Annotated in this window: 48 protein-coding genes, 1 tRNA gene and 1 pseudogene (1 of these 50 running past the window's edge); 24 read left to right on the top strand and 26 right to left on the bottom strand. The window is 60.0% G+C overall.

The features are described 5' to 3' along the window. Positions 1 to 541, bottom strand: partial view of a gamma-glutamyl-gamma-aminobutyrate hydrolase family protein gene (locus tag GA0061102_RS15505; protein WP_092850192.1) — the 5' portion only. It extends 230 nt beyond the left edge of the window; only the first 541 of its 771 coding nucleotides appear in the window; its start codon is at positions 539 to 541; its stop codon lies off the left edge, out of view. 293 nt (positions 542 to 834) lie between these two features. On the opposite strand from GA0061102_RS15505, the gene GA0061102_RS15500 reads away from it, so the two are divergent. From GA0061102_RS15500 to GA0061102_RS15460, 9 genes are all read left to right on the top strand, one after another. Further along, on the top strand, positions 835 to 1,941 hold the full coding sequence (locus GA0061102_RS15500) for a TRAP transporter substrate-binding protein (RefSeq protein ID WP_092850189.1): 1,107 nt from the start codon (positions 835 to 837) through the stop codon (positions 1,939 to 1,941). Positions 1,942 to 2,172: 231 nt separating this feature from the next. Beyond that, positions 2,173 to 4,476 carry a putative bifunctional diguanylate cyclase/phosphodiesterase gene (locus GA0061102_RS15495; RefSeq protein ID WP_092850185.1) on the top strand — a complete coding sequence of 768 codons (2,304 nt, stop codon included), beginning with the start codon at positions 2,173 to 2,175 and terminating at the stop codon, positions 4,474 to 4,476. A gap of 319 nt (positions 4,477 to 4,795) precedes the next feature. Then, positions 4,796 to 5,551 (top strand): N-acyl amino acid synthase FeeM domain-containing protein, encoded by a 756-nt coding sequence (locus tag GA0061102_RS15490; RefSeq protein ID WP_092850181.1) that lies wholly within the window; start codon positions 4,796 to 4,798, stop codon positions 5,549 to 5,551. A 180-nt stretch (positions 5,552 to 5,731) separates the two neighbouring features. Next, on the top strand, positions 5,732 to 5,956 hold the full coding sequence (locus GA0061102_RS15485; RefSeq protein WP_092850178.1) for an aa3-type cytochrome c oxidase subunit IV: 225 nt from the start codon (positions 5,732 to 5,734) through the stop codon (positions 5,954 to 5,956). Between the two features lie 113 nt (positions 5,957 to 6,069). Further along, the gene (locus GA0061102_RS15480; RefSeq protein ID WP_092850168.1) at positions 6,070 to 7,233 is read left to right on the top strand and encodes a Re/Si-specific NAD(P)(+) transhydrogenase subunit alpha; all 1,164 of its coding nucleotides are present in this window, start codon (positions 6,070 to 6,072) and stop codon (positions 7,231 to 7,233) included. Between the two features lies 1 nt (position 7,234). Further along, positions 7,235 to 7,633 (top strand): NAD(P) transhydrogenase subunit alpha part 2, encoded by a 399-nt coding sequence (locus GA0061102_RS15475; protein ID WP_092850164.1) that lies wholly within the window; start codon positions 7,235 to 7,237, stop codon positions 7,631 to 7,633. A 10-nt stretch (positions 7,634 to 7,643) separates the two neighbouring features. Then, complete coding sequence (locus tag GA0061102_RS15470) at positions 7,644 to 9,038, top strand: NAD(P)(+) transhydrogenase (Re/Si-specific) subunit beta (RefSeq protein WP_092850459.1); 1,395 nt, start codon at positions 7,644 to 7,646, stop codon at positions 9,036 to 9,038. Positions 9,039 to 9,273: 235 nt separating this feature from the next. After that, positions 9,274 to 9,678: a YciI family protein gene (locus GA0061102_RS15465; RefSeq protein WP_092850161.1), complete on the top strand. Its 405-nt coding sequence runs from the start codon at positions 9,274 to 9,276 to the stop codon at positions 9,676 to 9,678. Beyond that, a complete protein-coding gene (locus GA0061102_RS15460; RefSeq protein ID WP_092850158.1) occupies positions 9,675 to 10,931 on the top strand; it encodes an RNA polymerase sigma factor in 1,257 nt (418 codons plus the stop codon). The genes GA0061102_RS15465 and GA0061102_RS15460 overlap by 4 nt, the downstream gene beginning before the upstream one ends. 3 nt (positions 10,932 to 10,934) lie before the next feature. On the opposite strand, the gene GA0061102_RS15455 is transcribed toward GA0061102_RS15460, so the two are convergent. The 4 genes from GA0061102_RS15455 to rpsU all read right to left on the bottom strand — a co-directional run bounded on the left by GA0061102_RS15455 (position 10,935) and on the right by rpsU (position 15,256). Further along, the gene (locus GA0061102_RS15455) at positions 10,935 to 12,590 is read right to left on the bottom strand and encodes a sensor histidine kinase (RefSeq protein ID WP_092850155.1); all 1,656 of its coding nucleotides are present in this window, start codon (positions 12,588 to 12,590) and stop codon (positions 10,935 to 10,937) included. Positions 12,591 to 12,843: 253 nt separating this feature from the next. Continuing rightward, the gene (locus tag GA0061102_RS15450; RefSeq protein WP_092850152.1) at positions 12,844 to 13,914 is read right to left on the bottom strand and encodes an NAD(P)/FAD-dependent oxidoreductase; all 1,071 of its coding nucleotides are present in this window, start codon (positions 13,912 to 13,914) and stop codon (positions 12,844 to 12,846) included. Between the two features lie 115 nt (positions 13,915 to 14,029). Further along, positions 14,030 to 14,905 carry a tetratricopeptide repeat protein gene (locus GA0061102_RS15445; protein ID WP_092850151.1) on the bottom strand — a complete coding sequence of 292 codons (876 nt, stop codon included), beginning with the start codon at positions 14,903 to 14,905 and terminating at the stop codon, positions 14,030 to 14,032. A gap of 138 nt (positions 14,906 to 15,043) precedes the next feature. Next, positions 15,044 to 15,256, bottom strand: a complete 213-nt coding sequence (gene rpsU, locus GA0061102_RS15440; RefSeq protein ID WP_004117638.1) for a 30S ribosomal protein S21 — start codon at positions 15,254 to 15,256, stop codon at positions 15,044 to 15,046. A gap of 385 nt (positions 15,257 to 15,641) precedes the next feature. Here rpsU and GA0061102_RS15435 point away from each other — a divergent pair, with 385 nt between their 5' ends. The 7 genes from GA0061102_RS15435 to GA0061102_RS15405 all read left to right on the top strand — a co-directional run bounded on the left by GA0061102_RS15435 (position 15,642) and on the right by GA0061102_RS15405 (position 22,073). After that, entirely contained in the window at positions 15,642 to 15,881 is a 240-nt protein-coding gene (locus GA0061102_RS15435; RefSeq protein ID WP_092850148.1) for a hypothetical protein, read from the top strand. A 12-nt stretch (positions 15,882 to 15,893) separates the two neighbouring features. Next, the gene (locus GA0061102_RS15430) at positions 15,894 to 16,394 is read left to right on the top strand and encodes a hypothetical protein (protein ID WP_092850141.1); all 501 of its coding nucleotides are present in this window, start codon (positions 15,894 to 15,896) and stop codon (positions 16,392 to 16,394) included. Between the two features lie 91 nt (positions 16,395 to 16,485). Then, a complete protein-coding gene (locus GA0061102_RS15425) occupies positions 16,486 to 17,739 on the top strand; it encodes a sarcosine oxidase subunit beta family protein (protein ID WP_092850131.1) in 1,254 nt (417 codons plus the stop codon). Then, entirely contained in the window at positions 17,739 to 18,158 is a 420-nt protein-coding gene (locus GA0061102_RS15420; RefSeq protein ID WP_425348534.1) for a hypothetical protein, read from the top strand. Before GA0061102_RS15425 ends, GA0061102_RS15420 begins: the two co-directional genes overlap by 1 nt. 15 nt (positions 18,159 to 18,173) lie before the next feature. Then, a complete protein-coding gene (locus tag GA0061102_RS15415; protein WP_092850129.1) occupies positions 18,174 to 18,539 on the top strand; it encodes a sarcosine oxidase subunit delta in 366 nt (121 codons plus the stop codon). Continuing rightward, entirely contained in the window at positions 18,536 to 21,532 is a 2,997-nt protein-coding gene (locus GA0061102_RS15410; RefSeq protein ID WP_092850127.1) for a sarcosine oxidase subunit alpha, read from the top strand. The genes GA0061102_RS15415 and GA0061102_RS15410 overlap by 4 nt, the downstream gene beginning before the upstream one ends. Further along, complete coding sequence (locus GA0061102_RS15405; protein ID WP_092850124.1) at positions 21,525 to 22,073, top strand: sarcosine oxidase subunit gamma; 549 nt, start codon at positions 21,525 to 21,527, stop codon at positions 22,071 to 22,073. The genes GA0061102_RS15410 and GA0061102_RS15405 overlap by 8 nt, the downstream gene beginning before the upstream one ends. A gap of 18 nt (positions 22,074 to 22,091) precedes the next feature. Here GA0061102_RS15405 and GA0061102_RS15400 read toward each other — a convergent pair whose 3' ends face one another. From GA0061102_RS15400 to GA0061102_RS15345, 12 genes are all read right to left on the bottom strand, one after another. Next, the gene (locus tag GA0061102_RS15400) at positions 22,092 to 22,580 is read right to left on the bottom strand and encodes a MaoC family dehydratase (RefSeq protein WP_092850452.1); all 489 of its coding nucleotides are present in this window, start codon (positions 22,578 to 22,580) and stop codon (positions 22,092 to 22,094) included. A 68-nt stretch (positions 22,581 to 22,648) separates the two neighbouring features. Further along, positions 22,649 to 24,619, bottom strand: a complete 1,971-nt coding sequence (glgX, locus tag GA0061102_RS15395) for a glycogen debranching protein GlgX (RefSeq protein ID WP_092850121.1) — start codon at positions 24,617 to 24,619, stop codon at positions 22,649 to 22,651. A gap of 189 nt (positions 24,620 to 24,808) precedes the next feature. Next, positions 24,809 to 26,437 (bottom strand): alpha-D-glucose phosphate-specific phosphoglucomutase, encoded by a 1,629-nt coding sequence (locus tag GA0061102_RS15390; RefSeq protein ID WP_092850118.1) that lies wholly within the window; start codon positions 26,435 to 26,437, stop codon positions 24,809 to 24,811. A 4-nt stretch (positions 26,438 to 26,441) separates the two neighbouring features. Further along, positions 26,442 to 27,884: a glycogen synthase GlgA gene (gene glgA, locus GA0061102_RS15385; RefSeq protein ID WP_092850116.1), complete on the bottom strand. Its 1,443-nt coding sequence runs from the start codon at positions 27,882 to 27,884 to the stop codon at positions 26,442 to 26,444. Positions 27,885 to 27,887: 3 nt separating this feature from the next. After that, complete coding sequence (gene glgC / locus GA0061102_RS15380; RefSeq protein WP_092850114.1) at positions 27,888 to 29,150, bottom strand: glucose-1-phosphate adenylyltransferase; 1,263 nt, start codon at positions 29,148 to 29,150, stop codon at positions 27,888 to 27,890. Between the two features lie 26 nt (positions 29,151 to 29,176). Next, a complete protein-coding gene (glgB, locus tag GA0061102_RS15375; protein ID WP_092850112.1) occupies positions 29,177 to 31,384 on the bottom strand; it encodes a 1,4-alpha-glucan branching protein GlgB in 2,208 nt (735 codons plus the stop codon). Then, on the bottom strand, positions 31,381 to 33,843 hold the full coding sequence (locus tag GA0061102_RS15370) for a glycogen/starch/alpha-glucan phosphorylase (protein WP_092850106.1): 2,463 nt from the start codon (positions 33,841 to 33,843) through the stop codon (positions 31,381 to 31,383). Before GA0061102_RS15370 ends, glgB begins: the two co-directional genes overlap by 4 nt. A 297-nt stretch (positions 33,844 to 34,140) precedes the next feature. Further along, positions 34,141 to 35,343 carry a vWA domain-containing protein gene (locus GA0061102_RS15365; protein ID WP_342588035.1) on the bottom strand — a complete coding sequence of 401 codons (1,203 nt, stop codon included), beginning with the start codon at positions 35,341 to 35,343 and terminating at the stop codon, positions 34,141 to 34,143. A 150-nt stretch (positions 35,344 to 35,493) separates the two neighbouring features. Next, complete coding sequence (locus tag GA0061102_RS15360) at positions 35,494 to 36,372, bottom strand: transglutaminase family protein (protein WP_092850092.1); 879 nt, start codon at positions 36,370 to 36,372, stop codon at positions 35,494 to 35,496. Between the two features lie 4 nt (positions 36,373 to 36,376). After that, the gene (locus tag GA0061102_RS15355) at positions 36,377 to 38,794 is read right to left on the bottom strand and encodes a circularly permuted type 2 ATP-grasp protein (RefSeq protein ID WP_092850089.1); all 2,418 of its coding nucleotides are present in this window, start codon (positions 38,792 to 38,794) and stop codon (positions 36,377 to 36,379) included. A gap of 13 nt (positions 38,795 to 38,807) precedes the next feature. Beyond that, positions 38,808 to 42,128, bottom strand: coding sequence for a transglutaminase family protein (locus tag GA0061102_RS15350; RefSeq protein ID WP_092850083.1), 3,321 nt, complete (start codon positions 42,126 to 42,128; stop codon positions 38,808 to 38,810). 182 nt (positions 42,129 to 42,310) lie between these two features. Then, the gene (locus GA0061102_RS15345; RefSeq protein WP_092850080.1) at positions 42,311 to 43,738 is read right to left on the bottom strand and encodes a mannose-1-phosphate guanylyltransferase/mannose-6-phosphate isomerase; all 1,428 of its coding nucleotides are present in this window, start codon (positions 43,736 to 43,738) and stop codon (positions 42,311 to 42,313) included. Between the two features lie 260 nt (positions 43,739 to 43,998). Here GA0061102_RS15345 and GA0061102_RS32620 point away from each other — a divergent pair. After that, positions 43,999 to 44,142 (top strand): annotated as a pseudogene (locus GA0061102_RS32620) (transposase); the annotation flags it as partial. 88 nt (positions 44,143 to 44,230) lie between these two features. Here GA0061102_RS32620 and GA0061102_RS15335 read toward each other — a convergent pair. Next, positions 44,231 to 45,019: a LytTR family DNA-binding domain-containing protein gene (locus GA0061102_RS15335; protein WP_092850074.1), complete on the bottom strand. Its 789-nt coding sequence runs from the start codon at positions 45,017 to 45,019 to the stop codon at positions 44,231 to 44,233. A 90-nt stretch (positions 45,020 to 45,109) separates the two neighbouring features. Here GA0061102_RS15335 and GA0061102_RS15330 point away from each other — a divergent pair, with 90 nt between their 5' ends. Continuing rightward, the gene (locus GA0061102_RS15330; protein WP_092850064.1) at positions 45,110 to 46,180 is read left to right on the top strand and encodes an alpha/beta hydrolase family protein; all 1,071 of its coding nucleotides are present in this window, start codon (positions 45,110 to 45,112) and stop codon (positions 46,178 to 46,180) included. A 538-nt stretch (positions 46,181 to 46,718) separates the two neighbouring features. Here GA0061102_RS15330 and GA0061102_RS15325 read toward each other — a convergent pair. After that, positions 46,719 to 47,819, bottom strand: a complete 1,101-nt coding sequence (locus tag GA0061102_RS15325) for a DUF475 domain-containing protein (RefSeq protein ID WP_092850061.1) — start codon at positions 47,817 to 47,819, stop codon at positions 46,719 to 46,721. A gap of 400 nt (positions 47,820 to 48,219) precedes the next feature. On the opposite strand from GA0061102_RS15325, the gene GA0061102_RS15320 reads away from it, so the two are divergent. Further along, positions 48,220 to 48,471, top strand: coding sequence for a hypothetical protein (locus GA0061102_RS15320; protein ID WP_092850053.1), 252 nt, complete (start codon positions 48,220 to 48,222; stop codon positions 48,469 to 48,471). 30 nt (positions 48,472 to 48,501) lie between these two features. Here the strand turns inward: GA0061102_RS15320 and GA0061102_RS15315 are convergent, their stop codons facing one another. Both GA0061102_RS15315 and GA0061102_RS15310 read right to left on the bottom strand, forming a co-directional pair. Further along, the gene (locus GA0061102_RS15315) at positions 48,502 to 48,969 is read right to left on the bottom strand and encodes a hypothetical protein (protein WP_092850046.1); all 468 of its coding nucleotides are present in this window, start codon (positions 48,967 to 48,969) and stop codon (positions 48,502 to 48,504) included. Between the two features lie 177 nt (positions 48,970 to 49,146). After that, entirely contained in the window at positions 49,147 to 49,389 is a 243-nt protein-coding gene (locus GA0061102_RS15310; RefSeq protein ID WP_092850041.1) for a hypothetical protein, read from the bottom strand. Positions 49,390 to 49,602: 213 nt separating this feature from the next. Between GA0061102_RS15310 and GA0061102_RS15305 the strand changes: the two genes are divergently transcribed. Next, positions 49,603 to 49,911 carry a hypothetical protein gene (locus GA0061102_RS15305; RefSeq protein ID WP_092850031.1) on the top strand — a complete coding sequence of 103 codons (309 nt, stop codon included), beginning with the start codon at positions 49,603 to 49,605 and terminating at the stop codon, positions 49,909 to 49,911. Positions 49,912 to 50,049: 138 nt separating this feature from the next. Here GA0061102_RS15305 and GA0061102_RS15300 read toward each other — a convergent pair. Beyond that, positions 50,050 to 50,124, bottom strand: a tRNA-Val gene (locus tag GA0061102_RS15300). Between the two features lie 84 nt (positions 50,125 to 50,208). Then, positions 50,209 to 50,571, bottom strand: coding sequence for a response regulator CpdR1 (cpdR1, locus tag GA0061102_RS15295; protein ID WP_004117561.1), 363 nt, complete (start codon positions 50,569 to 50,571; stop codon positions 50,209 to 50,211). A gap of 273 nt (positions 50,572 to 50,844) precedes the next feature. On the opposite strand from cpdR1, the gene GA0061102_RS15290 reads away from it, so the two are divergent. Both GA0061102_RS15290 and hisN read left to right on the top strand, forming a co-directional pair. Beyond that, complete coding sequence (locus tag GA0061102_RS15290; RefSeq protein ID WP_245298025.1) at positions 50,845 to 51,744, top strand: N-formylglutamate amidohydrolase; 900 nt, start codon at positions 50,845 to 50,847, stop codon at positions 51,742 to 51,744. Between the two features lie 391 nt (positions 51,745 to 52,135). Further along, complete coding sequence (gene hisN, locus GA0061102_RS15285) at positions 52,136 to 52,909, top strand: histidinol-phosphatase (RefSeq protein ID WP_092850023.1); 774 nt, start codon at positions 52,136 to 52,138, stop codon at positions 52,907 to 52,909. Positions 52,910 to 53,061: 152 nt separating this feature from the next. Here the strand turns inward: hisN and GA0061102_RS15280 are convergent, their stop codons facing one another. From GA0061102_RS15280 to GA0061102_RS15270, 3 genes are all read right to left on the bottom strand, one after another. Further along, positions 53,062 to 54,036: an alpha/beta fold hydrolase gene (locus GA0061102_RS15280; RefSeq protein WP_092850014.1), complete on the bottom strand. Its 975-nt coding sequence runs from the start codon at positions 54,034 to 54,036 to the stop codon at positions 53,062 to 53,064. 126 nt (positions 54,037 to 54,162) lie between these two features. Then, positions 54,163 to 55,230 carry a cyclic nucleotide-gated ion channel gene (locus GA0061102_RS15275; protein ID WP_092850008.1) on the bottom strand — a complete coding sequence of 356 codons (1,068 nt, stop codon included), beginning with the start codon at positions 55,228 to 55,230 and terminating at the stop codon, positions 54,163 to 54,165. Between the two features lie 221 nt (positions 55,231 to 55,451). Beyond that, the gene (locus GA0061102_RS15270; protein WP_092850004.1) at positions 55,452 to 55,931 is read right to left on the bottom strand and encodes an Lrp/AsnC family transcriptional regulator; all 480 of its coding nucleotides are present in this window, start codon (positions 55,929 to 55,931) and stop codon (positions 55,452 to 55,454) included. Between the two features lie 132 nt (positions 55,932 to 56,063). On the opposite strand from GA0061102_RS15270, the gene GA0061102_RS15265 reads away from it, so the two are divergent. Both GA0061102_RS15265 and GA0061102_RS15260 read left to right on the top strand, forming a co-directional pair. Then, on the top strand, positions 56,064 to 56,480 hold the full coding sequence (locus GA0061102_RS15265; RefSeq protein ID WP_092850000.1) for a DUF2000 domain-containing protein: 417 nt from the start codon (positions 56,064 to 56,066) through the stop codon (positions 56,478 to 56,480). 413 nt (positions 56,481 to 56,893) lie between these two features. Continuing rightward, complete coding sequence (locus GA0061102_RS15260; protein ID WP_092849998.1) at positions 56,894 to 57,358, top strand: Hsp20 family protein; 465 nt, start codon at positions 56,894 to 56,896, stop codon at positions 57,356 to 57,358. Positions 57,359 to 57,671 lie beyond the last annotated feature (313 nt).

Below are 57,671 nucleotides of genomic sequence, written 5' to 3'. Positions count from 1 at the left end.
GATGCAGCGAGTTGACGCGCACTTCGCCCGGGCCGACGACGCGGGCGATGCACGAGCCTTCCTTGACGAAGACGCTCTGGCGGATCGAATACATCGTGTCGCGATCGACATTCTGCGGTTTGCGATGGTCCCAGATGCCAGGCTGCTCCTGGATCTCGCTGGCAAGCGTGCCGCCAAGCGCGACGTTCAGCTCCTGAATGCCGCGGCAGATGGCGAGCATCGGAATGGCGCGCTCGATGGCGCGGCGGATAAGCGGCAGCGATGTCGCGTCGCGCGCCGGATCGAAGGGGCCGTCGCTGTCGCGTGCTTCTTTCCCATAGAGCGACGGATGCACGTTGCTGGCGGAACCGGAGACGAGCAGCCCGTCGACTCGGTCCAGAATGGCGTCCGCATCGTTACCGTCCTCCAGCGCCGGAACGATCAGCGGCATCAGTCCTGCCGCCTTGACGGCGGCGCGGACATATTGCTGCTGCACCGCATGCCAGGTCGTTCCATCGAACTCGCGGATGTCGGCGGGGATGGCGATGATTGGTCTGGACATTCAAGGCTCCGGAAGGTGCAAAACGGCTATTCGCTGAGACCCCTGGAAGACGAAGATGTCAATCCGAGGGCGGATTATCCTTGCTTTCAATCTACGCGCATATAGGCCTGCCGGCAACGCGGAGTGGTTTCAGTAAGGCTTTGCCTTCATTCGTCACAAGGATGTACAGGAATCGCCATAATGCGATGCGAGAGCAAACTTGAAAGACCGTGTGCGGCGTGGTTAGCTCCATCGCTTGCGCCAATCGGGGAGCGTTCCGCTCTCCAGCATAGCCGTCCGTATGGGAGATTTCGATGGATCGCCGTTCCTTCATAAGGCGGGCAGGAGCAGTTGGCGCAGGTGCTGCCGCCTCCGCGCTTGCGACCCCGGCTCTGGCTCAGGAGTATCCAAAGATCACCTGGAAGATGACGTCTTCCTTTCCGAAAAGCCTGGACACGATCTATGGCGGCGCGGAGGATATCGCCACCCATGTTTCCGACGCGACGAACGGCAATTTCACCATTCAGATCTATGAGGCCGGCGAAATCGTGCCCGGTGCGCAGGTTGCAGATGCGGTGAGCGCCGGCACGGTCGATGCCGCGCATACCTGCTCCTATTATTTCGCGGACAAAGATCCGACCTACGCCATCGGCACGACGCTGCCGTTCGGCCTCAATGCCCGGCTGACCAATGCCTGGTTCTACCAGGGCAACGGCAACAAGCTGATGAACGAGTTCTATGCCACGCAAGGCATATTGGGGCTTCCCGCCGGCAATACCGGTGCGCAGATGGGTGGCTGGTTCCGCAAGGAAATCAACACGCTCGACGATCTCAAGGGCCTGAAGATGCGCATAGCCGGCCTTGCCGGCAAGGTGGTGCAGAAGATCGGCGTTGCCCCGCAGCAGGATATCGCCGCGAATGATGTCTACAATGCGCTGGACAAGGGCGCCGTCGATGCGGTCGAATGGGTCGGCCCCTATGACGACCTGAAGCTCGGACTACAGAAGATCGCCAAATACTACTATTACCCCGGATGGTGGGAGGGCGGTGCCGTGGTGCACGCCTTCTTCAACCTGGAAAAATGGAACGGGCTGCCGAAGAACTATCAGGCCATCCTCACTGATGCCTGCGCTTTCGCCAACACCAACATGCTGGCGAAATATGACGTGAAAAATCCCCAGGCACTGAAGGACATCGTGCAGCAGGGCGTGACGCTACGCCCCTTCAGCCAGGAGATCATGGAAGCCTGCTTCCAGGCAGCCAACGGACTTTATGCCGATCTGTCCAAATCCAACGATTCCTTCAAGCGCATCTATGCGGATCAGGTCGCTTATAAGAAGGACGCGTATCTGTGGATGCAACTCTCCGAGTATACGTTCGACACGTTCATGATGATCCAGCAGCGGGCGGGCAAGCTCTGATACGTGTTCCACAAGTGTCTAATGGTGTTTTATTTTATCAATTAGTCACTTAAATATTGTCTCGGCGTTCGAATTCACTTAGGTCGATTGCACGAATACGATGCGTTTCGTGATCTAAATTCAACCTAAGTTGCCGACATAATTGGAAAATCTGTCCATATACGTGCTATTTGGGCAATCAAATTTTAAAAAGTTTCGACTAGGGTGTCCGCCGCATCAGGGGAACTCTGAATGAAGCCTCCAAGCCCGGACACCGTGCCGACGGATGTTTATCTGTCGTTCGTCAGTTCGCTTTTCGGAAACCGTAAAACGCTGTTTACGGGCGTGGTGGTTCATATCCTGACGTATGTCGTCGTGTTTATGAGCACGCGCGCGAGCATCTATCTCGTTCTTTGCCTGGCTTTTGCAGCGGTTTTCGTGCTGCGGATATATTCGTTCCGGCTCTTCGACGCGGCCGACAAGCATAATTTTACGCGCGCCGACATTTCGAGTTGGGAAACGCGCTACGTCATCGGGGCGGCGGCGACGGCGTCCATACTCGGCATCGGCAGTGGCTATGCCATCCTGATCGTGCAGGACCCGCTGGCGGAATTCATCTGCATCGCCGTGACCATGGCGTCGATGGTATCGATCGTCGGCCGCAACTACGGTTCACAGAAGGCGATCGATCTCCAGACGCTTGCCTGCTGCCTGCCCATCATCATCGCCTGTCTGATGTCGGAGCAGCTCTACAAGGCGATCGTTTCCATCATGCTCGTCCCGTTCGGGTTGACCACGCGCGCGATGGCGAACGGCGTGCGTGAATTTCTCTACAAGAATGTCATCGCATCGCGCGAGATATCGCTGATCGCCGACCGGTTCGATACCGCGCTCAACAACATGACGCATGGCTTGTTCATGCTCGACGCGCATAACCGCATTCTCGTGGTCAATCGCAAGGCATGCGAGCTGCTGAATTTCTCGCATCAGGAACAGCTCAAGGATTGTGAATTCGACGTCGTGCTGCGTTACGGCGCGCGTCACGCCTTCATCGACGGATCGCTGCCGGGGCTCATTCAGCGGCAGATGGCGCAGCTGGTCAGCGGCACGCTGTCGCGCACCCTGATCCAGTTCAATGAAGATCAGTTTCTGGAGTTTTCGGCCAGCCGCCGTGCCGATGGCGTCGTCATCCTGATTTTCGAAGATGTGACGGTGCGCATCCGGGCAGAGCGCAAGATCCTGCACATGGTTCGCTACGATCCTCTGACGGGGCTGCCGAACCGCGAATATTTCGTCGAGCTGGTCAAGGAAAAGCTTGCTGCGCGCAGCGGCGAAACCCAGGTCGGTATTCTCGTGCTCGACGTGGACGACTTCAAGCATGTCAACGACACCAAGGGACATGTGACGGGAGATCGTCTGCTGGTCGCTATCGGCGAGCGCTTGAAAGAGCTTGCGGGCACCACGGTACTTCCGGCCCGTCTGGTGGGCGATCAATTCGTGCTGTTCTTTCCAAATGAGAGCAATGAATCCGATATCGATTCACGCGTGCGCGCATTGCATGCCGCGATGACCGGCACCTACGATGTCGATGACAACAGCTTCCGGATCTCGTTCAGCGGCGGCTATGTCACCATGTCGAGCCGCGAGTTCCGTCCGGAAGAGTGGCAGATCAAGGCCGATCTGGCGCTGTTCGATGCCAAACTGCGGCTGAAGGGAAGCTGCAGCGCCTTCGAGCAGGAGATGGATGCGCGCTACGTCGAGCGGCAGAAGCTGAAGGACGATCTGCGCGAGGCGGTGGAAGCCGGCAATCTTCTGGCCATGTATCAACCGATGTTCACACCGGATGGCTCCCGCATCGATTGTTGCGAGGCTTTGGCGCGCTGGACTCATCCGGAAAAGGGTTCGATCCCGCCCAACATCTTCGTGCAGATCGCCGAAGAGATGGGCATTGTCGGCGGCATCACCCGCTTCATGATCAATCAGGCCTGCCGGGATTGCGTTTCGTGGCCGGGACAGGTCGCGGTTTCGGTCAATCTCTCGGCCCAGGATCTGCGCAGCAACGATATCGTCGATATCGTTGCGGAAGCGCTCGATGCATCGGGATTGGAGCCCTCGCGGCTGCATCTCGAAGTGACGGAAAGCTGCCTGATGGACGAGATGGCGACCGTTCGCTCCATTCTTGCGGATCTGCGCGCCAAGGGCATCACCATCGCCATCGACGATTTCGGCACCGGCTTTTCCAGCCTCAGCTATCTCGACTCCTTGCCGGTGGATGTTGTGAAGATCGACCGGTCGTTCGTTCGCGACATCACGACGGACAGCCGCCGTTTCAAGCTTCTGTGCGGCATCGTCGATCTTTCCCGCGCCCTCAGTCTCCACATCGTGATCGAGGGGGTCGAGACGCCGGAGCAACTGGCGCTGATCGTTGAGAACAATCTCGCCGATATCATCCAGGGCTATGTTTTCTCCATGCCCGTGCCGCGGGAACAGGTTGTCGGAACAGTGGACAGCCTCGCCCGCCGGCAATCGGGGCTGCGGCACGATCACGTCGCCTGATGCTTTGGTAGCCCCCTAAGTCATCTCCCGATGCTAGGGTCGTTCGCAACGATCACTCACCTCATTGAAGGCCAACTGACAGGGATCGAGCGTGGCTGGCGCTGGCTCATTTCCCCATGTCGGAGTGGAGAGTCGAAGCTGTGAGAGCGCCGCCTTGTAGCAATGGAAGCTAGAGCGCTTTCGCAACCTCAGCTTTTGCCGGTATTGGCCAAGAAAATTAACCTTAATGAACGAATAGTTAATAAAATTTAAAACAAATATTGATCAAATTTTGCTTTAATACCAAAGATGTTCCGTTAACCATTACGGAACATTAACCATGACTCATATGAGTACTTTGAAAAACAGCTTCGCCGGCAAGCTGATGGAGGTGCTCGATCACGTGGAGTACCGCCGGATCGAAAGCAGCGAAGACATGGAGGATGTCGCGCGGCTACGCTACAAGGCTTACAAGGCACGCGACGTCCTGCCCGTGGCCGCCCAAAACCTGATTGATGACATCGATTTCGATGATCACGCCTATATCTTCGGAGTCTATTACTACGAGGAGCTGGTGAGCACGGTGCGGATCCACCATGTGACGCCGGATCACCGGGTATGCCAGTCGACCGGCATTTTTCCAGACGAGATTCATGCCTTCCTCGATGCCGGCATGACGCTGATCGATCCCGCGCGCTTTGCCGTGGATCCCGATTTCGAGCTGGAACTGCCGGCTTTGCCCTATCTGACGCTGAGGCCAGCGATCGTCGGCGCCATTTATTTCAACACGGATCGGGTAATGCAGCACATTCGTCCGGCCCATGCGGCGTTCTACAAGCGTGTCTTCTATGCCGATACGGTCGTACCGCCCCGCATGACCAAGACCTATGGCTTCGAACTCACGCTGCTGGCGTCGCGGTCGAAGGAGATTCGCGGAAAACTGATGAAGCGCTATCCGTTCTTCGATTCGGAACCATATGAACGGCGCATGATGTTCTCGCGCAGCGAAGACAATGGCTCGCCTCCGTTGACCATTCTGCCCACAGCGCGGCTGGCAAGCGGCGGCAGGCGCGAGATTAGCGCGCAATTCGGCTAAGCTGCGTACCGATGCGACCTTCTCATGCATTGCATTTCCCGCCGCTTTGTGTAACCCCTCGGTAGAGGAAATTTGGCTGCGGCACCTTAATGCTGGGTGCCGCTGCTTTTGAGGACGAACTCCGGCTCCCGGTCAGTTTTTAGGCCTATGGAGTTGAGTGCATCGAGGGGAGATTTTTGAATGGCCGAACATCACACTGGACCCGCTGAAACTGGTGCTCCCATGGACTATAAGGAGCACGAGAAGACCTATGGTCTTTTCATCGCGGGTGCTCGGGTCGGGTCCGCGATCGTTGCAGCATTGATGATCGCGATGGCGGCCGGTTTCTTCGGTCATGCCGGGTTCCTCGGCGGCCTGCTCATTTTCATCGTTCTTTCCATCGCCAGCATCATTCTGCTGCGCTGACGTTCCAGCGCTGATCGACGCGCCGGACCTTTCTGGTCCGAGCCTTCCCGTGATTCTGCAGGCTGCAGCGCCGCCTCACCAGGTGTGCCGCCGTTCGATGCGAGGTGTTGTCGTTGAGCAATCTGGTTTTCGTGGCCAAGGAAAGCGTGGCGGAGGAGACGCGTGTTGCGGCCTCCGTCGAGACGGTAAAGAAGATGAGGAGCCTCGGTTTCGACGTCGTGATCGAAGCTGACGCCGGCGCCTTGTCGCGCATCCCGGATGCGGAATATGAGGCCATCGGCGCGCGGATCGGCTCTGTTGATGATGCGAAAACGGCCGATGTCATCCTCAAGGTCAGGCGGCCGACGAGTGCTGAGATCGCCGGTTACAAGAGCGGCGCAATCGTCATCGCCATCATGGATCCTTATGGCAACGAGGCGGCGCTTGAGGAGATGGCGCGCGCCGGGCTCACCAGTTTTGCCATGGAGCTGATGCCGCGCATCACCAGGGCGCAGTCTATGGACGTGCTGTCATCGCAAGCCAATCTTGCCGGTTATCAAGCCGTGATCGACGCCGCTGCCGTCTATGACCGGGCGCTGCCCATGATGATGACGGCGGCGGGCACCGTGCCGGCGGCAAAGGTGTTCGTCATGGGCGCTGGTGTTGCCGGACTGCAGGCGATCGCTACGGCGCGGCGTCTCGGTGCGCTGGTCTCTGCAACTGATGTGCGGCCAGCAGCCAAGGAACAGGTCGCCTCGCTCGGCGCGAAATTCATCGCCGTCGAGGATGAGGAATTCAAGGCGGCGGAGACCGCCGGCGGCTATGCCAAGGAAATGTCCGAGGAATATCAGGCCAAGCAGGCGGCTCTTGTCGCCGATCATATCGCCAAGCAGGACATCATCATCACCACGGCGCTGATCCCCGGCCGGCCGGCGCCGCGCCTCGTCAGCCGTAACATGCTGAAGGCGATGCGCGCCGGCGCGGTCGCCGTCGATCTTGCTGTCGAGCGCGGCGGTAATATCGAGGGCGCCGAATATGGCAAGGTCGCCCACGTCGAGGGTGTCAGGGTGGTCGGCTATCCCAACATGGCCGGCCGCATCGCGGCCAGCGCCTCGGCTCTCTACGCCAAGAACCTCGTCACCTTCCTGGAAACGATGGTCGACAAAGATAGCAAGAGCCTCGGCCTCAACCGCGCCGATGAGCTGATCAAGGCGACGATGCTGACCGATGACGGCGAAGTCGTTCACCCGAATTTCGTCGATCCCGACCAGCCGACGGTCAACAAGGGAGATCTCTGAGATGGCCAGCCAAGCAATGGACCAGGCACTTCAGCAACTGAATGATGCCGTCACCGCCGTCAGGACCGCCGCTGCACAGGCGCCAGAGGTTGCCAGCGCGGCAACGGGCGGAGCGATCGATCCTTTCGTCTTCCAGCTTGCCATCTTCGTGCTGGCGATCTTCGTTGGCTACTACGTCGTCTGGTCGGTGACGCCGGCCCTGCACACGCCGCTGATGGCGGTCACGAACGCCATCTCCTCGGTCATCGTCGTCGGCGCGTTGCTGGCGGTTGGAATTTCGGCGAGTGGTCTCGCCACCGGCTTCGGCTTCGTGGCGCTGATGCTTGTCTCGGTCAATATCGTCGGTGGTTTCCTTGTCACCCAGCGCATGCTGGCGATGTACAAGAAGAAGGACAAGTGAGGGCGGCATGCTGAGCAATATCGCGGCTTTCCTCTATCTCGTCTCCGGCGTGCTGTTCATCCTGGCACTGCGCGGGCTCTCCCATCCGGCAACCAGCCGGCGCGGCAATCTCTACGGCATGATCGGCATGGGCATCGCCATCGCAACGACGCTTGTGCTGGCGACGCCGTCTTTCGGCGGCTTCGTGCTGATCGTTCTCGGCCTTGCCATCGGCGGCGGGGCAGGTGCCTATATCGCCCGCGTCATTCCGATGACGTCCATGCCGCAGCTCGTGGCCGGTTTCCATTCGCTGGTCGGTCTCGCTGCCGTCCTCGTGGCCGCTTCTGCGCTCTATACACCATCTTCCTTCGGTATCGGCGAAATCGGCCATATCCATACGGAAGCACGCATCGAAATGGCGATCGGCGTCGCCATCGGTGCGCTGACCTTCACCGGCTCGATCATCGCCTTCCTGAAGCTCGATGGACGCATGTCCGGCAAGCCGATCATGCTGCCGAACCGCCACATCATCAACGCTACCCTGCTTGCCCTGATCGTGTTCTTCATCATCAGCCTGGCGGCAAGCGAGAGCCATTTCGCCTTCTGGGCGGTCGTCCTGCTGTCGCTGGTGCTTGGCGTGCTGCTGATCGTGCCGATCGGCGGCGCCGACATGCCTGTCGTCGTTTCGATGCTGAACTCCTATTCCGGCTGGGCAGCCGCCGGCATCGGCTTCACACTCGGCAATCTGGCGCTCATCATCACCGGCGCGCTTGTCGGGTCCTCGGGCGCGATCCTGTCCTACATCATGTGCAAGGGCATGAACCGCTCTTTCATCTCGGTCATTCTCGGTGGTTTTGGCGGCGAGACGGCATCGGGCGGAGCCGATAATTCCGATAAGACCGTGAAGCTCGGTTCTGCCGAGGATGCCGCCTATCTGATGGCGAACGCCTCCAAGGTCATCATCGTGCCGGGCTATGGCATGGCGGTGGCGCAGGCCCAGCATGCGTTGCGCGAAATGGCCGACAGGCTGAAGGCGCATGGCGTCGAGGTGAAATATGCCATCCACCCCGTTGCCGGCCGCATGCCGGGCCACATGAACGTGCTTTTGGCCGAGGCCAATGTGCCCTATGACGAAGTCTTCGAGCTCGAGGACATCAATTCGGAACTCGCCCAGGCCGATGTTGCCTATGTCATCGGCGCCAACGACGTCACCAATCCGGCGGCGCGCGACGACAAGACTTCGCCGATCTACGGCATGCCGATCCTCGATGTCGACAAGGCCAAGACCTGCCTCTTCGTCAAACGCTCGCTCGGCTCCGGCTATGCCGGCATCGACAATACGCTGTTCTATAAGGACGGCACGATGATGCTTTTGGGTGATGCCAAGAAGGTGACCGAGGAAATCGTCAAGGCTATGAACGAGTAGGCGGCTAAACACCCTAGTCGTTCAATCGCCGCTTGCCCCATTTAGAACGTCGGATCTGCAGACCACCTCGACCGGTAAGCGGTCGAGGTGGTCATTGCGGCGTGCGGTATTCCTCGTCTTTTGTCCTCCTTCGCGCGCCGCATAAGAAAATGCGTTTATTTTTCTGGCTCCCGTCGATTCTGCTGTAGCTCGTTCGTCGTGTGGTATGTTCAACCCAACCAAGGAGAAAGAACCCATGCGATTCATGATGTTGATGATCCCCGGCGGCTACGCATCTGCTGCGCTCGATGCCATGCCCAGCCCTGAGGCAATCGAAGCGATGATGAAATACAATGAGGAGTTGAAGAAGGCCGGCGTGCTCCTGGCCCTGGAAGGGCTGCATCCGCCGGCTTCGGGGGCTCGGGTGAGCTTCAAGGGCGGAAAACCTGCCGTCGTCGATGGCCCGTTTGCTGAGGTGAAGGAAGTGCTGGGCGGGTATTGGATACTCGATGTGCGCTCGCGTGACGAGGCTATCGAATGGGCACGCCGCTGCCCGGCATCGGAAGATGATATCATCGAAGTCCGCCGCATCCATGAGATGAGCGAGTTTCCCGAGGATGTGCAGAAGGCAGCGGAAGGCTTCAGCGAGCTGAAGGGGTGACCACGACCGGTGCCATCGAAGCGGTCTGGCGGATCGAGCAACCAAAGCTCGCCGCCAGGCTGAACCGCTTGCTGCGCGATATCGGCCTCGCGGAAGAGATCGCGCAGGATGCCTTCGTGCTTGCCCTCGAACGCTGGCCTCGCGCTGGCATTCCGCGCAACCCGGCGGCCTGGTTGACGCGGGTTGCCAAGAACAGGGCGCTCGACCGGCTGCGCCGCACCACACTGATCGACGGCAAGCATCGCGAACTGTCCATAGACTTTGCCGAGCTTGAGCGCGAAACGCCCGATATCGAGGCGATGCTCGATGAGGACATAGACGACGATCTGCTGCGGCTGATTTTCACCGCCTGCCATCCGGTGCTGCCGGCCGAGCAGCGTGCAGCGCTTGCCTTGCGGTTGCTGGGCGGGCTGTCGACGCAGGAAATCGGTCGTGCGTTTCTTCTGCCTGAAGCCACCGTCGCGCAGCGCATCGTGCGCGCCAAGCGGACGCTGCGCGATGCCGAAATCGCTTTCGAGACGCCGCGGGGCGAAGAGCGCCGGGATCGTCTCGCCGCGGTGCTGGAGGTGGTCTATCTGATCTTCAACGAAGGATACGTAGCAACGGAAGGGCCGCATTGGCTGCGTGCCGATCTTTGCGGTGAAGCCTTGCGGCTGGGGCGCTCGCTGGCGGCGCTGATGCCGCAAGAGCCGGAGGTACTGGGGCTTCTGGCTCTGATGGAGTTGCACGCCTCACGCTTTGTCGCCAGGGTCGATGGGGTGGGCAATCCAATCCTGTTGCTCGATCAGGACCGCAGCCGGTGGAACTGGTCGTTGATCCGCAGCGGCCTCGATGGTCTGGCCCGCGCCATGCTCCTGACGTCGATGCCCGGTCCCTATTTGCTGCAGGCGATGATCGCGGCCTGCCATTCCCGTGCAGCGACCGCCGCCGATACCGACTGGATCGCCATCGCCGCCTATTATCAGGCGCTCACCCTGGCAGCGCCGTCGCCGATCGTCGAAATCAACCGGGCGGTGGCCGTCGGCATGGCGTTTGGTGCTGCCCAGGGTCTTGCCATCGCCGACGCGCTGGCTGACGAGCCGCGCTTGAAGGGATCGCATTTGCTGCCGACGGTGCGGGGCGATCTTTTGGCGAAGCTGGGGCGCGTTGCGGAGGCTCGCGCCGAGTTCCGCCGCGCTGCCGAATTGACCGGCAATGAAAGGGAGCGCGCATTGCTGCTTGGCCGCGCCGAGGCTCCCGTCACCCAGTCATAAGCGTCAAGTCCGCTCGCGTTCCATCATGTTGCGCGGCGCGATCAGCGTCCAGACGAGGCCGGTAGGACGGAAGTCAACCTCGACATGCCCGCCGAAGGACGCAGCGGCATGGACTTTCGTAACGGTGGTGCCGAAGCCGGTTTCAACCGGCGGCTTGACCTCGGGACCGCCGCTTTCGGTCCAGATGAAGTGGATCATCGACCCGTTCTCGCCGATCTCATTCGTCCATTCGATGGCGATCCTGCCTTCTGTCGCCGAGAGTGCGCCATATTTCACCGAATTGGTCGCAAGCTCATGCAGGATCAGACCGAGATTTTGAACGGCTTCCGGCTTCAGCAAGAAGTCATTGCCCCGGACATCGAGCTGTTGCGGCGCTTGCAGGAAAGTCGCGAGATGGATGTCGATCACCCGTCGCAGCGAGACGCCGGACCATTGCTCGCTGGTCAGCACCTCGATCGAACGGGCCAATCCCTCCAAGCGGTCGGCGACCGCCCGCTGGAAGGTATCGACGCTGTCCGTCTGGCGCGCGAGCTGGCGGGTCATCGCCTGGGCAAGCGCCAGCAGGTTCTTGGTGCGATGGACGAGTTCATGCATGACGAAATGCAGGCGGTCTTCCGTGACGCTGCGGTCGAAAGACGCGTTGGAGAGCGCGACGGCCACCTGATTGGCTTCGATAACGCTGGTGTCGATCGGCGCGACGATCTCGCCGCGGCCCATGCGGTCGGCCATGTCGGCGATGCTTTGTATGGTGATGCGCACCTGCCGCGCCAGCGCGTAGACGGCGATCAGCGCGACCAGCAGCAGCGTGACGCCGCCATAGATGAGAAAGCGCCAGGTGCTCATCAGCGAGGATTGCGCCGAGGTGACCGGGCCCCAGACGATTGCCTTCCACGACCAGCCGGAGATTTGTGCGTATCCGAGCAGCGAGTGCGGCAGGATTTTGTCGTCCTGATAGACGCCACTTGAGGCGATCAGCTTCGACAGGATCTCCTTGTTGAATGCGTCACCCGGCGCATGGGTGGTCGGACCGCCGGCGGCAACGATATGGCCGGATTTATCGATGACGGCCGCGGACCAGCCCGGCGGCAATGCTTCCGTCGTTATAAGCTTGGCAAGATCGTCGGCATCCTGGGTTATGGCGAGCGCTGCACCGGCCGGGGAGTGCTCCAGGGGCAACGTGACATTGTAGACCCAGCGGCGGACTGTGGCGCCGATAAAGACATCGGAGGTTTCGATGCGCCCGGAATCAAGCGCCGATTGCAGCGCGGCCATGTTGCCGGTCTTGCCGAGCGCCTTGCCGAGCGGCCAGCGGGTATTCAGCCGGATCTGACCATCCTTCTCCATCAGCAGCACGAAGAGTGAATCGGTGCGCAGGACCGTCTCCGTTCGGGCGAAGAAGGTGGCGATGTCATTGTGCTCGAGTTCCGGCGAGGAAGACAGCAGCCGCAACGTCGTCGCCATGTCCTGCAATTGCCGGTCAATGACGCGCGCCAAAGCCTGTGCATCCTGAACCGTCTCGCCCTTCAACGCATCGCGCTCATTGTTTTCGAGCTGGACGAGAAGCAATGCGACGAAAGCCAGGATCGGCAAAGCGATCGCCAAGGCTATGGCGATGAGATAGGCCCCAATCGACGCTTTCGGGAAATGCGGCTTCCTCATGGGGCGATCAACCGATCGTATCTCCATGACGATCGAAAGCCCTGGCAAAAGCGGAAAGAGTGGTTCTGGTCATCATGCCAAGCGCCCCCATGCCTAGACTTGAGCTACATGCTCTCGGAGCGCCCATGTTAGGGCTCGGTAAATTGCCTTGCAACATCTGAAAAGTCATTGCCGTGAAATCATAAGCGATCCCCGATATTTACGGCGCTGGTAATGCATCCCTTGAGTTGCGTTGGCGGCTTTCTTTGCCAGGTCAGGCAAAGCGGGAAAGGCGGAACGAGGCAAGTTGTGGATCTTCACTGTCGTCGACGAGCTCTTCTGCTGCAAGCAAGCCGACCAGCGGCGCGAGCGTGACTCCGGAATGCAGGACCGCGAGATAGAGACCCGGCGCTGCATCGACACGACCCAGGATGGGGAAGCCGTCCTTCGGTGTCGGGCGATAGCCGATGCTGTGGAAATCGAGCTCCAGCGTCTCGCCGCCTTTCAAGGCCGCTCTGGTTTTGGCGAAAAGCTCGCCGGCAGCCACCTGCGGATCGTCGCCTGGGTCGGTGCCGCCGAAGTCGCTGCCGGCGATGATCCGCCCCTCCAGCGTCTGGCGCATATGCAATTCCGGCGCCATCACCAGACCGTTCAGCATTTTGTGCACGGGGCGGGAATGGACGATGAGCCCCGGCGGCGTTTCGAGCGGCACCAGGATATCGGCCGATGCCGCAAGCGCCGCCGTGCCGGCGCCGGCGGCAAGAACGACATGATCGGCGTGCATCGCCCCTTCGCTCGTTTCGATGCCGACAATCCGGTTGCGCTCCGAGAGCAGACGCTTGACCTCGATGCCGGATAGAAGCGCTGCGCCACGGTGCCTTGCATCGTTCAGCAGCAGCTCGGCGGCTGCAACCGGCTCGACGGCGCCTTCCTCGGCGACATGTAGCGCATAATCCGGCAGGTTTGCGAGGTTCGGTTCGATCAGCGCGCTGGTCGCGCGATTGACCGGCTGTATGCCGTAGCCCCATCCATGATGCTGTGCGGCATAGGCATCCAGTTCGGCCTCTGGGAGATCCCAGCACAATCCGCCACACCATGACAGTGGCAGGCCGGGCAGTTCCGCCGCAAGCCGCGACCATTCGGCCATCGAGCGGTGACGAAGACGGAAATAGAATTCTGGGTTTCCCCAGCTGGCGTTGATCCAGGAGAAAGAGTTCGGTGTTGCCACGCCGCCGATCGTCTGCGCGACCACCGTGACGTCGGCGCCTTTGCGCTGGAGATGCCAGGCGATGGAGGCACCGATGATTCCAGCGCCGACGACGATGATTTTCTGCGGAGAGGGCATGTGGCTGTCTCGTTCGGATAAGGGTGTTGCGAGACTAAGCGCTCGATCGCGCAAAGAAAAGCCGCCGGGCAGGGATTGCCGGCGGCTGAACGTCTCTTATTGCTATGCCGTTATTTTAGGAGCCGGCGCCGACGCGTGCCAGGCCGTCTCTGGCCGGCTGATAGTTCTGGTCGAGATTGACCGCGTGCTGATAGGAACGGCGGGCCTTTACCTTGTCACCCTTGCGCTCGTAGACGAACGCCTGGTTTGCCCAGGATTCTGCGACCTTGTTGTTCAGATCGATGGCGTGATTGAAGTCGGCGAAGGCGTTGTCGTCGTCATTCTGCGCGAGATAGGAGATGCCGCGGCTGTTGTAGGGCTCCGGCGAGTTCGGCGACAGCGAGATCGCCTTGGAGAAATCGTCGATCGCCTTGTCCTGCTGATTGCGCTTCTGGAAGATCACGCCGCGGCCATTATAGGCGCGGCCATCCGTCGTTCCCAAGCTGATCGCCTTGGAATAGTCGTTGAAGGCATCGTTGTCGCGACCTGCCTGGCGGTAGAGATTGCCGCGGCCAATATAGGCGACGTCATAATTACCGTTGATCTGCAGCGAGGCATTGTAGTCTGCGATCGCCTCCGGCAGCTTGCCCATATTGCGGTAGATGAGCGCGCGGTTGGCATAAGCCTGGTAGAATTTCGGATTGAGCTGGATGGCCTGATTGAAGTCCGCAAGCGAGCGGCTGAAATCGCCGCCGCGGCCATAGGCCGTGCCGCGCACGTTGTAGCCTTCCGGATCCTGTGGATTGGCATTGATGACCGAGGTCAGCGAAGCGATATTTTCCGAAGAGCCTTGCGCTTTGTCGATGCGGATCACGCTATCGGTGGAGGCTGTCTGGCAGCCGGAGAGGCTGATCGCGGCAAGAACCGCCAAGGCCGGCAGGGCCGCAATCTGCTTCGAAACACGGGAGGAGAGGTTCGAAGTGCGGTACTTTTCGAAAGTCGTCATTGCCATTATCGGGTTCGCTTTCCCCATGCGTCATATCAGACGGTTCTGATTTAATCCGATTTGCGCAGAGAACAAATCAAAAAGGCGGCGGCGAACGACTCGCCCCCGCCACACATGCATCTGAAAACGTCGAAAAAACGGCGATTACTTGGCAACCAGGCCTTCGCGCTGAGCGCGCTTGCGAGCAAGCTTGCGAACGCGACGAACAGCTTCTGCCTTCTCGCGAGCACGCTTCTGCGACGGCTTTTCATAGTAGTCGCGCATCTTCATTTCGCGGAAAATACCTTCGCGCTGCATCTTCTTCTTGAGAGCGCGGAGAGCCTGGTCAACATTGTTATCGCGGACAAGTACCTGCACGAGAATCACGTTCCTTTGGTTTGGTTGATGCCAGCGGCGACGGCAGCGCCAGGAGGCAAAAATATAACGTTCGCGCAGCCGCGGCCTTGCGATTGGTTAGGCGAGATAGCAGATCGGTTTGTCAAAGTCTAGCCAGATCGTGAGTTTGCAGAGGAAAAAGCGGTTTGTCGAGTACCGACTTTGGCTATTGATGCCGTGTCTGCGCTGTTGCGGCTATGGGATACGGGCTTGATTTTCCGTCTTTTGCAGACTGGCATGCCTATGGGAAATTCCCGATCCCTGTCATTCGGGCAATGGCGACAGCCTGATTCTCGCAGTTGCCAGATAATAAGAGGGAAGCGCACTATGACGTCGTTCGATCTCGCCACCGCCTGGAGGCTGCTCGTTGCGCCTGCGCTTGCCTTTATTCGTCCTGACCGCAACGCTTTTGCCTGCGGCGGCCGGCGAAGTGCGTTTCGGCAAGAACGTGCGCGTCGGCGGCCACGATTTTTCGAACCAGACCTTCGATAACAAGCATCGCGCGAAGATTTACCTTTACAGCCAGAAGCCGCGCAAGGAAGGATGCGTCTGGCGCAGCGACGGCCATGCCGGCCGGGTAAAGGTTTGTCACCTGCAGCGCAAGTAGGACGGGGGGACTATGAACGATCAGACCATGCCGAAGAGCGTTCGGTACTACGAACGCCTCACATATGCTGGGATGGTGGTCGTTTTTATCAATCAGTTGGTGAACTGGGATAGGACGGCCAGTCATTTTGCTGAAGCGCTGCACATTTTTACGATTGTACAAATTATGTTTCCTTGTGTCCAAATCTTCTGGGTTTGGCTGGTTGTTCGTAAAAGGGTGAACTGGGCGCGCTGGATGACGCTTGGCGCTCAATTCGCGATGATGTTCGTCATTGGTTTCGGCTTCGGCATAATCGCCAATAAGGGCCACGCCGACGGAACCGTTTTGGAACTCGTTTTCCTAATTCTGGCGACGTCGCTTTATCTGCTTGCGGCGTGTCTTCTTTTTACGCGTGACGCAATACTGTGGTTTGTTCCTCAGAGGGCTGAATTCGGCCATGCGGTCGCGGGCTCCTCAGATAGTTCGGCCTCGCCGCCCGCTCATTCTTTTAGCCGTGTCGAAAGCTGGTCCTGAATGCGTCGCAAAAGAGCCGTTGTGTCGGTTTCTGATTTGCGATTTGTATGACCCATAAAGAAGGCGTCTTGCCTGAAGGAGTTGAGGGCGAATGCGTAAATACTCGGTTTTTGCCGTGGCGAGGGAAGCGATGCGGGCTCACAAGGGCTGGGAGGCTCAGTGGACCTCGCCGGAGCCGCGCAAGGAGTATGACGTCATCATCGTCGGCGCCGGCGGTCATGGCCTGGGTGCGGCCTACTACCTCGCCAAGGAACACGGCATCACCAATGTTGCCGTCATCGAAAAGGGCTGGCTCGGCGGCGGCAATACCGGCCGTAACACGACGATCATCCGCTCGAACTATCTCTATGAAGAGAGCATGCACATCTACGAGCATTCGATGAAGCTCTGGGAGGGGCTGTCTCAGGATCTCAATTATAATGTCATGTATTCGCCGCGCGGCGTGATGATGCTGTCGCACAATGTGCACGACCAGCAGTCCTTCAAGCGGCATATCCACGCCAACCGTCTTTACGGCATCGACAATGAATGGCTGACGCCCGAACAGGCGAAAGCCTATTGTCCGGCGCTCGATATCGCGAAAACGGCGCGCTACCCGATCAACGGCGCTGCGCTGCAGCGTCGCGGCGGCACGGCACGACACGATGCTGTCGCCTGGGGTTTTGCCCGCGCTGCTTCCGATCGCGGCGTCCACATCATCCAGAACTGCGAAGTGACCGGCATCCGCCGCGGGCCGGATGGCCGAGTGACCGGTGTCGACACGAGCAAGGGCTTCATCGGCGCCAAGAAGGTCGGCGTTTCGGCGGCGGGCCACACCACCGTCGTCATGCAGATGGCGGGCGTCCGTGTGCCGCTGCAGTCGAGCCCGCTGCAGGCGCTGGTTTCCGAGCCGCTGAAGCCGATCTTCCCCTGCGTCGTCATGTCGAACACGGTGCATGCCTATATCTCGCAGTCCGACAAGGGCGAGCTTGTTATCGGCGCCGGTACGGACCAGTACAACTCCTATAGCCAGACCGGCGGTCTGCAGATCATCACCCATACCCTGGATGCGATCTGCGAGCTCTTCCCGATGTTCCGTCGCGTCAAGATGATGCGCTCCTGGGGCGGCATCGTCGACAATACGCCGGACCGTTCGGCGATCCAGTCGAAGACGCCGGTGCCGGGTCTCTATGTCAATTGCGGCTGGGGCACGGGCGGCTTCAAGGCGACGCCGGGTTCGGCCAATCTCTTTGCGCATCTCATCGCCCGCGACGAGCCGCATCGATTCAATGCCGGGCTTAATCTGGATCGCTTCCGCACCGGCCGATTGATCGACGAGGCTGCGGCTGCGGCCGTGGCGCACTGATGCCGACGGCGGTCGGGATCGTTCTTGCTGCAGGGCTTTTGTTGCCGGCAGGAGCGATCGTGACCGAAGTCAACGATCTCTTTCCAGGGGCCGAGGATTTTCGCATGCAAGTGATCCATAAGGCGAAGGATGAGGTCGAATGGCCCTTCGTGGCCGAAAGCGGAACGCTGATCTGCGCCAAGGTACTAAACAAGCCGGGTGTCTTTTTCGTCCCGGAGCAGAAACCTGAGGCAACGAGGGCTTTCGTGCTCGACACGGATCTATTCGCCATGGGCCTGGTCAATCTGGGAATGACCAACGTGCTGAAACCCTACGGATCGCTGGAGGCGCTCCTGAAGCGCATAACGCCTTTCGTCACCATGGGACGGCGGCTTTGCGCACAGCCTCCCGGTACAAGCCTCTCGGGCTCCGAGCTTTAACACAGGTAGAAAACGATGCTGCTGATTTACTGCCCCTATTGCGAGGAAGAGCGTTCGGAACTCGAATTCCGCAGCGCCGGCGATGCGCATATCGTGCGGCCCGCCAATATTGCCGGGATCTCGGATGAGGAGTTCGAGGAATATTTCTTCCTGCGCGACAATCCGAAGGGCCTGATCTTCGAGCGCTGGCGGCATATCCATGGCTGCGGCCGTTTCTTCAATGCGGCGCGCGACACCGTGAGCGATCATTTCTACCGCACCTACAAGGCCGGCGAGCCGAAGCCGGATCCGGCGACGCTGCTACCGCGCACTTCCGAGCCGGTAGCACAGCATCAGAACGAACAAGAACAGACGGCACAAACAGAGGGATTTGCTGAATGAGCGGCGCCAATCGTATCGCGGGCAAGGGACGTCTGACGCCGGCCAGAACCGCTCGCTTCACTTTTGACGGCAAGACCTATACGGCGCTCGAAGGCGATACCGTCGCCTCCGCGCTGCTTGCCAACGGCGTCCATCTCGTCGGCCGATCCTTCAAATATCACCGTCCGCGTGGCATCCTTTCGGCCGGAGCCGAGGAGCCGAATGCACTGCTCGATATCTCCCGCGATGCGGCGCGGCGGCAGCCGAACGTGCGCGCCAGTGTGCAGGAAGTCTTCGACGGCATGAAGGCGCAGTCGCAGAACCGATGGCCGTCGTTGGCTTTCGATATTGGCGGCGTCAACAATTGGATGTCGCCGTTCTTTGCGGCCGGCTTCTACTACAAGACTTTCATGTGGCCGAAGTCTGCCTGGAAGCACATCTATGAGCCCTTCATCCGTCGTGCAGCCGGTCTTGGCGTCGCGCCGACGGAAGAGGATCCGGATCACTATGCCAGCCGCTATGCCCATTGCGACGTGCTCGTCGTCGGTGCCGGCGTCGCCGGTCTTTCGGCAGCGCTCGCCGCTGCCGAAACAGGCGCCAAGGTCATCCTCTGCGACGAGCAGCCGGAAGCCGGCGGCGCGCTGCGCTTCGACACCGGCGTCAAGATCGACGGCGTCGAAGGCTATGACTGGGCGCAGGCTATCGTCGCCAAGCTCGAGGCGATGCCGAATGTTCAGGTGCTGACCCGCACGACCGCTTTCGGCTACTACAATCACAATTTCATCGGCCTTGCCGAACGAGTGACCGACCATCTGGCCAAGCCGGGCCGCAACCTGCCGCGCGAGCGCCTGTGGCAGGTTCGCACCAAGCGTGTCATTCTGGCGACGGGTGCCATCGAACGTCATATGGTGTTTCCGAACAACGATCGGCCGGGCATCATGCTCGCTTCGGCTGCTCGCGCTTACCTCAATCACTATGGCGTCGCCGTTGGCGCCAAGATCGGCGTCTATACGGCGCATGATTCGGCCTATGAAGCCGCCTTCGATCTGAAGCGTGCTGGCGTTTCCATTGCTGCCATCGTCGACAGCCGCGCGCGGCCGAGCGAGGCAGTGTTGGCCGAGGCAAAGCGGCTCGGCATCGAGGTGATGACCGACTATGCCGTCGTCGATACCGCCGGCAAGCTGCGCGTTTCCTCCATGACCGTCGCGCGCAACGGCAGCTCCGCCACTCGCAAGATTGCCATTGATGCATTGCTGGTCTCGGCCGGCTGGACGCCATCGGTCCATATGTTCTCGCAATCGCGTGGCAAGCTGAAGTTCGAGGCGGAGAAGCAGCGCTTCCTGCCGGGCACTTACGTTCAGGATTGCCTTTCCGTCGGCGCCTGCAACGGCACGGATGGCCTGCAGGCCGCGATCGAGGAATCGCTGGCGGCCGGCGAGCTGATGGCGCGCGCTACGGGTAGCACCAATGGCGGCGAGAAGATCCAGCTTCAGGCGGAGCAGGCTTTCGAATGGACGGGCGGCATGATCGGTGCGGCCGAAGGGGCAGGGCCGAACACGAATGCCAAGGCCTTCGTCGATTTCCAGCACGATGTCTGCGCCAAGGATATCCGTCTCGCCGTGCGCGAAGGCATGCATTCCATCGAGCATATCAAGCGCTTCACCACCAACGGTATGGCGTCCGACCAGGGCAAGCTTTCCAACATGCACGGGCTGGCGATCGCTGCCGAAATGCTCGGCAAAGATATTCCGCAGGTCGGTCTCACCACCTTCCGCGCGCCTTATACGCCTGTCACTTACGGCACGCTGATCAGCCATTCGCGCGGGTTCCTCTTCGATCCCGCCCGCAAGACGCCGATGCATGCTTGGGAAGAGGCACATGGCGCCATCTTCGAAGATGTCGGCAACTGGAAGCGCGCCTGGTTCTATCCGCGCGCCGGGGAGACCATGCATCAGGCCGTCAATCGCGAATGCCGCACGGCGCGCGAAGTGGCCGGCGTGTTCGATGCCTCGACGCTCGGCAAGATCGAAGTGGTCGGGCCGGATGCGGCCGAGTTCCTGAACCTGATCTACACCAATGCTTGGGATACGCTGAAGCCCGGCCGCTGCCGCTACGGCATCATGACTCGCGAGGACGGCTTCGTGTATGACGACGGCGTCGTCGGTCGTCTTGCCGAGGATCGCTTCCATGTGACCACCACGACCGGCGGTGCGCCGCGCGTGCTGCATCATATGGAAGATTACCTCCAGACCGAGTTCCCGCATCTGAAGGTGTGGCTCACTTCCACCACGGAGCAGTGGGCCGTCATCGCCGTGCAGGGGCCGAAGGCGCGCGAGATCATTGAGCCGCTCGTCGAGGGCCAGGACCTGTCCAACGAGGCCTTCCCGCATATGAGCGTGGCCGAGTGCAAGGTCTGCGGCGTGCCGGCACGGTTGTTCCGCGTCTCCTTCACCGGCGAAGTCGGCTATGAAATCAACGTGCCGGCCGATTACGGCCAGTCGGTTCTGGAAGCCGTCTGGGCCCGCGCCGAGCCGCTGGGCGCTTGCGCCTACGGCACCGAGACCATGCACGTCCTTCGCGCCGAGAAGGGCTACATCATCGTCGGCCAGGATACGGACGGCACGGTGACTCCTGACGATGCCGGGCTTGCCTGGGCCGTTTCCAAGAAGAAGACCGATTTCGTCGGTATTCGCGGCCTGAAGCGGCCGGATCTCGTCAAGGAAGGGCGCAAGCAGCTGGTCGGTCTCATCACCCGAGATCCGAAGGTGGTGCTGGAGGAGGGCGCACAGATCGTCGCCGATCCGAACGAGCCGAAGCCGATGACCATGCTCGGCCATGTCACCTCGGCCTACTGGTCCGAAAATCTCGGCCGCTCCATCGCCTTTGCGCTGGTTGCCGGCGGACGCGAGCGCATGGGCAAGACGCTCTACGTGCCGATGCCCGACAAGACGATTGCCGTCGAGGTGACGGATCTGGTGTTCTTTGACAAGGAAGGAGGCCGGATCAATGGCTGAGCTCGCTACCCGCAAACTGCCACTCGCCGGCCGCCACGGCGGCTCCGCCACCGTCCGGCTGACGGCCGCAGCACCCGCAAGCCGGATTGCATTGAGAGCGCCTGCCGATTCCATCGGCAGCCTTTCGCAGGCGCTCGGCTTGCAAGTGCCGACCCGGCCCAAAACCTCGGCCAGCAACAATGGTCGTCACGCGCTCTGGATCGGCCCGGACGAATGGCTTGTTATCGACGAAAATGGCGCTGATCTGGTGGGCGTGGCTGCATCGTCTGGCGTGTTGCACTCGGCGACCGATGTGTCGCATCGCAATACCGCTGTCATCGTGTCCGGCCCCGGTGCCGAAGCGACGATCTCGGGCGGCTGCCCGCAGGATCTGTCGCGCGAGGCCTTTCCGGTTGGAGCCTGCTCGCGCACGCTGCTCGGCAAGGTCGAAGTCGTGTTGCTGCGGCTGGATGAGGAAACGTTCCGCGTCGAGGTCTGGCGTTCCTTTTCCGATTATGCCTTCGGCCTTCTGAGCGAAGCTGCGGAGGATGTGGGCCTTTAAGGCCCACATTCGCTCAGGTCAGACCTCTTCCGGCCGATCCTTGGGGTCGAACTGCGATATGGTCGTCCATGTCGCCGTCAGCGCCGGCTTGCGCTCGCTTTCGATCTCGACGGTCACGTCATAAGTCAGCATCAGCATGCTGGCGCCGCGCAACCGCGTTTCGGCAAGCAAGAAGCGGCCGCGCACGCGTGCGCCGCATTTGACCGGCGACATGAAGCGGATCTTTTCAAAGCCGTAGTTGATGCCCATGGTCTGCTCGCGGATCTTGGGCAGGCCGCTATAGTTCATCACAGAAAGCAGGGAAAGCGTCAGGAAGCCATGGGCGATGGTGCCGCCATAGGGCGTTTCCGCCTTGGCGCGTTCGGGATCGACATGGATGAACTGATGATCGAGCGTGGCATCGGCAAAGGTATCGATCATCGTCTGATCGACCGAGATCCAGTCGGAGACGCCGATCTCCGTTCCCACCAGTTTCATGATCTCAACAAGCGAGATATCGCCAGGCATTCCGTCCTCATCGTTCCGAATGGTCATTGCTCCTTTCTGGCGAATCGCAACGGAAAGTGCAACGAAGATCAGGTCTCAACGAGGAAGATGACGGAGCGCGCGGGAATGGTGATCTGCTCGCCGGCCGGCGTTTCGCCTGCTGCGATTAGCAGCGACCAGCCGCTTCTTTCGGATGGTGGTGGCCTGATGCCAAGTTCATTCGGTGTGCGATTAACGACAACGGCGAGACGTGTGGATCGGCCGTTGTCGAGATCCTGCGTTCTGATCGCCATGCCGAGCATATCGGCATCCGGTGCTTCCCACTCAGCTGTCGTCAACGACGATCCCGCCGCGGAAAACCAGCTCACGTCGCCATCGCCGCGGAAAAAATCCATCTCGGCGAAGGCGCCGAAGCGGCGGCGCAGGCCGGAAAGCCAGGCGGTATGGCCGATCAGTTCCTCGTCGAGAGTCGTCCAGTCCATCCAGGTGATGGCGTTATCTTGGCAGTAGGCGTTGTTGTTGCCCTGCTGGCTGCGTCCGCCTTCATCGCCTGCCGTCAGCATGATCGTGCCGCGCGTGGCAAACAGGGTCGAAAGCATGGCTTCGATGTCGGCGCGGCGTTTACGCTGGACCGATGGATCGGCCGTCTTGCCTTCGACGCCATTGTTCCAGGAAAAATTCTCGTTGTGGCCGTCGCGATTGTTCTCGCCGTTGGCCTCATTGTGCTTGTTCTCGTAGGAAACGAGATCCATCAGCGTGAAGCCGTCATGGGCGGCGAGGAAGTTGACGCTGCGGGTCTGCGTGCGGCCGTCGCGGCCGAAGATCGAAGAGGAGCCCGCAAGCACCGTTGCCAGGTCGCCGATCCTGGCGTCGCCGCGCCAGAAGCGGCGCAGATCGTCGCGGGCGCGATCGCTCCACTCGAGAAAGGGTGCTGAAAAATTCCCCAGCTGGTAGCCGCCGGGACCGATGTCCCAAGGTTCGGCGATCAGGATGCGATCCCGGAGAACCTCGTCCGCCAGCATCGCGCGTAGCGTCATACTGTCGGGATCGAAGCCCTTGCCGCCGCGTCCGATCACGGTGGCGAGATCGAAACGGAAACCATCAATGCCGGCGTGCCGGACGAAATGGCGCAGGCTGTCCATAATCAACCTGCGCGTCGCCGGCTGGTCGCAGGCGACGGTGTTGCCGGTGCCGGTATCATTGACCAGCGTGCCGGGCTGATCCGGTAGGTGGCGGAAATAGGTGGGATTGTCGAGGCCGCGCAGCGAAAGCGTCGGCCCGTGGCGATCGCTCTCCCCGGTGTGATTAAAGACGAGATCGAGGATGACGGCGATGCCTTCGGCGTGAAGGGCGGCGACGGTCTCGCGCAATTCCTTCATACCGCCGGGGACAAGACGCGGATCGAGCGCCATGAAGGCGACAGGATTGTAGCCCCAGCCATTGGTGAGGCCGAGCGGCGGCAGGTGCCGTTCATCGATCCAGGCGGTGATCGGCATCAGCTCGACGGCATTCACGCGCAGCCGTTTGAGATGGGCAATCACAGAGGGATGGGCGAGGGCGGCGACCGTGCCGCGTTGTTTCGCCGGCACATCCGGATGCAGCATGGTGAAAGGCTTGACGGCGATCTCGTATATCAGGCCGCCTGGCTGGAACAGCGGCTTGGCCGGGGCAACGGCGACGTCCCGCGTGACGATCGCCTTCGGCATCAGGTCCCGCGTGTCTTCGCCGACAATGCTCAGGCGCGGATCATATTGGAAAGGCCGATCCAGTTCCTTGGCATAGGGATCGATCAGCAGCTTGGATGGGTCGAACCACAGGCCCTGATCGGGATCGTATGTGCCATGAGCGCGCAGGCCGTAGCGCATGCCATGTTTGGCGTTCTTGACGAACAGACGATGCTCGTCGCCATCGCGGGTGAATGGCAGGCACAGGATTTCCTTCTTGCCCTCCGCATCGAACATGCAAAGCTCGATCCGCTCGGCATTCCTCGACCATACGGCAAATTCAACGCCGGTGTCTGTGAAGGTAGCGCCAAGGGAACGGATTGTCTGATCTGACATGTCTCGTGGGCTTTCCGGGTCGCTAGGAGTAGTCCCCTCTCCCTGCTTGCGGGGAGAGGGTCAGGGTGAGAGGCGGAGCGCTCGGCGAGTTATGCGGTTGCTGTGAATTTTGAGAAGGCCACTCATCCGACCAGTCGCCGCCCAACTTCTCCCCCGCGTTTGCGGGGCGAAGTTAGGCTCACGCCATCATCAGGTGATGACCGTCGGCGCGTCGCGGCCGGTGTGGCCCTTGATATCTGCGATAGCCTGAGCTGCGGCAATCAGGTCGGCGAGCGCTTCCTGCGTTTCGATATTGTGACGGGTCGAATCGGGCTCGTAACGTTCGATGTAGACGCGTAGCGTGGCGCCCGTCGTGCCGGTGCCGGAGAGGCGGAAGACCACGCGTGAGCCGCCTTCGAACATGATGCGGATGCCCTGATGCTGGCTGACGGACTTGTCGACCGGATCGTGATAGGCAAAGTCGTCGGCGGCGGAAACGGTGAGATCACCAATCTGTGTACCAGGCAAGGTCGGCAGCTTTCCGCGCAGCGCTGCAATCAGGCCATTGGCGGCATCGGTGTCGACGCCTTCATAATCGTGGCGGGAGTAATAGTTGCGGCCGTAGGTGGCCCAATGCTGCGTGACGATGTCGATGACGCTCTCGCCGCGCACGGCCAGGATGTTCAGCCAGAGCAGTACGGCCCACAGGCCGTCCTTCTCGCGAACGTGGTTCGAGCCGGTGCCGGAGCTTTCCTCGCCACAAATCGTCGCCATGCCCGCGTCGAGCAGGTTGCCGAAGAATTTCCAGCCGGTCGGCGTCTCGTAGATGCCGATACCGCGCTTTTCGGCAACGCGGTCGGCAGCGCCGCTGGTCGGCATGGAACGGGCAATGCCGGCGATGCCGTGCGAATAGCCGGGGGCGAGATTGGCGTTGGCCGCCAGGATCGCCAGGCTGTCGGACGGGGTAACGTAGATGCCCTTGCCGATGATGAGGTTGCGATCACCGTCGCCGTCCGACGCCGCGCCGAAATCGGGCGCATCGTCGCTCATCATCTCGTCGTAAAGCTCCTTGCAGTGGACGAGATTCGGATCCGGGTGATGGCCGCCGAAATCTGGCAGCGGCAGGAAATTGCGCACCGAGCCATCGGGCGCGCCGAGGCGGATCTCGAAGATTTCCTTGGCGTAAGGGCCGGTTACGGCGCTCATCGCATCGAAGTTAAGGCGGAAGCCGAGGCTGATCAGGTTGCGGATCGCACCGAAATCGAACAGCTCTTCCATCAGAGCCGCGTAGTCTTCGACCGGGTCGATAACCGAAACGATCATACCGCCGACATCTTCGCGGGCGATGCGATCGAGGTTGATATCGGGGAAGTCCGATATCTTGTAGCTGTCGATGACCTTGGAGCGCTCAAAAATGGCGTCGGTGATCTTTTCGGGCGCCGGGCCGCCATTGCCGATATTGTACTTGATGCCGAAGTCTTCCGTCGGTCCGCCGGGATTGTGGCTGGCCGACAGGATGATGCCGCCGAAGGCCTTGTACTTGCGGATGATGTTCGAAGCTGCGGGCGTCGAGAGGATGCCGCCCTTGCCGACCATCACCTTGCCGAAGCCGTTCGCGGCGGCCATCTTGATGGCCTTCTGGATGACCTCGCGATTGTAGTAGCGGCCGTCACCGCCGATGACCAGGGTTTTGCCCTGGTAGCCCTCGAGCGAATCGAAGATCGACTGGATGAAGTTCTCCGCGTAATTCGGCTGCTGGAATTCGGGGACCTTCTTTCGCAGGCCCGAGGTGCCGGGCTTCTGATCCGCATAGGGGGTGGTGGATACGGTTTTAATCATCGGGTTAAGCGCCTCTCGAGACTAGACTGGAGTAGAGAGCGGCATAGCGTTCTGCGCTCCTGCCCCAGGATACGTCGGATTTCATGCCCTGCTTTTGCATCTGCGTCCAGACCTTTCGATCCTGAAAAAGATGCATGGCACGGCGCATGGCTTGTAGCAGTCCTTCGGCGGTGACGGGCGAAAATTGAATGCCGGTGGCGACTTTCGCCTGAAGTGCGGCGTGATTGGCGTCGATAGTGGTATCGTTGAGCCCGCCCGTACGCGCAACGATCGGCAGGCAGCCATAACGTAAGCCATAAAGCTGCGTGAGGCCACAGGGTTCGAAGCGCGAGGGGATGATAATCGCGTCACAGCCGGCCTGCATCAGATGCGACATCGGCTCATTATAGCCGGCGGAAACGCCGACGCGGCCGCGATGACGGCCGGCTGCGGCAAATAGCGCGCCTTCCAGTGCCGCGTCGCCGGCACCCAGGATGGCAAGCTTGCCTCCCATCTGGACAATTTCGCTGGCAATACTCGCCAGAAGGTCCATGCCTTTCTGCCAGGTCAGGCGGCTGACGACGCAGAAGATCGGGCCGTCATCGGCATCGAGGCCGAAATGCTCGATGATGCGCTGACGGTTGATGGCGCGATCCTTCAGCGTTGCCGCGCTATAGGTCTGCGCGATCATCGCATCGGTTGCCGGATTCCAGATGTCGTCGTCGATGCCGTTGACGATGCCGTGCAGGCTGTCCGCCCTGCTGGCGATGACGCCTTCCAGACCCATGCCGAATTCCGGCGTCAGGATTTCCGCGGCATAGGACGGGCTGACGGTGGTCAGTGCATGGGCCGTCTGCAGGCCGCCCTTGAGGAAGCCGACATCGCCATAATATTCGATGCCTTCCATGGAAAACGCATGCGCCGGCAGGCGCAGGCCGGGGAAGATGTCGGGGCCGAACTGGCCCTGAAAGGCAATGTTGTGGATGGTGAGCACGCTCGGAAGTTCCGGCGCCGGATAGTAGCGCATGTAGACCGGCACCATGGCGGATTGCCAGTCATGCGCATGCACCAGATCCGGTTGCCATCCGGGCAGTCGGCCGGCGGCGATTTCCGCACCCGCCAGCGACAGAGCGGCGAAGCGCCGCCAGTTGTCGGGATAATCCTTACCGGTAGCATCGACATAGGGGCCGCCGGTGCGATTGTAGTAGGCTGGCGCATCCAGAACGAGAAAGGAAATGCCAGCGTGCTCGACTTCCAGCACAGTCGCCTTTTCGCCGAGCAGGTCGGCAAACTCGAGGCAGACGACCGGATCGCGAATGACCTTCATGACCGCGGGATAGCCCGGGATCAGGGTCTTGGTTTCAATGCCATAGGGATTTAGTGCAATAGGCAGGGCGCCGGCCACATCGGCCAAGCCCCCTGTCTTGATCAGGGGGAAGACTTCGGACGATACCGAGAGAACCTTCATAAGTTACAAATCCAGCTTGTCGATCATCGTCTGCGTGATGAGGCAGATGCCGCTTTCCGTGCGGCGCCAGCGCTTGGCATCCAGCTCCGGATCCTCGCCGACAATCAGCCCTTCGGGAATGGTGACACCATGATCGATGACGACGTTCTTGAGCTGCGCGCGGCGACCGACCTTGACGCTGGGCAGCACCACGGCTCCCTCCAGCTTGGAGTAGGAGTTGGCGCGCACGCCGGTAAACAGCAGACTGTTGTAGAGGCTGGCGCCTGAGATGATGCAGTCGCCGGCGACGACGGAAGAGACTGCCGAACCGCGGCGATCCTCGTCGTCATGGACGAACTTGGCCGGAGGGCTGATTTCGGCATAGGTCCAGATCGGCCAGGACTTGTCGTAGATGTCGAGCTCCGGCACCACGGCGGTCAGGTCGATATTGGCCTGCCAATAGGCATCGATCGTGCCGACATCGCGCCAATAGGCCTCACGCTCGAAATCCGAGCGGACGCAGGATTGCGTGAAGCGATGCGCGACGGCTTTGCCGTTCTTGACGATGTAGGGGATGATGTCCTTGCCGAAGTCGCGGCTCGAATTCGGATCGGCCGCATCGCGCTTCAGGCATTCGATCAGGAACTTGGTGTGGAAGACATAGATGCCCATCGATGCTAGCGCGAAATCCGGATTGCCGGGAATGCCTGGCGGATCTGCGGGCTTCTCGACGAAATCGATGATCTCGTCTTTCTCGTTGACGTGCATGACGCCGAAGCCGACGGCTTCCATGCGGGGCACTTCGAGGCAGCCGATCGTGACTTGAGCGCCAGAATCGACGTGCTGCTGCAGCATCCATTCATAGTCCATCTTATAGATATGGTCGCCGGCGAGGATGACCATGTATTCCGGGCCATAGGGCTCGATGATGTCGATGTTCTGGTAGACTGCGTCGGCGGTGCCCTCATACCATTGCGTTTCCGACACGCGCTGCGAAGCCGGCAGGATATCGAAGCTCTCGTTTCGTTCCGGGCGGAAGAAGTTCCAGCCGCGCTGCATGTGGCGGATCAGCGAGTGCGCCTTGTACTGGGTGGCGACACCGATGCGGCGAATACCGGAATTGAGCGCGTTGGAGAGGGCGAAATCGATGATTCGGGTCTTGCCGCCGAAGTAGACCGCTGGCTTGGCGCGGCGATCGGTCAGTTCCTTCAATCGGCTGCCTCGGCCCCCGGCAAGAACGTAGGCCATGGCGTCGCGTGCCAGCGGCTGGAAACGTTTTTCTACCATTTTATTCCTCCCTGTCCGTAGTGATCTCAAAATTCCGGTTCGAGCATGATGGTCGCCAGCGGAGGCAGCGTTATTGTCGCTTGTATGCCACCGCCGGCACTTACGGCCTGCACACGCCCGCCGTTGCCCTTGCCGCTGCCGCCATAAATGTCGGCATCGGTATTCAGTATCTCACGCCACCGCCCCTCAACTGGCAAGCGCAAGGTATAATTTTCACGGTAGACTGGCGTGAAATTGGTGATGACTGCAACCGGTTTTTCGCCGGGCGCCTTGCGCAGCCAGGCAAAGACCGAATTCTCGAAATCATCGACAATCAGCCACTCGAAACCATCGCCCTCGCAGTCGCGGGCATGCAATGCCGGCTTGCTGCGATAGGTGAAATTGAGATCGCGCACGAGGCGCCGCATGCCTTCATGCATACGGTATTGCAGCAGATTCCAGTCCAGAGCGCGCTCTTCGCTCCACTCGCTCCACTGCGCGAATTCCTGGCCCATGAACAGCAACTTCTTGCCGGGATATCCCCACATGAAGGCATAATAAGCGCGCAGGTTGGCGAATTTCTGCCAGTCGTCGCCGGCCATTTTGGCGATCAGCGACCCTTTGCCGTGCACCACCTCGTCATGGGAGAGCGGCAGCACGAAGTTTTCCGAGAAAGCGTAGATCAGGCCGAAGGTCAGCTCATTGTGATGATATTTGCGGTGCACGGCCTCGCGGGAGAGGTAGCTCAGCGTGTCGTGCATGAAGCCCATGTTCCACTTGAAGCCGAAGCCGAGGCCGCCTTCGTGAACTGGTTGCGATACCTTCGGCCAGGAGGTCGATTCCTCGGCGATGGTCATGACGCCCGGATGCGCGCCATAGACCCTCGTATTCATCGACTGGAGGAAGCGCACCGCCTCAAGATTTTCGTTGCCGCCATATTCGTTCGGGATCCATTCTCCATGCTTGCGGGAATAGTCGAGATAGAGCATGGAGGCGACGGCATCGACGCGCAAACCGTCCAGATGGTATTTTTCTGCCCAGAAGAGTGCGTTGTTCTCCAGATAGGAGAGGACCTCGGTACGGCCGAAATTGTAGATCGCCGTATTCCAATCGGGGTGAAAGCCCTTGCGCGGGTCTTCATGTTCGTAGAGCGCCGTGCCGTCGAACCAGCGCAGGCCATGTTCGTCGGTCGGGAAATGTGCCGGCACCCAATCGAGAATGATGCCGATGCCGACTTTGTGGCAGCCGTTGACGAAACGGGCAAAGCCTTCCGGCTCGCCGAAACGGGCGGTGGGCGCATAAAGACCAGTGGTCTGATAACCCCAGGAAGGATCGTAGGGGTGCTCGGTGATCGGCAGGAATTCGATATGGGTAAAGCCCATGTCGACACAATAGGGGATCAGGCGCGAGGCCAGCTCATCCCAGGACAGCATCGATCCGTCATCGCGGCGTTGCCAGGAGCCTGCGTGCACCTCATAGATGCTGATGGGCTGGCGACGCTGGTCGACGCTTGCCCAATGCTCGCGATGGGCCGCATCTTCCCAGACCTGATTGAGTCCGTTGGCTGTGACGGACGCCGTCTTCGGGCGGAGCTCGCTGCGGCGGGCGAAAGGATCGGCCTTCAGCGGCAGCAGCACGCCATCTTGGCCGCGAATCTCGAACTTGTAGGCAACGCCGGCCGGAACATCCGGAGCAAAGATTTCCCAAATGCCGGAGTCGGAGCGGAAGCGCATGACATGCCGGCGGCCATCCCAACCATTGAAATCGCCGACGACCGAGACGCGCTGGGCGTTTGGTGCCCAGACCGCGAAGTGAAAGCCCTGAACGCCCTCGTGTTTCAGGGGATGGGCGCCCATCTTGTCGAAGAGGCGCAAATGCGTGCCCTGGCGGGCGAAATAGTCGTCCATCGGCCCGAGAACCGGGCCGAAGCTGTAGGGGTCGGTGATCGCCCATTCGGCATCGCCGCGCCTGGCGCGATAGCGCACCGGTTGCTGCTTGGAGAGTTTTACCTCGCCGGAGAAAAAGCCCGCCGGATCGAGACAATCCAGCTCACCGATGACGGTGCCATCCAGCGCGGTGGCGGTTACTGCCTCCGCGCCAAGGATGAAACAACGCGCTACAAATCCGTCATCCATCCGATGCACGCCGAGAACGGCGAATGGGTCGGAATGTGTGCCTGCGAGAATTGCAGCAATATCGCCTGCCGAAATGTCCCTCAAGCTTGTGCCGTCAGCGGGTCTCTTCGGCTTTTTCATCCAGCTCTCCAGATTTCCTTGGCATATTGACGGATCGTCCGATCGGAGGAGAACCAACCCATGCGCGCGGTGTTGTTGATCGTCTTGGCGTACCACTCGGACGGATTGGCCCAGAGGATGTCGACTTCGCGCTGGGCTGCGGCATAGGCATCGAAATCGGCGGCAACCATGAACCAGTCATGGCTGTAGATGCCTTCGATCAGGTTGGCATAGCGGCTGCGGTCGTCCGGCGAGAAGACGCCCGAGGCGATGGCCGCAAGCGCCTGAGCGAGCTCGCGCGAGCGTTCGATGACGGCGCGAGGGTCATGGCCGTCGCTGCGCAGGCTGGCGACTTCATCTGCCGTGAGGCCGAAGATGATGATGTTGTCCTCGCCGACATTATCGCGCATTTCGACATTGGCGCCGTCGAGCGTGCCGATGGTCAGCGCGCCGTTGAGGCCGAATTTCATGTTGCCGGTGCCCGACGCTTCCATGCCGGCTGTCGAAATCTGCTCGGAGAGGTCAGCGGCCGGAACCATGACTTCGGCGAGAGAGACGTTGTAGTTCGGCACGAAGACGACCTTCAGCAGGCCACGTACCGACGGGTCGTTGTTGATGACGCGGGCGACGTCGTTGATCAGCTTGATGATGAGCTTGGCGTTATGGTAGCTCGGCGCCGCCTTGCCGGCGAAGAGCTTGACGCGCGGCTGCCAATCCAGCTCGGGATGCGAGCGGATCTGGTCGTAAAGAGCGACTGTTTCGATGATGTTGAGAAGTTGACGCTTGTATTCGTGAATGCGCTTGATCTGGATGTCGAACATCGCATTTGGATCGAGCTTGATGCCCATGCGGCTCGCGACCAGATTGGACAACTGCACCTTGTTGGCGCGCTTGACGGCAGCAAACTTCTGCTGGAAGGCGCTGTCGCGGGCGAACTGATCCAGGGGTTTCAGTTTTTCGGCATCGTCGAGGAAGGCGTCGCCGATCGTTTCGCGGACGAGGTTTGTCAGACCGGGATTGCACTGCATCAGCCAGCGGCGCGGTGTGATGCCGTTGGTCTTGTTGTTGATGCGATCCGGATAGAGCTTATGCAGGTCGGCAAAGACGGTGACCTTCATCAAGTCGGTATGCAGCGCGGAAACGCCGTTGATCGAATGCGAGCCGACGAAGGCGAGATTGCCCATGCGCACGCGGCGATCGCCGTTCTCGTCGATCAGAGAGATCGAGCGGATTTCCGTATCGTTGAAGTTGCGAGCCTTGCGGGCTTCGACAAGAATCTTCGCATTGATGGCGTAGATGATCTGCATGTGTCGCGGCAGGAGCCGTTCGAACAGCGGCACCGGCCAGCTTTCGAGCGCTTCCGGCAGCAGCGTATGGTTGGTGTAGCCGAAGGTGTTGCGGGTGATATCCCAGGCTTTGTCAAATTCGAAGCCATGGACATCGACCAGGAGACGCATCATTTCCGTGACGGAAACGGCTGGATGCGTGTCGTTCAGCTGGATTGCGACCTTGTCGGCCAGGTTGGTCAGATCGTCGTACTGCTGGAGATGGCGGCGAATAATGTCCTGCAGCGAGGCTGACGAGAAGAAGAATTCCTGGCGCAGGCGCAGCTCCTGGCCGGCGGGCGTCGCATCGGCCGGATAGAGGACGCGCGTCAGGCTTTCGGCCTTGTTGCTTTCACGCAGCGCGCCGATGTGGTCGCCAGCGTTGAAGGCATCGAGCAGGATTGGGTCGATCGGCTGCGCCGACCAGAGACGGAGCGTGTTGACGCGCTTGGCGCGCCAGCCGACGACGGGCGTGTCGAAGGCAGTGGCGATAACGCGCTCGGCCGGCTTCCAGACATAACGGGGCTGATCGTCATGGCCACCGACGGTTTCGACGCCGCCGCCAAAGCCGATTTCATAGGAGCTTTCCTGGCGCTCGAATTCCCATGGGTTGCCATGGGCCAGCCAGGTTTCCGGCAGCTCCACCTGCCAGCCATCCGCCATCTGCTGGCGGAACAGGCCGTGCACATAGCGAATGCCGTAGCCATAGGCCGGCACATCGACGGTCGCCATGGATTCCATGAAGCAGGCGGCGAGACGGCCAAGGCCGCCATTGCCGAGCGCCGCATCAGGCTCGAGGCCGGCGATGACGCGGATATCGACGCCGAGCGAAGAGAGCGCGTTGGTGATCTCTTCCATCAAGCCGAGGTTGGAAACCGCGTCGCGCATGAGGCGCCCGATCAGGAATTCCAAGGATAGATAGTATACGCGCTTGGCGCCGGTCTCGTAGACCCGGCGGGTCGATTCCATCCATTTGTCGATGACGCGGTCACGAATAACGAGGATCGTCGCCGTCAGCCAGTCGTGCGGCTTAGCCACTTTCGCATCCTTGCCGATGCGATAGGTCAGGCGTTCGATAATTTCTTCCGCAAGGATTTCGGGGCGGGAACTGCGTGGGGCTGGAACGGGGAGATCAGCCTTCGTCAAATTATTCATACTATCAACTCTCGCCATTTGTGTTTTATATTCAGGGTGTTATGCCCGATTAAACCAAATTTCCTCTCCTCTTCACTATCAGTTTACGCACTGATGTAAAGCAGTTGCAACAGGGGAGTTGAGCAGATGCCAAAATAGCCGCCAAATGCTTGTTTCCGGCGGGAAATGACTTGATTCCGATGATGTTTCCGGCTCTTATTCGCGCATCATTGAAACGAAAAGCCGCGCGATACACGTTCCGCGCGGCTTTTTCTTTTGCATCGTCCTGTGATTGCTTCGCGCGAGGCGCCTGCAAGGTCAATTGGTCAGCAGTGTCATCTGCTTTGCCGCTTGAGCGCCGATGGTCTTGAAGGCGGTGACCAGATCGGACATTTGCTGCGCATCAAAATAATTGGATGGGCTTGATGCGCAGGAGGCGAGCAAGGTTTGTCCACGCGTCGGGGCCATGAAGGCGACCGTGTAAATCTGCACACCGGCATCTTTTGCGGCTTTACAGGTCGCCAGTGTTTTTTGATCCGAGCTCGTGTCGTTGTTTTCGCCGTCTGTCATCAGAACGATATATTTCTGGAAGCTTTTATTGCCTCCATTGCTCTGCGCAGTTGCTTCAGTCGTAGATGCGACGCTGTTATAGGCTTTTTTCATCGGGGCGTTCGACTCAGTGCCACCCGACGCATTCAGTCCGCTAACGACGTTGGTGCGCGTCGTCTTTGTTCCCCAAGCAAGGTTGCTGAAGCTATCAACCTGACTGCTCCACGCAATGGCTGCAGTGCGAACATATTGTGACTTGGGATCGGCAGCATCCAGTTGGTCAAGAAGATTGCCAACTGCCGTCTTCAGCGCATCTATCTTTTTGACGTAGCAGGGGCTTAATGGATTTGGATACTGATAGAGATAGGTCCCATCAGTATAGTATTGCGTGCAGCTGCTCTGTGACTTGTCGATGGCATTCGTGTTCAGCAGCATCGATCCGGACTTATCGAGTGCGATCTCCATCGATAGGGCGGTTTTTTGAATAGCCGTTCCGCTTGTTGTCGAGCTGGATGCCGCGATGGATACCGATTGCATGCCAAGCAAGCGGCTCATGCTATTGACCGGCATGCTATAGGAAGCGTTGACCGTGACCGAATAGCTTGTGCCGCCGGATGAATTGCTGCTCGACGTTACCGAGGTCGACGTTCCAGCCTTTAGTGCATCCGCTGTCGCGCCATCTCCGGACAGGTAGTTAGACATCTGCCCCAGGACGAAATTGTTGCCGAGATCCTTGGCGGTCGTCGTGGTCGCCGTGCCATTGGCGAGCGCCGTTGCGGCGGCGAGCGCGGCGGCATCCGTTGCCTCCTGGAGCTGGCTGTGCGACAGCGTCATGTTCGTGACATCGAGCGCAACGCCGCCGGTAGCGACCAGCACCGGTATGGAAACTGCGGTCAAAATGCCGAAGTTTCCAGCGCTATTGGCCAGAAATTTCTTAAATATACCAAGTATATCCGAACCGGAGATCATCATGTCCGCCTGCTGGAGGGAGTTAAAAGCCTCAAGAATGGGCCGGACTATCGACGAAAAATATGAGTCAATCGTTTAAGTAGTAGTTTGAATTTTTACAAACCGCCTGATTGGTCTCATTTTGATGTGGTTCTATATTGTATTAGCTTTGTATTATATTAGAGGGATTACATCTACAGCTTGAACGGTTTTTTGGTCACCGTAACCTTTAAGCACGCCGATGACGGGTGCCACATCGGAATAATCGCGGCCATAGGCGACGACGATGTGATCTGTGCCGGCCGGGATATTGTTGGTCGGGTCAAGCTCGATCCACCCCGCCGTCTCCCCACACCAGACGCGCACCCAAGCATGCATGGCGTCGGCGCCTTCGAGCCTTTCCTTGCCCGGTGGCGGAATGGTGCGCAGGAAGCCGCTGACATAGCCGGCCGGAATGCCGAGGCTGCGCAGCGCGATGATCATCACATGCGAAAAATCCTGGCAGACGCCGCGCTTGATACGGAAAGCCTCCTTGGGCGTGGTGTCCACCGTCGTTGCCTTGGGATCGTAGGTAAAATCCTTGTGTATCTGCGCGCAGACCGCATGGGCGATCTGCAGAGTCGTCAGATTCGTAGCCTTCCACTGCCTGCTATAATCGGCAATCTCGCTTGTTTCAGGCAGGCGCGGGCTGCTGCCGCGGAAATGGTGAGGGGAAGAAGGATCGATTGACCAGCAATCGTCGATCTCTTCAGGCAACTTGGCGAGCAGGGGTGAAAAGTCGGCCGTGACAGGCTGGCTTTCCACCTGCACACGTGCCTGCATGCGGATGTCGAGCCTTTCATGCGGATCTCGCACCAGGATCGAGGTTGCCGGATGCTGGAAGAAATCCGTGAAGTTCGATTGCTCGTCCGGCCCCGGGGTTATTTTCACCGAGCCGGCGATCAGCCGTTGCCGATTGGGCAGGGAGAGCGGCATGACGCGCAGAATATGCCGCGCGCCGCTTGCCGGTACGTCATAGATATAGCCCATATGAAGCGAGAGGTCGTAGAGCATCACGTCATCCGAGATAGGTGCGTGCCAGCAGGTCGGAAAGCCGCTCCAGTTCGCGCGCGAGCTGCTGGTAGACCTCGACTGTCATCGTTTCCGGCGTCATCACGGCCAACCCCGAATGCAGCCGCATGGCCTCGCGATAGAAGGGCGACATCTGGCCGTTGACGAAAGCATTCGGCAGTTGCTCGACCTCACGGTGGATCTCATTCATCTGGAAGAGGATCGAGCGCGGGTTGAGGGGATCGAGCGCCAAAAGGTCCGTCACCGTCAGGCGAGCGGTATTGACGTTGTAGCGGCGGCGATGGGTCATGACGCTATCGCCGATTTCCAGCAGCATGTCGAGTGCGCCATCGGGCGCATCGGGGCCGGACATATGGCCGAGCAGTCGCGTCATGTGCAGGCCGCGTTCGATATAGCGGCCGAGCGACAGGAAGCGCCAGCCGGTGAAGCGATACATGTTCTCGTGCACGAGGCCGGCAAAGCCCGCGAGCTTGCGCAGCAGGATCGTCATCGCATGGCTGGCGTCATCGCCGTGCTTCACGCCTTCCTTGAAGCGGCGTGCCGTCTTGGCAAGGTCGTTCAGTGCCAGCCAGCCGTCCGGAGAGAAGCGATCGCGGATATTGCTGGCCGAATAGACTGCGCTATCGATGTTACGCAGCAGATTTTCCGGCACCGCCTGCTTGGTATCGATGTCGATGGCGGCAAGATAGTCGCTGACGTCGGCAAGCAGCGGCTGCTTCGGATCGGCCGCTTCGGCGAAACGCCCGTGCCAGGCGCGTAAGATGCGCAGCGCCCCTTCGGCACGCTCGATGTAGCGGCCGAGCCAGAAGAGGTTGTCGGCGGCGCGGCTCGGCAGGCTGCCCGGCATATTGCGGGTGAAAGTTTCTTCGGTCGGCAGCAGCGTATGGGCTTCGACGGGCTTGTCGGAGACGATCCAGACGTCGGCCGCCGAGCCGCCGGCCTGCATGGCGATGGCGGCGACATCATCGCCGCTGCCGATGCGGGCGAAGCCGCCGGGCATGATCTGCCAGCCGTTTTCCGTGCGGGCGGCGAACACGCGCAGGCTCATCGGCCGCGGCGTCAGCTTGCCGTTGACCCAGGCCGGCGTGGTCGAAAGCGTCACCACTTCCTGGCCGACCAGCTTCTGGCCTTCGGTCGCCAGCCAGTCTGCGATCGAATCGCGGGCGGTGCTGCGCAATGTCGAGCCCAGCACTGATTGGCCGTTGTCATCGAAGAATGGCATGCGGGAATAGGCTGGACCGATCACCATTTTCTCGATGTTGGCGGCGACATGCTCGCGTTCGCTCTTCTGGCCGCACCACCAGGTCGCGATCGACGGAAGCTTCAACTCCTCACCGCGCAGATGCCGGCAGATGGTCGGCATGAAGGCGAGCAGGGCGCGTGTCTCAAGGATGCCGGAGCCGAGGGCATTGACGATGGTTACCGTCTGTGCCCGCAACGCTTCGACTATGCCTGGCGTGCCGATATGGGATTGCTGGTTGAGCTCCAGCGGATCGGCATAGGCTGCATCGAGACGGCGCCAGAGCACGCTGATTGGCCGCAACCCTGCGACCGTGCGCACCATCAGCTGGTCGTTGACGACGGTGATATCCTCGCCTTCCAGCAGCATGAAACCGAGATAGCGGGCGATATAGGCGTGCTCGTAATAGGTCTCGTTGGCAGGCCCCGGCGTCAGAACGGCGACGCGTCCCTCGGTGCCGCGCTTGCCGCCGAGCAGCGCATCGCGAAAGGCGCCGAAGAAGGAGGCGAGGCGATGGACTTTGGTTTCGGCATAGATATCGGAGAACGCTCGGGTGGTGGCGACGCGGGTTTCGAGTGCGAAGCCGGCACCCGATGGTGCCTGGGCGCGGTCGGCGAGCACCCACCAATTACCATCCGGACCGCGGCCGACTTCGAACGCCAGGAAATGCAGGTAGTGGCCATGCGCAGGCTTAACGCCGACGAGCGGGCGTAGGAATTCGGGATTGGCCGCGATCAAGGCCGGCGGCAACAGTCCTTCGTTCACCAGACGACTGTCGCCATAGATGTCGGCGATAATCTCTTCGAGCAGATCGGCGCGCTGGCGCAAGCCCTCCGACAGCGACTGCCACTCGCGCTCATCGATGAGCACGGGAATATGCGAGATCGGCCAGCCGCGTTCGCTGACGCCCGTCGTCCCATAGGCTCGATAGAAAACGCCCGCATCGCGTAGATAGCGATCGGCGCGGGCGAAGCGCTCGGTCAGCTCCTGTTCCGACATGCGCGACAGCGCCGACAGAAGGTTTTGCCAGACCGGGCGGACGGCGCCTTTATTGTCGACCATTTCATCGGCGACACCAGGCAAAGGACGATAGGCAAAGGCCGGCGCCTTGCCGATGCCAGTCTTTACGTCGTCCCGCCGTTCCGTCGCCGGTTTTCTACTCATGCATAGTTCCGTCTCAAATTCCTGCCGGCCGCCTGAGGTCGAGTGTCAGCGGGAATTCCACCGATGCAGTCTCCGGTCTCAGGGCATAGCCACCCGCTGTATGCCCCCAAGGCTCGAAACGCGCAAGACGTCGCGCTTCCGCCTCGTTGCCATTGACGGGGAAGGTGTCATAGTTCCGGCCGCCCGGGTGAGCAACATTGTAGATGCAGCCGCCGATCGAACGGCGTGACCATGTATCGTAGATATCGAAGGTCAGCGGCGTGTCGATGGGCAGGACGGGATGCAGGCCCGAGGCCGGATGCCAGGCCTTGTAGCGCACGCCGGCGACCGAAACGCCCGCCATTCCCGTCGGCGTCAGCGGCACGGGACGGCCGTTGCAGGTAACCGTATAGCGGGAGGGATTGGCGGTCTCGAACCGAACCTGCAGGCGCTCGACCGATGAATCGACATAACGCACGGTGCCGCCGACAGCACCTTCTTCGCCGAGCACATGCCACGGCTCCAGCGCCTGGCGCAGTTCCAGCTTGCAGCCCTCATATTCCACCTCGCCGCAGAAGGGGAAACGGAATTCGAGCTGCGCCTGAAACCATTCCGGCCGCAGATCGAAGCCGTTTTCACGGAGATCGGCGAGCACGTCAAGGAAATCCTGCCAGATATAATGCGGCAGCATGAAGCGATCATGCAGCGTCGTGCCCCAGCGCACGAACCGGCCGTCGATGGGGTTGCGCCAGAAGCGGGCGATCAGCGCGCGCACCAGCAATTGCTGGGCAAGGCTCATGCGGGCATTCGGCGGCATTTCGAAACCGCGGAACTCGACGAGGCCGAGGCGTCCTGTCGGGCCATCCGGCGAGAACAGCTTGTCGATGCAGATTTCCGAGCGATGGGTGTTGCCGCTGGAGTCGGTCAGAAGATTGCGGAAAAGCCGGTCGACCAGCCAGGGCAGAGGCGAGTTGCCGCGGCCGGGCGCAGGCACCTGTGCAAGCGCGATTTCCAGCTCATAGAGGCTGTCATGGCGGGCTTCGTCGATGCGCGGCGCCTGGCTGGTCGGGCCGATGAACAGGCCGGAAAAGAGATAGGAGAGCGATGGATGGCGCTGCCAGTGCAGCACCAGGCTCTTCAACAGGTCGGGGCGGCGAAGGAACGGGCTGTCGTTCGGATTGGCGCCGCCAACGACGACATGATTGCCGCCACCGGTGCCGGTGTGACGCCCGTCGATCAGGAATTTGTCTGTGCCGAGACGTGTCTGTCGCGCCTCTTCGTAAACCGCCGTCGTGATGTCGACGCAGTCGTGCCAGTTCGACGCAGGATGGATATTGACCTCGATCACGCCCGGGTCGGGCGCGACGCGAATGACGTTGATGCGTTCGTCCTGTGGCGGCGAATAGCCTTCGATGTGAACCGGCAGCGCAAGTTCAGCCGCGGCATTCTCGGCGGCCGCCAACAGTTCGAGATAATGTTCGATCTTTTCGACCGGAGGCATGAAGACGCAAAGCCGACCGTCACGCGGTTCGACAGAGATCGCGGTGCGAACGGCGCCGCCGATTTCGCCGAGCGTCTGTTCGACCCGCGATTGCGAGCTTTCGTCCACCTGGAACGAGGCTTCTGGCATGGCGCGGCCAGCCGGCACGATGACGTCGGGCAGAGGCGTGCGCGGAATGGAGGGATCGGCCGTGTGGATATAGGGGTAGCGTGACGGCGGCACATAAGGGAGCGTGCCGAGCGGCAGGCGATAGCCGACCGGCGAATCGCCGGGGACAAGGAAAATCTTGCCGCGGCGTGTGCGCCACTTTTCACTGACCCAGCGGGTACCGCCGGCGCGCGCGTTCCATGCCTGTATGGGCAGTATGTAGCCGGTTGGAGTCGTCAGACCGCGCTCGAAAACACGGGCGATGCGGCTACGCTCCTCGGGATCCTTGAGCTTCGAATTGGAAGGATCGACGTTCTCGGGCAGGCTCCCCTCCTTGACGATCCATTCAGCCGGGTCTTCGTAAGCCGGTTGCACCATGTCAGGCTCGATCGCCAGTTCCTTGGCAATCGCATTCAGAAGCTTGCCGGCGCTCTCCGAGTCCGCACCGGTCTGTGCCGTTTCTTCGGCGATCAGAGCGGGGTTCTGCCAGATCGGCCGGCCGTCCTTGCGCCAGTAAAGCGAGAAGGTCCAGCGGGGCAGGCTTTCGCCGGGATACCATTTGCCCTGGCCATAATGCAGGAAGCCGCCGGGCGCGAAGCGCTCGCGCAGGCGCCGGATCAACTGATCGGCAAGGTCGCGTTTGGTCGGGCCGACGGCGGCGGTGTTCCATTCTTCAGACTGGAAATCGTCGATCGAGACGAAGGTCGGCTCGCCGCCCATCGTCAGGCGCACGTCGTCTTGTCTGAGGACGGCATCGACCTTTTCCCCGAGCTCATTCAACGCTTCCCAGCTTTCGTCGGAGAACGGCTTGGTGATGCGCGGATGTTCGGCGACGCGGGTGACCGTCATTGCGAAGTCGAATTCGGTCTTGGCCTCGCCGAAGTAGCCGCCGGAGATCGGGGCGGCATTGCGATAATGCGGCGTGGCGGCAAGCGGAATATGGCTCTCGCCGGTGAGCAGCCCCGAGGTCGGATCGAGGCCAACCCAGCCGGCGCCGGGAAAATAGACTTCCGCCCAGGCATGCAGGTCGGTGAAATCGACTTCGGTGCCGGAAGGGCCGTCGAGCGCCTTCAGGTCGGGCGTGAGCTGGATGAGATAGCCGGAGACGAAGCGGGCGGCGAGGCCGAGGTGGCGCAGCACCTGCACCAGCAGCCAGCTCGTGTCGCGGCAGGAACCCCTAGCCGCTTCCAAGGTCTCCTCGGGCGTCTGTACGCCGGCTTCCATGCGGATGACGTAGCCGATCTCATTCTGCAGGCGCGTATTGAGGCCGACGACCATGTCGACGGTTTTTTGTTCTGAGCGGTCGAGCGTGGCGAGGAAGGCTTTCAGCCGGGGGCCGGGCTCCTCTGGCTTCATATAGATCGACAGATCCTCGCGGATGGTCTCGGGATAGTCGAAGGGCCATCTGGTGGCTTCCTCTTCGACGAAGAAGTCGAAGGGATTGTAGACCGTCATGTCGGCGACGAGATCGACCTCGATCTTCAGTTCTGTCACCGGATCGGGAAAGACGAACCGGGCGAGATAGTTGCCGTAGGGATCCTGCTGCAGATTCACGAAATGATTTGATGGTGTGACCTTCAGCGAGTGGCTCAGCACATGGGTTTTGGAATGCGAGGCGGGTTTCAAGCGGATGATCTGGGGGCCAAGGCGGACCGGATTGTCATACTTGTAGTGAGTGAGATGATAGATGCTTGCCTTGATCGCCATATGTCTCTTCGCCTAGCCCGCATCATTGTGCGATGATTGCCGTTCCCACGGGCAGTGTGTGCAATGCAGCGAAAGAAAGCAAGGCGTGTCGGCATTTCATCAAAGTCTTGCGGTTCAAAGCCAAAAGCAAAGACGGCGAGCTTTCGCCCGCCGTTCTGAAATCTCAATCGATCTGCTTGCTGTCAGCTTCTGCCAAACTCGTCGACGAGGCGGATGATATCGTCTTCGCCGAGGTAGGAGCCGGTCTGTACTTCGATCAGTTCCAGCAGGATCTTGCCCGGGTTAGCCAGGCGATGCACTTCGCCAAGCGGAATATAGACCGATTCGTTTTCGCGCAGCATCTGCACATTCTCGCCGACCGTCACTTCCGCCGTACCCTTGACGACGACCCAGTGCTCGGAACGATGGTGATGCTTCTGCAGAGACAGCTTCTTGCCCGGCAGCACGAAGATGCGCTTGACCTGGAAGCGGTCGCCATTCAGCACCGACGTGTAGCCGCCCCATGGGCGATAGGAGGTCGGGTGCGTCTCTGTGAGCTTGGCGGTCTTTTTCTCGCTTGCCAGCAATTTGACGAGCTTGCCGACTTCCTGGCTGTCCTTGAGAGGCCCGACATAGACGGCGTCTTCACTGGCGATGACGGCGACGTCTTCAAGGCCTTGCACGGCCACATGGAGGCTGTGCGACATCACGAGCGAATTCTTCGTGTTGACCAGCGTCGCGGCGCCGGTGGAGACGTTGCCGCTTTCGTCGCGCTTGCCGACTTTCCAGACCGCATCCCAGCTGCCGAGGTCGGACCAGGTGAAGGGCGAGGGAACGACGGCGGCATTGGCGGTCTTTTCCATCAGCGCGTAGTCGATCGAGATGTTCGGGCTCTTGGAGAAATGATCCGCATCCAGGCGGGTGAAATCCAGATCGCGCGTCGATTTGGAAACGGCCTTGCTGGCGGCCTTTTCGACGTCGGGCGCAAATTCCTTCATCTCGGCGAGAAGCTGAGCGGCTGAGAACATGAACATGCCCGAGTTCCAGTAGAAATGGCCGCTCGCAACCATCTCCTCGGCCTTTTCCAGGACAGGCTTCTCGACGAAGCGCTTGACGGCATGCGCGCCTGATGGCAGCGCCTTGCCGCTTTCGATGTAGCCATAGCCGGTGGCCGGCTCGGTGGGCTTGATGCCGAAGGTGACGAGCTTGCCTTGAAGCGCGGTGTCGCGCGCCAGGCGCACGCAATCGTAATAGGTCTTGCCGGCGTCGATCTCGTAGTCGGAACCAAGGACGTGCATGATCGCGTCCTTGTCGAAAAGCTCGGCAACAAGTTCCGCGGCGGCAGCGACGGCTGCGGCGGTATTGCGGGCGACCGGCTCCAGCAATATGGCTGCCAGCTTCAGATCCAGCTCGCGTGCCTGTTCGGCGACGAGGAAGCGGAATTCCTCATTGGTCAGAACGATCGGTGCCTCATAGAGCTCAGGATCCGCAACGCGCTTCAGCGTGTTCTGAAACAGCGTGCTGTCGCCGATGAACTGAATGAACTGCTTCGGAGCGGAAGCGCGCGACAGCGGCCAAAGCCGCGTGCCCTTGCCACCTGCCATGATCACCGGAACGATTTTTGCCGCCATGCTCTGCCTCTCCTGGACATCTCACTTGGAGCGTCTTTTAACGATGCACAACCATTGTGCTTTCGCCAAGCTCCTTCGACAATTTCCATCGCGATTGCGATATTTTTTCTTAAAGCGCAGCGTTAATACGTCGAGATCGTAAACAATCGGCGACTTTAATCTGGAAACATCAGTGAAAGTTCTCGGCTAGGCTCAGGACCTATTAAATTTCTTGCATGATGGGTACGAGATTGATTCCATAACGGCGAACAAGAGCCGTCATGAGCGATTTGTTTTGGCTGTCGCAGGCGCAGATGAAGCGCATCGAGCCGTGTTTTCCGTCGTCTCACGGCGTTCCGCGCGTTGACGACCATCGCGTCCTGAGCGGCATCGTCATCCGCAACGGCCTGCGCTGGCGCGACGCATCTGAAGGCGCATCGCACCGCTGCGAGTCTGCTCAAAAAAGGGCTCCTTCCCGCTGTCTCGGTCGGACGAAAGGCGGCCTGAACTCCATTAGCCCGTCCAGACCTCGTTCAGCAGCTTTCGGCCAGAACGGCTGACCGGCAGCACCGTGTCGTCATTGACGCGAACGCCGCGCCGGCAGGCTCGCATCGAGGCCTTTTCGGCGAGCTGGTGTGACACCCAATGCGAGCGATGGACACGCACGCCGCCATCCTCGCCAAGCGCCGCAATCGCGGCTGCGAGATTCATCAGGATCAAGGCCTCGCCGCGGTCGGTCCGTACCCTCACGTAATGGTCCTCGGCGCTCAGGGCGAGGATGGCGGCGTTGCGGATCCCGACCGGAAGCTTCGCGCGCAACGCCTGGTCGGTAGTCGGATGAAGCTGCTGCTGCGCCTCGCATGCGGTGCTTTGTGGGCGGGACTGCCGGAGCAAGGTCCAGCCGAGACTTGCGATCGCGAGATTGGACAGCAGCACCTGGATCGTCAGCTCGGAATAGGTAACATGGGCAAGCGCCCGAGGCGCCGACAAGCCCAAGGCTTCGAGAACGATCCAGCCGCCGACCGGAGCTGTGATGGCGCCAATTGCAAGCATCGCCCAAAATGGCAATGCGCCGCCGAACCAAAATCGCTGAACGATTTCGCAGAGCGCAAAGGCGATCGCGCAGATGGCAATGGCGACCCCGGCGAAATGCAACAGGCGGAGTGGAAGCGTCATGCTGACATAAGTGCCGAACGCACCCGTTACGGCAAGCGCCGTCGCGACGACGAGTGGGAGCAAGATGGCGGCGGGACGGCGCCACTGAAGGGGCGCAGCTGCCGAGAAGATGCCGGGAATGGTCACTGGCGAATAAACCCTACCGTTCGCGAAATCGGGCTCGACCTGCTCGGCTGCCCTTACGTAACAGGATAGCGGCTCACAAGAGGTGCATCAATGACAATTGCGATTTACAAGCGGCTCCGCTCGGCCGCCTTGCTGTTCTGCAGCACACCGATGGTGATGGGCCTGCTCTTCGGCGCAGCGAGCGCCGCCGAGGCAGGGTGGCGGCCCTACGAGGTCCCGCCCTCCGTCACCAACCCCGAGAAGATCCCGGCCGCTCTGTACTACCCGACGCAGGCGCCTATGCGCTCGATGGTGGTGGGGTCGTTCACGGTCAACGCAACCCCCATGGCCGCTCCGGAGGCAAAGACCAAAGGCCTCATCGTGATCAGCCACGGAACAGGTGGTTCGGAATTCGGGCAAAGCAGCTTGGCCGAGGCCCTCGCGCGGGACGGCTATTTGGTGGCGGCGCTGCGTCATCCGGGCGACAGTTACCAAGACAGCTCGCTGTGGCAAAAGCCGCCGGGCGCCTACTTCACGGAGCGGCCCCGGCAGGTCTCGCGCCTGATCGACGCGCTGCTTGCGGACCCCGAATGGAAGGACCGCATCGCGACGGATGCCAAAGGTCCGCGGATCGGCGCTGCCGGGCACTCGGCCGGCGGCTACACCGTGGTGGCCTTGGCGGGAGGGCAGGTCGATCTATCCCGGATCGGCGCGCATTGCGCGAAGGACACCGCGGAAGACCCGATCTCCTGCGGCATGGTCCGCGACATGCGCCAAATGCAGGCGCCACTTGTGCTCGAGTCGACCGCCGATCCGCGTGTCCGCGCGATCGTCGCCATGGCGCCCGTCGGCGTCATGTTCACGGAGCAATCCCTGAAGGCCATCACCGTGCCGAGCCTGATCTACGCCGCGGAAAAGGACCGCTGGTTACCGCCACGCTTTCACGCCGCATGGATCGGGCAGAACCTTCCCGGAGCGGGCTATCGCGTCATCGCCAATGCCGGGCACTTCGCCTTCATGAACCCCGCCAGCGCTCCGATTCCGACATTGGATGGCGACATCAGCGCCGACCCGCCCGGCTTCGATCGCACGGAATTTCTGAAGCAACTCGGCGAAGAAATCCCGGCATTCTTCGATCGAGCGCTCGCACCGAATGCGATCAATAGTAGAGTATCGCCATAATTCTCTTGTCTAGAGCGGTTCAGTTTTTCACGGAATCTGAGAGCCGCTCTAACTTATTGTTTTTACGCAATTCCGGACGGAAAACCGCTGCGCACTTTTCCTGGAATTGCTCTAGGCTCAGGACCTATTAAGTTTCTTGCATGATGCGGGCGAGATTGCTTCCATGACGGCGAACAGGAGCTGTCATGTTGCTCACCGAAGGCCCGATGAGCGATCGCAAGGGTGCCGCACTCATGCTGGATGCGCGTCCGGCCGCGAAAACGCTGATTGGGGACCGTGGCTACGACAGCTATCGCTAAAATCGAAAACATGTTCGGCCGCATCAAAGACTGGCGACGGATCGCCACCCGCTACGATCGATGCGCCCACGCTTTCTTCTCATCCGTCTGCATCGGTGCAACCGTCTCCATCTATCTCAGACAATGAGTCCTGACCCCAGCACTATGCGCAATCAAAACCGCGGAGCCGTCGAAAGCGGCTTCCGTCATGGAAGGCGCCGCCGCCCGTCTTTCGGCGGCGGCGATTGCAGCGTGATTGCTCAGGCTTCCGCCCGATCTCTCTCTTCGTCGTGCACCGGCGCGTGGTTGAGGCCGTTGCGCTTGTTGTAACGGATCGACGACCAGAGCGAGATGCCGATCAGGGCCGCGCCGCCAAGGCCGGTGACGACTTCGGGGATGTGCGTCAGCGTCTGCACATACATGATCACCGAGAGGATCAATATCGCATAAAAGGCACCGTGTTCGAGGTAGCGGTAATGGGCCAGCGTGCCTTTTTCCACCAGCATGATCGTCATCGAGCGGACATACATGGCGCCAATGCCGAGGCCGATGGCGATGATGAACAGGTTCTGGGTGAGGGCGAAGGCGCCGATGACGCCATCGAAGGAGAAGCTGGCATCGAGGATTTCAAGATAGAGAAAAGCGCCGAAGCCGCCCTTTGCCGCCGCACTCATCGTCCTTTGAGACGCATCCAGAAAGCCCGCCAGGACTTCCACTAGGAGAAAGGTCAGGAGGCCATAGATCGAAGCGTGAAGGAAGGTCGTGGCATCATCACCGTAAAGCACCGAGGTGAAGATGAGAACGAGAATCAGCACGAAGGCGATTTCGATGCCCTTGACGGTGGCGAAATGCGCCATCCGCTTCTCTATGAAGCCGATCCAGTGAACATCCTTCTCATAGTTGAAGAAATAGGTCAGGCCCACCATCATCAGGAAGGTGCCGCCGAAGGCGGCGATGGGCAGATGTGCGGCCTGCATGATCTCGGCATATTGCTCGGGCTTGGTCGCGGCGAGCTTCAGCGCCTCCCAGGGGTCGATCCAGGCAGCGATGGCGACGATTGCCAGCGGAAAGACGATGCGCATGCCGAAGACGGCAATAATGATCCCCCAGGTCAGGAAGCGATGTTGCCAGACCGGAGTCATTTCCTTCAGCTTGTTGGCGTTGACGATGGCATTGTCGAAGGAAAGCGAAATCTCCAGCACGGCCAGGACCGCGCAGATGAAGAAAGCCGTGGCGAGGCCGCCGAGCGTGCCGGTCGTGTTCCAGCCTAAAAAGGCACCAAGAGCCAGGCCACCCACGGTGACGGCAAAGGCCCAGCCGAAATAGCTGAGTACAGATTTGGAAGCGGTGGGCGACGTCATGGACGCACCCCGCCGAGAAGGGTGGTGAAGCCCGTTAAAGCGCGCAGCCACATGCCGAAGACGGCATGCGGATGAGGCATGGTCAAGCTATTCATGGAAAGAAGTCCGCCGGCTCATCTGCAGGCGGTACCGACATCGCGAGAGCGCCGTAAAAACTCTCGCCAGAGGGGCCCGGCACCAAAGTTCAATCCGCCACCGATGTCAGGAGGGCCGCGGAGATGCTTATAAGTTAGTGAAGTCGCGACGCACGTCAAGTGTCTAGGGTTGAAATCCCCCTCGATGGCTCTGCTTTCAAGATTGAGAATTTGAGGAACCAAACGGGAAAGGTGGCGTTTGCCCATCAGGCTTGTTTGTACCGTCCTTCTTACCCTGACGACAGTGACCGATAGGAGAAGCTTCCATGAGCCCCAATCCCATTCATCGTAAAGCGCAGGAGCCGAAGCCGGAGCTGACTGAACGGCAGAAGAAAGCGCGATCCAATACGCTTCGCCAGGCGCAGGTCTTGCCACCGCATCATGTCGATCTGACCTTGCATCCCGTGACGCATGAAGATGTCCATGTTCCCGCCCATATCAATGGCGCCGACCTGTCGCGCGAGGCGCCGGCCGATGCCAATCATGGCAAGAAGCGGAAACCCGGCTCGCGGCACTAGTCCAGCCACAGGCCATTCGATAAGTGATGGCTACTTGTGTCTGGGCGTCTTGCCGTCGGATGTGAAGCTGCCGTTGAAACTCATTTTGGGCGATTTGGCCGAGCATTCGATGGTGACCGGCTTGCCGGCATAGGGGTTTGCGAAGGTGCAAGTGCCCTTTGCTTCGACGCCAGACATCTTGTTGCCGGCGCCGGTCGAAATAACGTCGATCGGCAACTGTGCCGTGCCCTTCTGGCTGCCTGGTTTGATGCCTCTGCCGTCGCCCTGGAAGCCGAGCATTTTACCGCCGGACGTGAAAATGAAGGTCACTGAGCCATCTGGCCCCGTCACGCTGGCGAGTTCGCCCGTGCAGCCCTTGGAGGCATCAAGTTTGCCGACCACGAGTTTTGAACATTTTCCGCTGACGACGGTCACGCCCTGCGACGGGAAGTTTTCCACTGCGCCGGCCGACGTTGCGGCCAATATCGTCAATCCAAAAGCAATGCCTGCGAATCGCATAAGAGGGGCTCCTTTCAAGCCGGTGCAGATTCGCCGATCAAAATGTGGCAGTCAACCCGAAGCAGAAGCCAAGCCCGAAGCGCATCGCGATCTTTCAGATTTGCTTCTTGCGCTTCAGGATGCTGACGTTACGCCAGCCGTTGTTTCAGAACGGCTGCGCGCCTCTGCGCTACAGCCTCAGTGCGGCGCCGCTTCCGGGACGAGCGAGCCGATCAGCTGCAGCAGGGCATTCTGACGATTGCCGCCGCCGGCCAGGAATTCGTAGAGGGTCATGGCTTTCTCGCTGCCGCCGTCGACGACAAAATCCGCCTGGCGAATGACGAAGACCTCGCCGCTTTCGGTGTCGCGGGCGAGGTGGAACATATATTCGTCACCATTGGGCTTGTGGTTCTTGTAGAACTGCCGCTTCATCACCGTCATCTCATCCTCCCGTATGATCGATGCGCTGATATGACAGTAGGATGACGGTCCGGCCGGAAGTCAAGCGGCTTGTGGCGGGAACTTGTGTCGCAGGCTGCGTGCAAACCGCAATCACAGCCGACTCAACCATGTGATTGGCTATCTTTCAAAAGGCGATTATTCTCGACTTGCGCTCGAATTTTTCGAGACGCGGCAAGTTGGAGATCGAAGCACATGAGAATGATGTTAGCGCTGGGAGCGATTTTGAGCCTGGCATGCGTCTCCGCAGGCGAGGCGCCTTCGAACTATCAGATCCACCAAGGCATTCGTGCCGATAGCGATCCGGTGGTGATGGCAAGATACGACAGGGCACTCAATTATTGCGAGCCCGAGGCCTATTCCTGGCGACGTGGGTCGTCCGACCCGAACAGTACGCTTTACTGGCTGGCTCTGCGAGCCTGCCTCTACCGCCAAGGTTTTATCGACCGTGGCGCCTATGCCTATCCGACGACGGCAGTGTTCCGGAATTTCCTGGATCGCTGAGCGCCCGCAATTCTTCTCAGGCCGTTGGGCTGTTCTTCGGCTGGATCCGCTTTGACGACGTTCGGGCCCTGCCGATCGATATGAAACTAAAAAGGCCTTTCGATTTCTCGAAAGGCCTTGCTTTTCAGCGAATTAGGATGGTGGGCGTGACAGGGATTGAACCTGTGACCCCTACGATGTCAACGTAGTGCTCTCCCGCTGAGCTACACGCCCATCCGATGGCGGCGCATAGATCACAAAACCTTGGTTGCCGTCAATAGGCTTTTTTTCGGTTTTGTGACGTGGCCGCCAAAAGCCTTACGCGGCAAGGAGTTTGTTGACTTCGTCAACGAGTTCTCGAAGGTGGAAAGGCTTGGAAAGGACCTTCGCATCCTTCGGCGCCTTCGAATCAGGGTTCAATGCGACGGCGGCAAAACCGGTGATGAACATCACCTTCAGGTCGGGATCGAGTTCGGTGGCGCGGCGCGCCAGCTCGATGCCGTCCATTTCCGGCATGACGATATCAGTCAAAAGCAGCGAGAACGGTTCTTCGCGCAGCCGGTCGTAAGCGCTGGCTCCATTGTCAAAGGACAAGACCTTGTAGCCGGCTTTTTCGAGCGCCTTCACAAGGAAGCGACGCATGTCGTTGTCATCTTCGGCAAGAAGTATCTTCTGGGTCATCATCTCTATCGCTAATCAATCTTGTCTGGTTGGGCACGTCGAGGGTTTAGGTTAACGCTCCGCCGTAAACAAGCCGTGAATGGTGGGGCATAACGCGCCAATTTGGCATTTGTTCGAGGCACGAGCGAATTCCGCGAAAACCTCTTAAGTTTCCGCTGATCGCGCATTCGGAGAATTCGACTACGGCGCTTTGGATTAAGGCCATTTCGTTCAAGTTACTATGGACTTGCTGTCATGCAGCTGGCAACATGACTATTGCGACAAGTTGTTGACATGGTAAAGACGTTGATGTCCGCGGAAATGCGTAGTTTCGAGATTTTCGAGGTATTGGAGCCCGGCTCCCAGACGATACCGTTTGTCTACAGTTCGCCGCATAGCGGGCGCATTTACCCCCCCGATTTCATCGCTCAATCCCGCCTGCAGGGCATCGCCATCCGCCGCTCGGAAGATCATTACGTCGAAGAGCTTTTTTCGGCGGCAAGTTCCCTTGGTGCGCCGCTGCTGTTTGCCAATTTTCCGCGCGCCTATATCGACGTGAATCGCGAGCCCTATGAGCTCGATCCGCGCATGTTCGACGGCGCGTTGCCATCCTATGCCAATATCAATTCGCTAAGGGTCGCCGGCGGCCTCGGGACCATCCCGCGAATCGTCGCAGAAAATATGGAGATCTATGCGCGCCGCGTCCCGGTCGAGGATGCCCTGAGGCGGATCGACACGATATACAAGCCCTATCACGCCACCCTCCGGCGGCTGATTGCGCGCACCCATGTAAAATTCGGTTTCGGCGTTCTTGTGGATTGCCATTCCATGCCCGGCAATATTCGCATCGCCGGCAGCAATATGCGTCCGGATTTCATTCTCGGTGATCGCTACGGCACCAGCGCCTCGGCGGAGCTATCCCGCGCCGCCATGCAGATCCTTGAGGAACTCGGTTTCAACGCCGTGCGCAACAAGCCCTATGCAGGGGGCTTCATCACCGAGCATTACGGCCGTCCTTCTCGCGGGCTTCACGCCCTGCAGATCGAGGTCAATCGCGCTCTCTATGTCGATGAGACGACGCTGGAGAAGCGCCCGGATTTCGACCAGGTCGCATCCGCCATCACGCTTTTCATGAAGCGCATTGCCGAGCATGTGGAATCCTACACCGGCGACCCGGCGTTGGCTGCGGAATAGAAACGCCCCTATTTGCTTCTGATCTTCCGGTGCGTGTTTCGCCGGGCAAGCAATCCAATCGATATCAGGGAGGCGGCTGGCCGGCGGTGTCGGTCCTTGCGGCTTGGCGCCTGGTTTCTCGGGATATCCCGACAAAAAGAACCGCGCTCGTGGCGCGGTTAAGTCTAGGGAGGAAACACCCAGGAAGGGCATTTACAGTCAGAAGACTGTAGCTGGATGATGATGCTGCAATGCACAAATGTCAAGCAATATTTTGCAGTGCAAAATATTTAGGCAGATTGGAAAATTCTGCCCGATCGGCAGGCATTCCGCCTATGGCGTCATCATCCGGTTTGCTTCATGATCCATATGCGCTATGACTTCGCCATCCCGTCACTTACCCGGATTGACCATGCTTCCCGATCGCTCGTTCTTCTACCGCCTGGCCGAAGCGGCCAAGGCCGAAACCCTGCCGCGCTTCCGAGCCGGCATCGATGTGGTCAACAAGGAAGCCAAGGGCTTCGATCCGGTGACGGAAGGAGATCGCGCCGCCGAAGTGGCGATTCGGTCCCTGATCGAGGCCGAGTTTCCCGATCACGGCATTCTGGGTGAAGAACATGGCAGCGTCGGTCTCGATCGCGAGCATGTCTGGGTGATCGATCCGATTGACGGCACGCGCGCCTTCATTTCCGGTGTCCCGGTATGGGGAACGCTGATCGGCCTGCAGAAGAACGGCCGTGCTATCATGGGCATGATCGACCAGCCCTTTACCGGCGAGCGTTATTTCGCCGATGGCAATGGTTCCACCTATTCGGGCCCGGATGGGGAAAGACGGTTGCAGGTCCGCGATTGCGGCAGCCTGTCAAACGCCATTCTCTTTACAACGTCGCCCCATCTCTTCGTCGGCGAAGAACTTGCCAGATATCGCGAAATCGAGAGCCAGGTTCGGCTCTTTCGCTATGGCACGGATTGCTATGCCTATGCGCTGCTTGCGGCCGGTCATGTCGATCTCGTTGTCGAGAATTCGCTGAAACCCTATGATGTCGGCGGTATCATCCCGGTTATCGAACAGGCCGGCGGCATCATCACCACTTGGGATGGCGGCCGTCCGGAGATGGGCGGATCGATCATCGCAGCAGGCAGCCGTGCTGTTTATGAGCAAGCTCGCGCCATCCTGTCTCGCTAGAGCGGTTCAGTTTTTCACGGAATCTGAGAGCCGCTCTAACTTATTGTTTTTACGCAATTCCGGACGGAAAACCGCTGCGCGCTTTTCCTGGAATTACTCTAAGGCCTGAGGCTGCCGACAGTTTGCCAAGCGATCCGTGAAAAACGGATCGCTTAAGCCCCGGCTTCCACTTCGTAAGCATTCGCCACCGCATCGCTGCCGGGAATGAAGGCGTGGATGGCGGCGAGGGCCTGGTTGCGATAGATATCCCGCTCCTGCAGGATTTCATGCTTGGCGCCGTGAATGGGCACGAGTTGCGCGGCCCGGAAATAACGCGCCAGCCGCTCCTGATCGATATAGGGCACGACGCCGTCTCGCGTCGGCGCAATCAGAATGGTCGGAATGGGGATTGAGAACAGGTGTTCGGGCCTGTTGACGCGCTCGATTGTCCGGAATGCCTGCGACAGCCAGCGTGCCGTCGGTGGTCCCAGGCAGAGTTGCGGATGGGTCGTGCCAATGCCGATGTTGCGCCGGTAGCGTTGCTCGTCCGTCGTCAGCGGGTTCTCGGCGAATGGCCTCTCCTTGAATTTCTTGCTGAACTGCATCCGGCCAAGCCCGACATTGCTGACCGCACTGGAGAGAAAGCGGATGAGGTTGGGGGAGGCGCCGTGACCCATCAGGCCGATAAAGGGCGCCGACAGCACCATGCGTTCAATGCGGCTCCCGAGTCGCGGTGCGGCGGACATGGCAATCAAAGCGCCGGTCGAATGCGCAAGGAGAAAGAACGGCAGGCGCGTGTCCGGCAGGACGATCTTGTCGAGGAAAGCCGTCAGGTCGCGTTCGTAATCCGAAAACCGGCGGACATGGCCGCGCAACGGATCCTTCAACAGCCGCTCCGATCCGCCTTGGCCGCGAAGATCGAAGGTCGCGACCCAAAGACCTTTGGCCGTGAGGTCGCGGATCGTCTCGAAATATTTCTCCATGAACTCGTTGCGGCCCTGCAGAAGCACGACGGTTCCCTTGGCAACCGGCTGCTCGCAACGGAAGATGGCGTAGCGCAACTTGCGCCCGTCGAAGCTCTCGAAGAACCCCTCGGTGCGGTTCTCCGGCACCGGATTGTCTGCTGTGGAGTAGAGGATCGAATCCATGACGGTGTCGTGCCTCGCTGACGGAATGGTCCTTCTCAAGGGGATAGCGCAGCTTGGGGGAATTGCAAATGGTTTGTTGGCGGTCCCTGCGGCACGCATACCCTGTGCCGATATTCTCCGTCTGCATCAGGTCTTCGGTGTCGCACCGCGTCGTTCGAGTGCGGTTTGGCGGATGATGTCGGCAATCTCCGGGCTGCTACTCGACAGCATCTGGAAATCCGAGGAATAGAGCGATAGCAGCGAGACCTCAGTTGCGGCGCTGACGGTCGCCGAGCGAGGTTCGCCGCTGATCAGTGCCATTTCGCCGAAGAAGCTGCCGGTGCCAAGTTCCACAGGGTTCGGTGTGGCGACGCTGACGCGGCCCTCGACGATGAAGAACATCTGGTCGCCGGTCTCGCCCTTGCGGCAGATTATGCCGCCCGCCGGCACGACACGGGGTCTCAACGCTCGCACGATCTCGATGAGTGCGGCCGAACCAAGCTTCTGGAACAGCGGCACCGCCGCAACCAGCTGCCAATTGCGCACGAAATCCTGGCGACGAACTTCTTCGTAGAAGCCGGTGGCGAGGATACCGGCCCACAGCGCAAAGATGCCGATTCCGCTCATCATGACCAGCCCGGCAAGGACGCGACCGGCGAAACTTTGCGGAATCTCGTCGCCGTAGCCGGTGGTCGACAGCGTCACTACCGCCCACCACATCGCCAGCGGAATGCTGCCGAACTTGTCAGGCTGGACGTCGCGCTCGATGATATAGGCTGCGAGCGCTGCGCCGAACAGAACAATGCCGAAAATGGAAGTGACGCCGATCAGGTTGCGCGCTTCCTTGGTCAGAACCCTGCCCAGCAGCCTGAAGAAGGTTGAGCCGCGCAGCGGCTTCAGCAGCCAGATGGCACAATAGAGGCTTTGATCGCGCCCGCGTATGAAAAAGAATGCGGCCATGGGAATCAAAACGGCAAGGACGTCGACGGCGATTTCCAGTGCATGGCCGCGAACGCCTCTCGTCCGCTGCATGATCAGCGTCTCGATCAATTGCAGAACGTAAGCAGCCCAAATGCTGACGAGCAGGACTTCCAGGATGAGCCTGGTCTGTCCGGTTATGTACGGCGTCGTCAGTGCAGCCACTGTCAACAGGCCGATTGCAGCGAGCAGCGCGTTCAGCGATGCGGAAATCTTCGAGAAACGGAAGGCCGACATTCAATACCCCGGGTGGGCTGCCACTATTCGTAGAATAGGATGGCTTCGATCCAAACGTAAAGGGCTGTCGGGACATGCACCGCAGCCAGGTTTCGCTCGTAAAGGGAGCAATTTACGGTAGACTTTGCAATCGGATGGAGGAATTGCAATAGGTTTGTCGCTTTGTCGGCATGACGAGCGACCACCTTCGTGCGGCATCCGGCATTCCACGCCTTCTGTTACTATCGCCGGCCAACATCCAGCGGAAAGCCCTTGAAGGGCTTGATTTCCTTGAGCACGAAAGTCGTCTGCATCTCCTTGATGCGCGGCAAGCGGCGAACAACTGCCATGGCGAAATCCGCATAGCTATCGAGGTCCGCGGCAACGACCTGCAGCAGGAAATCCGCATCCCCGGCAATGCTGTAGCATGCCACGACTTCGCTCAGCTTCAGGACGTCGCGCGAAAATTCTTCGGCTTCGGCCTCGCTATGGCTGTCGATCTTCACCCTGATGAAAGCAAGCACGCCGAGGCCGATCTGGCGCCTGTCGAGGGTCGCCGTATAGCCCTGAATGACTCCGGTTTCTTCCAGTTGGCGCACGCGTCGCCAGCATGGAGAGGTCGAGAGCCCGACTTCGGACGAAAGCGCTTGGTTTGTCAGGCGTCCGTCTTTCTGGAGCGCTCCGAGGATTCGCAGGTCCATCGGTTCAAGTGGAAAGGGCATATGTGGCCTCGATATGGGTCAATATGGGTAGATTCTACCATATATAGTCAAATCCTGGCAATAAAAGGTAGGATTCTCCGTAGTGTTGGGGATATTCTTCTTGAGAACATCGACACCAAAAACAGGGTTCCCATGCTTCCTGATATCCGTCTCGCCATCGTCATCAATCCGGATCTGCCGCTTGGGCTGATCGCCAATACCGCCGGCGCCATCGCGATCGGGTTAGGCGCGCGATTTCCCGCGCTCGCAGCGCGGCAACTGACAGATAGGGAGGTTCGGGCCATCGACATCAGTTCGAACATGCCGGTTCCGATGCTGCAGGCGGATGCCGATACCATCCGGTCGCTGCTGCTGAAGGCATTGCCGCAACAGGGCGAACGGGCCGTCGTCGCGTTTCCGGCTTTCGCACGCTCGCTGCACGACTACAGGGAGTACGAGGCAACGTTTCCCGATCGCGACCTCGCGGCGGAAGTGATCGACGGTCTGGGAATAGCGGGTCCATCGAAATGGGTGAAGTCGCTGACGGGCTCGCTGAAGCTGTTGCGGTAGTTGTCCGCTTTGACGCAATTCCGGACGGAAAGCCGCGTTGCACTCTTCCTGGAACTGCTTGGGCGGCTGGAAAGAAAAAGGCCGGCTCGCGGGATAGAGAGATCCGCTTCGCCGGCCGAGCAAGACTGAAGAAGAAGGGACGATACACTTCAGTCATCGGACGATGGTGTTCCGATGATTTATTGGTAGGCTTGCCAGCCTGAACCGGTTCCGAACCGCCCGTTCATCTGCGGTTCACGCAGTGCTTTTCCGCAAAATGCGAGCGGTGGCACAGGGGGCTTGAACTCCCGAAAAACGATCCCCATCTCCTCTCTGCGGGTGCCAAACGGGCTCGCGGAACCGTCCCGAGGCCGCCAGGAGTGGGGTCATGGGACAAAAATAGAAATCGCAATTGTCGCTCACAGGAGGACTCCATGCGTCACGTAGACTTCTCTCCCCTTTACCGGTCCACCGTCGGTTTCGACCGTCTCTTCACCATGCTCGACAGTCTTGCGCAGCCGGATCAGGCTCAGACCTATCCGCCCTACAACATCGAGCGCACCGGTGAGAATACCTATCGCATCACCATGGCCGTTGCCGGTTTCGATGAAAAGGAACTGAGCATCGAGGCCCATGCCCATGTCCTGCAGGTCAAGGGCGAAAAGAGCGAAGAGCCGGCTGAAGTCAGCGAATATCTTTATCGCGGCATCGCCAAGCGCGCCTTCGAGCGCCGCTTCCAGCTCGCCGATCATGTCGAGGTCCAGGCGGCTTCGCTGAAAAATGGTTTGCTGCACATCGATCTGTTGCGCAACATTCCGGAAGCCATGAAGCCCCGTCGTATCTCCATCGCGGCTGAGCAGGTGGAAACCCCGAAGGCCATCGAGGCTCATATCAACTAAGACTGGCTGACGGTCTTCGACCGTCATGCCCGGGCTGGCGGACTTAAGCCGCCATGTCCTTGATCCTCCCAAGATCAAAAAGAAGCGGCGCCCAATCGGGCGCCGCTCAGACCGCTGACAAACCCCGTCATTTTTTGGCGGGGTTTTATTTTGTGTTGAGTTTCGAGGTTGACTGGATGTTTTGAACGGGCCGTTCAGATTCCCTCTGCTTATGCGGGGCTCGGTTGGCTGGCCTTGGTGAGGGCCATTGCGATCTTCTTGATGTTCTGGGCGGCTGCGGCCATCAGGCACTGGCATTGGACCCGGATGAGAC

This window comes from Martinezella miluonensis, assembly GCF_900094545.1.
GTDB lineage: Bacteria > Pseudomonadota > Alphaproteobacteria > Rhizobiales > Rhizobiaceae > Rhizobium > Rhizobium miluonense.
This window is presented reverse-complemented; position numbering and strand designations above follow the sequence as displayed.

Excerpts from the sequence above, each read along its gene's own strand:
- GA0061102_RS15450 (WP_092850152.1), bottom strand. The coding sequence starts at position 13,914 with ATGCCCTCTCCGCAGAAAATCATCGTCGTCGGCGCTGGAATCATCGGT.
- GA0061102_RS15260 (WP_092849998.1), top strand. The coding sequence starts at position 56,894 with ATGCGTCACGTAGACTTCTCTCCCCTTTACCGGTCCACCGTCGGTTTC.
- GA0061102_RS15265 (WP_092850000.1), top strand. The coding sequence starts at position 56,064 with ATGCTTCCTGATATCCGTCTCGCCATCGTCATCAATCCGGATCTGCCG.
- GA0061102_RS15370 (WP_092850106.1), bottom strand. The coding sequence starts at position 33,843 with ATGAATAATTTGACGAAGGCTGATCTCCCCGTTCCAGCCCCACGCAGT.
- GA0061102_RS15350 (WP_092850083.1), bottom strand. The coding sequence starts at position 42,128 with ATGGCGATCAAGGCAAGCATCTATCATCTCACTCACTACAAGTATGAC.
- GA0061102_RS15365 (WP_342588035.1), bottom strand. The coding sequence starts at position 35,343 with ATGATGATCTCCGGTTCGGATATACTTGGTATATTTAAGAAATTTCTG.
- GA0061102_RS15355 (WP_092850089.1), bottom strand. The coding sequence starts at position 38,794 with ATGAGTAGAAAACCGGCGACGGAACGGCGGGACGACGTAAAGACTGGC.
- GA0061102_RS15485 (WP_092850178.1), top strand. The coding sequence starts at position 5,732 with ATGGCCGAACATCACACTGGACCCGCTGAAACTGGTGCTCCCATGGAC.
- hisN (WP_092850023.1), top strand. The coding sequence starts at position 52,136 with ATGCTTCCCGATCGCTCGTTCTTCTACCGCCTGGCCGAAGCGGCCAAG.
- glgA (WP_092850116.1), bottom strand. The coding sequence starts at position 27,884 with ATGAAGGTTCTCTCGGTATCGTCCGAAGTCTTCCCCCTGATCAAGACA.
- GA0061102_RS15315 (WP_092850046.1), bottom strand. The coding sequence starts at position 48,969 with ATGCGATTCGCAGGCATTGCTTTTGGATTGACGATATTGGCCGCAACG.
- GA0061102_RS15275 (WP_092850008.1), bottom strand. The coding sequence starts at position 55,230 with ATGTCGGCCTTCCGTTTCTCGAAGATTTCCGCATCGCTGAACGCGCTG.
- GA0061102_RS15345 (WP_092850080.1), bottom strand. The coding sequence starts at position 43,738 with ATGGCGGCAAAAATCGTTCCGGTGATCATGGCAGGTGGCAAGGGCACG.
- GA0061102_RS15415 (WP_092850129.1), top strand. The coding sequence starts at position 18,174 with ATGCTGCTGATTTACTGCCCCTATTGCGAGGAAGAGCGTTCGGAACTC.
- GA0061102_RS15425 (WP_092850131.1), top strand. The coding sequence starts at position 16,486 with ATGCGTAAATACTCGGTTTTTGCCGTGGCGAGGGAAGCGATGCGGGCT.
- GA0061102_RS15330 (WP_092850064.1), top strand. The coding sequence starts at position 45,110 with ATGACAATTGCGATTTACAAGCGGCTCCGCTCGGCCGCCTTGCTGTTC.
- GA0061102_RS15465 (WP_092850161.1), top strand. The coding sequence starts at position 9,274 with ATGCGATTCATGATGTTGATGATCCCCGGCGGCTACGCATCTGCTGCG.
- GA0061102_RS15455 (WP_092850155.1), bottom strand. The coding sequence starts at position 12,590 with ATGAGGAAGCCGCATTTCCCGAAAGCGTCGATTGGGGCCTATCTCATC.
- GA0061102_RS15430 (WP_092850141.1), top strand. The coding sequence starts at position 15,894 with ATGAACGATCAGACCATGCCGAAGAGCGTTCGGTACTACGAACGCCTC.
- GA0061102_RS15280 (WP_092850014.1), bottom strand. The coding sequence starts at position 54,036 with ATGGATTCGATCCTCTACTCCACAGCAGACAATCCGGTGCCGGAGAAC.
- GA0061102_RS15360 (WP_092850092.1), bottom strand. The coding sequence starts at position 36,372 with ATGCTCTACGACCTCTCGCTTCATATGGGCTATATCTATGACGTACCG.
- GA0061102_RS15310 (WP_092850041.1), bottom strand. The coding sequence starts at position 49,389 with ATGACGGTGATGAAGCGGCAGTTCTACAAGAACCACAAGCCCAATGGT.
- GA0061102_RS15290 (WP_245298025.1), top strand. The coding sequence starts at position 50,845 with ATGGTAAAGACGTTGATGTCCGCGGAAATGCGTAGTTTCGAGATTTTC.
- GA0061102_RS15500 (WP_092850189.1), top strand. The coding sequence starts at position 835 with ATGGATCGCCGTTCCTTCATAAGGCGGGCAGGAGCAGTTGGCGCAGGT.
- GA0061102_RS15420 (WP_425348534.1), top strand. The coding sequence starts at position 17,739 with ATGCCGACGGCGGTCGGGATCGTTCTTGCTGCAGGGCTTTTGTTGCCG.
- GA0061102_RS15410 (WP_092850127.1), top strand. The coding sequence starts at position 18,536 with ATGAGCGGCGCCAATCGTATCGCGGGCAAGGGACGTCTGACGCCGGCC.
- GA0061102_RS15405 (WP_092850124.1), top strand. The coding sequence starts at position 21,525 with ATGGCTGAGCTCGCTACCCGCAAACTGCCACTCGCCGGCCGCCACGGC.
- GA0061102_RS15305 (WP_092850031.1), top strand. The coding sequence starts at position 49,603 with ATGAGAATGATGTTAGCGCTGGGAGCGATTTTGAGCCTGGCATGCGTC.
- GA0061102_RS15320 (WP_092850053.1), top strand. The coding sequence starts at position 48,220 with ATGAGCCCCAATCCCATTCATCGTAAAGCGCAGGAGCCGAAGCCGGAG.
- GA0061102_RS15445 (WP_092850151.1), bottom strand. The coding sequence starts at position 14,905 with ATGGCAATGACGACTTTCGAAAAGTACCGCACTTCGAACCTCTCCTCC.
- glgX (WP_092850121.1), bottom strand. The coding sequence starts at position 24,619 with ATGTCAGATCAGACAATCCGTTCCCTTGGCGCTACCTTCACAGACACC.
- cpdR1 (WP_004117561.1), bottom strand. The coding sequence starts at position 50,571 with ATGACCCAGAAGATACTTCTTGCCGAAGATGACAACGACATGCGTCGC.
- GA0061102_RS15475 (WP_092850164.1), top strand. The coding sequence starts at position 7,235 with ATGGCCAGCCAAGCAATGGACCAGGCACTTCAGCAACTGAATGATGCC.
- glgB (WP_092850112.1), bottom strand. The coding sequence starts at position 31,384 with ATGAAAAAGCCGAAGAGACCCGCTGACGGCACAAGCTTGAGGGACATT.
- GA0061102_RS15490 (WP_092850181.1), top strand. The coding sequence starts at position 4,796 with ATGACTCATATGAGTACTTTGAAAAACAGCTTCGCCGGCAAGCTGATG.
- GA0061102_RS15390 (WP_092850118.1), bottom strand. The coding sequence starts at position 26,437 with ATGATTAAAACCGTATCCACCACCCCCTATGCGGATCAGAAGCCCGGC.
- GA0061102_RS15495 (WP_092850185.1), top strand. The coding sequence starts at position 2,173 with ATGAAGCCTCCAAGCCCGGACACCGTGCCGACGGATGTTTATCTGTCG.
- GA0061102_RS15400 (WP_092850452.1), bottom strand. The coding sequence starts at position 22,580 with ATGCCTGGCGATATCTCGCTTGTTGAGATCATGAAACTGGTGGGAACG.
- glgC (WP_092850114.1), bottom strand. The coding sequence starts at position 29,150 with ATGGTAGAAAAACGTTTCCAGCCGCTGGCACGCGACGCCATGGCCTAC.
- GA0061102_RS15270 (WP_092850004.1), bottom strand. The coding sequence starts at position 55,931 with ATGCCCTTTCCACTTGAACCGATGGACCTGCGAATCCTCGGAGCGCTC.
- GA0061102_RS15325 (WP_092850061.1), bottom strand. The coding sequence starts at position 47,819 with ATGACGTCGCCCACCGCTTCCAAATCTGTACTCAGCTATTTCGGCTGG.